Annotated in this window: 44 protein-coding genes and 1 tRNA gene; 21 read left to right on the forward strand and 24 right to left on the reverse strand. The window is 42.0% G+C overall.

The features are described 5' to 3' along the window. Window positions 1-453: 453 nt before the first annotated feature. Both AC1F2U_RS27280 and AC1F2U_RS27285 read right to left on the reverse strand, forming a co-directional pair. Complete coding sequence (locus AC1F2U_RS27280) at window positions 454-4,602, reverse strand: PAS domain S-box protein (protein ID WP_480263985.1); 4,149 nt, start codon at window positions 4,600-4,602, stop codon at window positions 454-456. 1 nt (window position 4,603) lies between these two features. Continuing rightward, window positions 4,604-4,858, reverse strand: a complete 255-nt coding sequence (locus tag AC1F2U_RS27285) for a helix-turn-helix domain-containing protein (protein ID WP_480263986.1) — start codon at window positions 4,856-4,858, stop codon at window positions 4,604-4,606. Window positions 4,859-5,396: 538 nt separating this feature from the next. Here AC1F2U_RS27285 and AC1F2U_RS27290 point away from each other — a divergent pair. Together AC1F2U_RS27290 and AC1F2U_RS27295 are read left to right on the forward strand one after the other, a co-directional pair. Next, on the forward strand, window positions 5,397-6,428 hold the full coding sequence (locus AC1F2U_RS27290) for a 1-acyl-sn-glycerol-3-phosphate acyltransferase (protein ID WP_480263987.1): 1,032 nt from the start codon (window positions 5,397-5,399) through the stop codon (window positions 6,426-6,428). Window positions 6,429-6,850: 422 nt separating this feature from the next. Then, window positions 6,851-7,009 (forward strand): hypothetical protein, encoded by a 159-nt coding sequence (locus AC1F2U_RS27295; RefSeq protein WP_480263988.1) that lies wholly within the window; start codon window positions 6,851-6,853, stop codon window positions 7,007-7,009. Window positions 7,010-7,229: 220 nt separating this feature from the next. Here AC1F2U_RS27295 and rppA read toward each other — a convergent pair whose 3' ends face one another. After that, window positions 7,230-7,928 (reverse strand): two-component system response regulator RppA, encoded by a 699-nt coding sequence (rppA, locus tag AC1F2U_RS27300; protein ID WP_480264021.1) that lies wholly within the window; start codon window positions 7,926-7,928, stop codon window positions 7,230-7,232. 76 nt (window positions 7,929-8,004) lie between these two features. Here rppA and hisG point away from each other — a divergent pair, with 76 nt between their 5' ends. From hisG to AC1F2U_RS27315, 3 genes are all read left to right on the forward strand, one after another. Further along, window positions 8,005-8,649, forward strand: coding sequence for an ATP phosphoribosyltransferase (hisG, locus tag AC1F2U_RS27305; RefSeq protein ID WP_480263989.1), 645 nt, complete (start codon window positions 8,005-8,007; stop codon window positions 8,647-8,649). A gap of 812 nt (window positions 8,650-9,461) precedes the next feature. Further along, window positions 9,462-10,916, forward strand: coding sequence for a sensor histidine kinase (locus AC1F2U_RS27310; protein ID WP_480263990.1), 1,455 nt, complete (start codon window positions 9,462-9,464; stop codon window positions 10,914-10,916). 338 nt (window positions 10,917-11,254) lie between these two features. Continuing rightward, window positions 11,255-11,926, forward strand: a complete 672-nt coding sequence (locus tag AC1F2U_RS27315; RefSeq protein ID WP_480263991.1) for a hypothetical protein — start codon at window positions 11,255-11,257, stop codon at window positions 11,924-11,926. Window positions 11,927-12,023: 97 nt separating this feature from the next. Here AC1F2U_RS27315 and AC1F2U_RS27320 read toward each other — a convergent pair whose 3' ends face one another. Next, window positions 12,024-13,103: a tetratricopeptide repeat protein gene (locus AC1F2U_RS27320; RefSeq protein WP_480263992.1), complete on the reverse strand. Its 1,080-nt coding sequence runs from the start codon at window positions 13,101-13,103 to the stop codon at window positions 12,024-12,026. Window positions 13,104-13,192: 89 nt separating this feature from the next. Next, window positions 13,193-13,831, reverse strand: coding sequence for an RNA polymerase sigma factor sigma-70 region 4 domain-containing protein (locus AC1F2U_RS27325; RefSeq protein WP_480263993.1), 639 nt, complete (start codon window positions 13,829-13,831; stop codon window positions 13,193-13,195). 196 nt (window positions 13,832-14,027) lie between these two features. On the opposite strand from AC1F2U_RS27325, the gene AC1F2U_RS27330 reads away from it, so the two are divergent. Both AC1F2U_RS27330 and AC1F2U_RS27335 read left to right on the forward strand, forming a co-directional pair. Next, complete coding sequence (locus AC1F2U_RS27330) at window positions 14,028-14,624, forward strand: glyoxalase-like domain protein (RefSeq protein ID WP_322666999.1); 597 nt, start codon at window positions 14,028-14,030, stop codon at window positions 14,622-14,624. Window positions 14,625-14,772: 148 nt separating this feature from the next. Further along, window positions 14,773-15,339, forward strand: coding sequence for a Uma2 family endonuclease (locus AC1F2U_RS27335; protein ID WP_480263994.1), 567 nt, complete (start codon window positions 14,773-14,775; stop codon window positions 15,337-15,339). A 25-nt stretch (window positions 15,340-15,364) separates the two neighbouring features. Here AC1F2U_RS27335 and AC1F2U_RS27340 read toward each other — a convergent pair whose 3' ends face one another. The 5 genes from AC1F2U_RS27340 to pstS all read right to left on the reverse strand — a co-directional run bounded on the left by AC1F2U_RS27340 (window position 15,365) and on the right by pstS (window position 19,809). Next, on the reverse strand, window positions 15,365-15,646 hold the full coding sequence (locus AC1F2U_RS27340; protein WP_292871932.1) for a hypothetical protein: 282 nt from the start codon (window positions 15,644-15,646) through the stop codon (window positions 15,365-15,367). Window positions 15,647-15,766: 120 nt separating this feature from the next. After that, a complete protein-coding gene (gene pstB / locus AC1F2U_RS27345; protein WP_480263995.1) occupies window positions 15,767-16,573 on the reverse strand; it encodes a phosphate ABC transporter ATP-binding protein PstB in 807 nt (268 codons plus the stop codon). Window positions 16,574-16,627: 54 nt separating this feature from the next. Continuing rightward, window positions 16,628-17,509 (reverse strand): phosphate ABC transporter permease PstA, encoded by an 882-nt coding sequence (gene pstA, locus AC1F2U_RS27350; protein ID WP_480263996.1) that lies wholly within the window; start codon window positions 17,507-17,509, stop codon window positions 16,628-16,630. Between the two features lie 19 nt (window positions 17,510-17,528). Continuing rightward, window positions 17,529-18,479, reverse strand: coding sequence for a phosphate ABC transporter permease subunit PstC (pstC, locus tag AC1F2U_RS27355; RefSeq protein ID WP_480263997.1), 951 nt, complete (start codon window positions 18,477-18,479; stop codon window positions 17,529-17,531). 148 nt (window positions 18,480-18,627) lie between these two features. After that, entirely contained in the window at window positions 18,628-19,809 is a 1,182-nt protein-coding gene (pstS, locus tag AC1F2U_RS27360; protein WP_480263998.1) for a phosphate ABC transporter substrate-binding protein PstS, read from the reverse strand. 589 nt (window positions 19,810-20,398) lie between these two features. Between pstS and AC1F2U_RS27365 the strand changes: the two genes are divergently transcribed. Both AC1F2U_RS27365 and lspA read left to right on the forward strand, forming a co-directional pair. Then, window positions 20,399-20,986 carry a biotin transporter BioY gene (locus tag AC1F2U_RS27365; protein WP_480263999.1) on the forward strand — a complete coding sequence of 196 codons (588 nt, stop codon included), beginning with the start codon at window positions 20,399-20,401 and terminating at the stop codon, window positions 20,984-20,986. Window positions 20,987-21,080: 94 nt separating this feature from the next. Continuing rightward, window positions 21,081-21,557: a signal peptidase II gene (gene lspA / locus AC1F2U_RS27370; protein ID WP_480264000.1), complete on the forward strand. Its 477-nt coding sequence runs from the start codon at window positions 21,081-21,083 to the stop codon at window positions 21,555-21,557. Between the two features lie 208 nt (window positions 21,558-21,765). Here lspA and AC1F2U_RS27375 read toward each other — a convergent pair whose 3' ends face one another. Further along, window positions 21,766-22,500 carry a hypothetical protein gene (locus AC1F2U_RS27375; protein WP_480264001.1) on the reverse strand — a complete coding sequence of 245 codons (735 nt, stop codon included), beginning with the start codon at window positions 22,498-22,500 and terminating at the stop codon, window positions 21,766-21,768. A 436-nt stretch (window positions 22,501-22,936) separates the two neighbouring features. Between AC1F2U_RS27375 and AC1F2U_RS27380 the strand changes: the two genes are divergently transcribed. After that, window positions 22,937-25,207: a transglycosylase domain-containing protein gene (locus AC1F2U_RS27380; RefSeq protein ID WP_480264002.1), complete on the forward strand. Its 2,271-nt coding sequence runs from the start codon at window positions 22,937-22,939 to the stop codon at window positions 25,205-25,207. Between the two features lie 51 nt (window positions 25,208-25,258). Here the strand turns inward: AC1F2U_RS27380 and AC1F2U_RS27385 are convergent, their stop codons facing one another. Beyond that, window positions 25,259-26,689, reverse strand: coding sequence for a DUF4335 domain-containing protein (locus AC1F2U_RS27385; RefSeq protein WP_480264003.1), 1,431 nt, complete (start codon window positions 26,687-26,689; stop codon window positions 25,259-25,261). Further along, complete coding sequence (locus AC1F2U_RS27390) at window positions 26,686-27,312, reverse strand: DUF3038 domain-containing protein (protein ID WP_094350233.1); 627 nt, start codon at window positions 27,310-27,312, stop codon at window positions 26,686-26,688. The genes AC1F2U_RS27385 and AC1F2U_RS27390 overlap by 4 nt, the downstream gene beginning before the upstream one ends. A 470-nt stretch (window positions 27,313-27,782) precedes the next feature. Between AC1F2U_RS27390 and AC1F2U_RS27395 the strand changes: the two genes are divergently transcribed. Both AC1F2U_RS27395 and AC1F2U_RS27400 read left to right on the forward strand, forming a co-directional pair. Beyond that, complete coding sequence (locus AC1F2U_RS27395) at window positions 27,783-28,301, forward strand: adenine phosphoribosyltransferase (protein WP_480264004.1); 519 nt, start codon at window positions 27,783-27,785, stop codon at window positions 28,299-28,301. A 140-nt stretch (window positions 28,302-28,441) separates the two neighbouring features. Then, window positions 28,442-29,488, forward strand: a complete 1,047-nt coding sequence (locus AC1F2U_RS27400; RefSeq protein ID WP_480264005.1) for an ABC transporter permease — start codon at window positions 28,442-28,444, stop codon at window positions 29,486-29,488. Between the two features lie 258 nt (window positions 29,489-29,746). Here the strand turns inward: AC1F2U_RS27400 and AC1F2U_RS27405 are convergent. The 3 genes from AC1F2U_RS27405 to AC1F2U_RS27415 all read right to left on the reverse strand — a co-directional run bounded on the left by AC1F2U_RS27405 (window position 29,747) and on the right by AC1F2U_RS27415 (window position 34,708). Beyond that, a tRNA-Gly gene (locus AC1F2U_RS27405) sits at window positions 29,747-29,817 on the reverse strand. Between the two features lie 50 nt (window positions 29,818-29,867). After that, a complete protein-coding gene (locus AC1F2U_RS27410; RefSeq protein WP_480264006.1) occupies window positions 29,868-31,112 on the reverse strand; it encodes a hypothetical protein in 1,245 nt (414 codons plus the stop codon). Window positions 31,113-31,180: 68 nt separating this feature from the next. Further along, window positions 31,181-34,708 carry a response regulator gene (locus AC1F2U_RS27415; RefSeq protein ID WP_480264007.1) on the reverse strand — a complete coding sequence of 1,176 codons (3,528 nt, stop codon included), beginning with the start codon at window positions 34,706-34,708 and terminating at the stop codon, window positions 31,181-31,183. A 1,028-nt stretch (window positions 34,709-35,736) separates the two neighbouring features. Between AC1F2U_RS27415 and AC1F2U_RS27420 the strand changes: the two genes are divergently transcribed. Together AC1F2U_RS27420 and AC1F2U_RS27425 are read left to right on the forward strand one after the other, a co-directional pair. Beyond that, window positions 35,737-36,375 (forward strand): N-acetyltransferase family protein, encoded by a 639-nt coding sequence (locus AC1F2U_RS27420; RefSeq protein ID WP_480264008.1) that lies wholly within the window; start codon window positions 35,737-35,739, stop codon window positions 36,373-36,375. Between the two features lie 902 nt (window positions 36,376-37,277). Continuing rightward, window positions 37,278-37,832, forward strand: coding sequence for a hypothetical protein (locus AC1F2U_RS27425; RefSeq protein ID WP_480264009.1), 555 nt, complete (start codon window positions 37,278-37,280; stop codon window positions 37,830-37,832). A gap of 8 nt (window positions 37,833-37,840) precedes the next feature. On the opposite strand, the gene AC1F2U_RS27430 is transcribed toward AC1F2U_RS27425, so the two are convergent. The 4 genes from AC1F2U_RS27430 to AC1F2U_RS27445 all read right to left on the reverse strand — a co-directional run bounded on the left by AC1F2U_RS27430 (window position 37,841) and on the right by AC1F2U_RS27445 (window position 43,070). Next, window positions 37,841-38,989 (reverse strand): histidinol-phosphate transaminase, encoded by a 1,149-nt coding sequence (locus AC1F2U_RS27430; protein WP_480264022.1) that lies wholly within the window; start codon window positions 38,987-38,989, stop codon window positions 37,841-37,843. A 129-nt stretch (window positions 38,990-39,118) separates the two neighbouring features. After that, window positions 39,119-39,754, reverse strand: coding sequence for a YqiA/YcfP family alpha/beta fold hydrolase (locus AC1F2U_RS27435; protein WP_480264010.1), 636 nt, complete (start codon window positions 39,752-39,754; stop codon window positions 39,119-39,121). A 112-nt stretch (window positions 39,755-39,866) separates the two neighbouring features. Continuing rightward, window positions 39,867-41,243: a glutathione-disulfide reductase gene (gor, locus tag AC1F2U_RS27440; RefSeq protein WP_480264011.1), complete on the reverse strand. Its 1,377-nt coding sequence runs from the start codon at window positions 41,241-41,243 to the stop codon at window positions 39,867-39,869. Window positions 41,244-41,576: 333 nt separating this feature from the next. Further along, entirely contained in the window at window positions 41,577-43,070 is a 1,494-nt protein-coding gene (locus tag AC1F2U_RS27445) for a FecR domain-containing protein (RefSeq protein ID WP_480264012.1), read from the reverse strand. Window positions 43,071-43,731: 661 nt separating this feature from the next. On the opposite strand from AC1F2U_RS27445, the gene AC1F2U_RS27450 reads away from it, so the two are divergent. Beyond that, window positions 43,732-45,048 (forward strand): hypothetical protein, encoded by a 1,317-nt coding sequence (locus AC1F2U_RS27450; protein WP_480264023.1) that lies wholly within the window; start codon window positions 43,732-43,734, stop codon window positions 45,046-45,048. 128 nt (window positions 45,049-45,176) lie between these two features. Here AC1F2U_RS27450 and AC1F2U_RS27455 read toward each other — a convergent pair whose 3' ends face one another. Continuing rightward, on the reverse strand, window positions 45,177-45,998 hold the full coding sequence (locus AC1F2U_RS27455) for a sulfurtransferase (protein WP_480264013.1): 822 nt from the start codon (window positions 45,996-45,998) through the stop codon (window positions 45,177-45,179). Window positions 45,999-46,024: 26 nt separating this feature from the next. Between AC1F2U_RS27455 and AC1F2U_RS27460 the strand changes: the two genes are divergently transcribed. The 4 genes from AC1F2U_RS27460 to AC1F2U_RS27475 all read left to right on the forward strand — a co-directional run bounded on the left by AC1F2U_RS27460 (window position 46,025) and on the right by AC1F2U_RS27475 (window position 50,825). Continuing rightward, entirely contained in the window at window positions 46,025-46,948 is a 924-nt protein-coding gene (locus AC1F2U_RS27460; RefSeq protein ID WP_480264014.1) for a tRNA (5-methylaminomethyl-2-thiouridine)(34)-methyltransferase MnmD, read from the forward strand. A 514-nt stretch (window positions 46,949-47,462) separates the two neighbouring features. Beyond that, the gene (locus tag AC1F2U_RS27465) at window positions 47,463-48,707 is read left to right on the forward strand and encodes an HD domain-containing phosphohydrolase (RefSeq protein ID WP_480264015.1); all 1,245 of its coding nucleotides are present in this window, start codon (window positions 47,463-47,465) and stop codon (window positions 48,705-48,707) included. 200 nt (window positions 48,708-48,907) lie between these two features. Then, window positions 48,908-50,287, forward strand: coding sequence for a bifunctional UDP-N-acetylglucosamine diphosphorylase/glucosamine-1-phosphate N-acetyltransferase GlmU (glmU, locus tag AC1F2U_RS27470; protein ID WP_480264016.1), 1,380 nt, complete (start codon window positions 48,908-48,910; stop codon window positions 50,285-50,287). Window positions 50,288-50,402: 115 nt separating this feature from the next. Next, window positions 50,403-50,825 carry a DUF29 family protein gene (locus tag AC1F2U_RS27475; protein ID WP_480264017.1) on the forward strand — a complete coding sequence of 141 codons (423 nt, stop codon included), beginning with the start codon at window positions 50,403-50,405 and terminating at the stop codon, window positions 50,823-50,825. Here the strand turns inward: AC1F2U_RS27475 and AC1F2U_RS27480 are convergent. Beyond that, on the reverse strand, window positions 50,816-51,769 hold the full coding sequence (locus AC1F2U_RS27480; RefSeq protein ID WP_480264018.1) for an isoaspartyl peptidase/L-asparaginase: 954 nt from the start codon (window positions 51,767-51,769) through the stop codon (window positions 50,816-50,818). The two genes, AC1F2U_RS27475 and AC1F2U_RS27480, sit on opposite strands and share 10 nt — an antisense overlap. Further along, window positions 51,769-51,963, reverse strand: a complete 195-nt coding sequence (locus AC1F2U_RS27485; protein WP_322675267.1) for a DUF2256 domain-containing protein — start codon at window positions 51,961-51,963, stop codon at window positions 51,769-51,771. The genes AC1F2U_RS27480 and AC1F2U_RS27485 overlap by 1 nt, the downstream gene beginning before the upstream one ends. Before the next feature lie 945 nt (window positions 51,964-52,908). Between AC1F2U_RS27485 and AC1F2U_RS27490 the strand changes: the two genes are divergently transcribed. Together AC1F2U_RS27490 and AC1F2U_RS27495 are read left to right on the forward strand one after the other, a co-directional pair. Further along, entirely contained in the window at window positions 52,909-53,115 is a 207-nt protein-coding gene (locus AC1F2U_RS27490) for a hypothetical protein (protein ID WP_322683974.1), read from the forward strand. A 107-nt stretch (window positions 53,116-53,222) separates the two neighbouring features. Further along, on the forward strand, window positions 53,223-53,471 hold the full coding sequence (locus AC1F2U_RS27495; RefSeq protein ID WP_480264019.1) for a hypothetical protein: 249 nt from the start codon (window positions 53,223-53,225) through the stop codon (window positions 53,469-53,471). A 992-nt stretch (window positions 53,472-54,463) separates the two neighbouring features. Here the strand turns inward: AC1F2U_RS27495 and secA are convergent. Further along, window positions 54,464-57,256, reverse strand: a complete 2,793-nt coding sequence (gene secA / locus AC1F2U_RS27500) for a preprotein translocase subunit SecA (RefSeq protein WP_480264020.1) — start codon at window positions 57,254-57,256, stop codon at window positions 54,464-54,466. Window positions 57,257-57,564 lie beyond the last annotated feature (308 nt).

Genomic DNA, 57,564 nt, shown 5'->3' on the forward strand with positions numbered 1-57,564 from the left:
TCAGAGGTGAAACGCTGCTGCGGCAACGATAGTTTAGGGGTTGCCCTACGCAAAAATAGCTCGATGCCAGGATTCATTACTCATACAAACAAAAAGCCCCACGCTCATACAGCCTGGGGCTTTTTGTTTTTCATCAAAATCCTAAAGTTTTAACTTTGCCAGTATAGCAACCGCCATTACACAAGACCGCAATCATATTTACTCGACCTTGTCGCCGTCCTGACTTCAGCCAGAACCGTAGTCTTCCCGATTGCTCATACCCATCCGTAAGAGATTGACATAAAGTGTATTTTGTCAATCAGTTAAAATACTCAAAATACTCTGATTGAAAATGATAATCGCGCGAATGTGGCTTTCTGGTATAAAAAACCTTATTTCACAACACCTGAATCAACAAGAAGCTTATAAATATTTTGAAAATTCTACAAGGAGCAAAGTTATGGAGTCTCTCAATTAACAATTGCTACAACTATTATAAATTAGGTTAGCGATCGCACGAAGTAACTTAGCTGGCTCAACTGGTTTGGTGATATGCTGCCCAAATCCGGCGGCAATTGCCTGTTGATAATCAACCTCACCAGCATAAGCTGTAAGGGCGATCGCAGGAATTTTCCCGCCAAGTTCTGGTGACATAGCTCTAATTTGACGAATCAGCATATAGCCGTCTACTTCTGGCATTCCAATGTCGCTTAACAGCAGATTTGGCTGGAACTGAGGCATAATTCGTAGTGCTTCCATCGCAGATGCCGCCTGGATTACTATCGCGCCAGATTGCTCCAAAATGAAAGCAATTAACTCTCGTGTATCCCGCTCATCATCAACAAGCAGAACTTTCAATCCCTTGAAATCGGGCAAATCATCAGCTTGAGAGGCTATCTGATGGCTATTTAGATCGACCTTAATTAACGGTAGCATGACTGTAAAGGTTGCTCCTTGTTCTTCACCCAAACTTTCTGCCTTAACTGTGCCGCCGTGTAGCTCGACAATGTGACGAACAATAGCTAATCCTAAGCCCAGTCCGCCGAATTTTCTAGTAGTTGCGCCATCAGCTTGTCGAAAGTAGTCAAAGACGAATGGTAAAAAGTCAGAGCTAATTCCCTTACCTGTATCACTGACTCGCAATTTAACCTGAGACTGAGAACCAACAGACTCTAAACTGATTTCTATCTCTCCACCTTGGGGTGTAAACTTAATAGCATTGGAAACTAGATTCCAGATAACTTGCTGCAAGCGACTGGAATCACCTCTGACTAAAAATTTAGAATTTGAAGTTTGGCATTTTAAATTGTTAAGTTGCTTATTAAAATCGATAGAGTCTAAATTTATTTGAGAATTGTCTAATCCAAAATCGTTCGATGCTTCCTGAGGTTTGTCGTTCGCGTAGCGTCCCGCAGGTAAGGACTGAGTGTCCGCGTTAAAGTCTAAAATCGTAAATCGTAAATCGATCGATTTGGCTTCAGCGGCTAGACGTACAGTTTCTATGGCTGCGACGATCGCAATTTCTAGATTTATAGGAGTAATGTTCAGACTCAGCTTACCTTGCAGAATGCGAGAGACATCTAGTAAATCTTCGATTAATTGGGTTTGCAGCTTGGCATTGCGCTCAATGGTTTCGAGAGCGCGAGTAGTGGTTGCTTCATCATACTTTTTCGTTTGTAGTAATTTCGACCATCCCAAAATCGGGTTTAGCGGCGTGCGAAGTTCGTGGGAAAGCACCGCCAAAAACTCATCTTTGATTCGATTAGCTTGGATTAATTCTTCTTTCCGTCGCTGTAACGAAGCCATTAACTGAGCGCGTTCCAGAGCAACCGCCACCTGATCGGAAGTTGCTTGTAATAGAGTTATTTCCCCAGAAGTGAAATTGGTACGGGTGCGACTAGCAAAGGAGAGGACACCAAGCAGCTTTCCTTGAGCAATTAACGGTTGACCTGCATAGGCTGTAATTCCTAAAGCATGGAGGATGTTGGCATGGGGATGGGTAGAGTGCGGCACATCATTGACGACGATTTGACGGCGTTCTTGCACCACTAGTCCGCATATCCCTTGATTAAATTCCAGGTATTCAATTGCTTGAAATACTTCATCAGTAATACCATTCCAAGCTACTAACCGGAGTTTCTGCTTATTTTCGTGTGTATCGATTAAATAGTGAAAGTAACAATGCAAATCCATTTGCGCCGAGAGTTTGCTAAACAAGCTGTTCATCAAATCCAAGGGGCGCTCGGTTGAAAGCAAATCACTGGTTGTTTCCGAAAGCAGTTTAAGTCTTTCACTGCGTTCTTGTAAGGCTTGTTCTGCAAGCTGACGTTCGCGAAGGGCGCGTTCGCGTTCGGTAATGTCAATTGCGACCCCTCCTACTAGGCGTTGGCCAGACACATCGGCAATGGGAAACTTATAGACTAAAAATTCGCCAAGAGTGCCATCTGTGCGTGGGACAGACTCAATCGTTTGAACAACCTGATTCCTTTCGGCAACTATTCTAATGTTATCGAGGAGAGGTTGAGCAATTTGGACTGGGTATAGGTCAAAAATGTTTTTATCGATCGCCTTATTTGTTGGCACATTGAACGTGCTGAAATAAGTTGGACTGAGGTAAACTACACGTCCGTTTGCATTCGTAATCCATGCAGCTGCGGGAATATTGTCCATAAAAGCTTGAAATTGCTCTTGGCTCTGACTCAGCGCTTTTTTAACTTGTTTGAGATCGCTAATATCCAGAATGAATGCGACTGATTTATGCCGAGATTCTCCTAAAAGGGAGTAGCCAACTACAACTGGGACGCTAGAACCATCTTTGCGAATAAATTCCTTTTCATAAGGAGTACAGGTTCCCTTCGCTATTGCCGAAGCAATAGCCAGTTCATCTAAATATTGATACTCAGGTGGCGTGATATCAGCCCAGCATAGTTTACCTGCTTGAATATCCTCTTGGGTATAGCCGACAATTCGCAAAAACTCGTCGTTGGCTTCAGTGATGCTACCATTCACATCACCAAAGAGAATGCCAACTATATTCGCTTTCACAAAACTCCTGAGCCGTTCTTCACTTGCTTGGACTGCCTTCTCTGCCTGTTTGCGTTTGCTGATATCTGTAGTGCTGCCAACTAAACGTAACGGGTTTCCATCAGCATCTCGCTGTACTACTATCCCCTGATCTAAAACATAGATGTACTGATTGTTTTTGTTGCAAATTCGGTATTCGGCAGCATAGCGATCGCTATTTCCCAAAGCAAGTATCGCCTCTTGTACGCTTGGCAAATCTTCTGGATGGACAAGCTCACACCACCAATTACCACTTGCTTCAGCTTCTGCGAGGGAATAGCCCAAAATTCGGGTTAACCCCTCGGTTCTTTCAACGCTATCCTGTTCTATATTCCAGTCATAAATCAGACAGTTGACCGCAGATGCTGCTAACTCAAACCGCTCGTTCGCTAACTTCAGACGTTCCTCTTTCTGTCGCAAAGCTCGTTCTACTTGTTTGCGATCGCTGATGTCGCGGAAGAAAATGTCAAGACCATCTTCACTAGGGTAGGCGTGAATCTCCAGCCACAAGTCATATTTGGGCGGTAAGTAGTAGTGATGCTCGAAATGGACGGGAATCTGTTCTGCCATTGCCCGTCGGTACTGATGCTCTACATTCGTGTCTACTGATGCAGACCACTCCTCCCAGTGCAACTTACCAATGACCTCTGTCCGGGATTTACCGTTAATTCGCTCTGCTTCGGCATTTTGGTAGATGATTCGCCAGTCCCGGTCTAGAGTCATAAATGCATCACTCATGTTTTCTAGAGTGCGTGTGTTGCGCTGATTGGCTTGCTGTAATGCCGCTTCTGCTTGTTTGCGCTCGCGTAGCGCAGCTTGCTGTTCGCTCAAATCGACAACAAAGGCAATAACCGTTTCTTGAGTATTTCCCAGCGTCACAGAACCGAGCAGAACGGGAATGCGATCGCCATCTTTACGAATGTATTCTTTCTCAAAAGGCTTACATATTCCAGTAGTTTTCACTTCTTCCACTGAACGTTCGCTCAAAAGAAGATACTCCGGTGGGGTAATCTCGCGCCAGTTGATTTGGTTAGCAGAAAAATCTTCTCGCGTATAGCCGATCATCTTCAGAAAAGCATCATTGGCTTCGATAATGAAGCCGCTGTTCATATCAGTTACGATTACTCCAATGATGTTGGATTCTGCCAGTCGGCTAAACCGCATTTCGCTATTTTGCAACAATTTGAGGCTTGTCTCTGCTTTGCGTCTAGCAGTTCGCAACTCTGAAGAAAGCGCAGTAATTAAGAAGGATACTAGTGAGAATGTGGTTAATCGTACCAGGACTTTCAGGCTGAGGAAATCGAAAGAGTAGACTGGATCGATCAAAAAATAGAGCGCAGTTGTCACAGATAAAGCGATCGCTAGCACTCCCAGTCTCATACCACCATACCAAGCGCTAACTGCCACAGCAGCATAAAATAATGTAAATACGCTCGGATCGAAAACTGGCAGTAACATTTTTGTCAACAGCAGTGCCGTCATGACTGCCAGAATCATCACACTAAAAGCTATGAACCGAGAACGCATCATCAAAATTTTTTCAGGTACTTTCACCATCATCTTAAGAGTCCTCCCGTTGCTCCGATTTTGGGAGATACTCGTTCGCTAGTCTTTTGTCTGCTTTACCCATCTTCTCTAACATTTCTTCAATCAGCTTTAGTGCCATCTGTGAAGGCACTGTAGCTCCGTTCTCCCAGCGATTGATTGTTCGTAGGGAAACTCCTAACTTAGCTGCAAACTTTTCTTGAGAGAGATCGAGTTGCTGCCGAAGTTGACGGATTAAATCTGAAATTTTGAGTGGCTTTTCTAGTTCCATAGTAGGAAGAGTAAGACAGATGTCTCGCCATTCGTCTCCAGCTTGAGGAAGAATTCAAATTATCATTAGTCGTTATCAATTTCATCTTTTGGCGAAACATCAAGATTCAGTTATCAGTCTTCACGACTTAGTGTTTACTTTAAAAGGCATATATAAAATAAACATTAAGTTTTGCCTGAGATAAGATTCACAATAGTATTATTTAAGGCAATTTAATTAAATTATTATCAGCGATCGCACATAGCTAAAAAATTGGTGGCGTGTCATATCTTCATGAATTGGATTGAGATTAGTTTTTCATATTTATTATATATAAAGTATCTATATACAAACTCATTTGGTATTTGATGAAAGCTTTTATATCGCTAGTTTAGCAACTACAGCAGATTGCAAAATAGGGAGTTCCAGATAATCGTATGGGCACAACATATTGTGCCCCTAGACGTGTACTTCTTTGGTAAGATGGCAGTTACAAAACTAAGAAGCTATAATGCGCTTTTAATAAAATTATTTTGCCTAATCCTAATCTTTAACTGTTTTGATTAATCAACACTCCGAAAACTTATTAAACAGTCAACAAGAAAATGCTCCAGGTGAAGGCTATATATTTAACTGGTTTGATTGGCTTTGTCTTTGGTATCCTCCAGGGTGGTTAATTTTATTCAACCGCCATTGGCAGCACTATCACATAGATCCAGATGGTTGGAATTGGCTAGAATATGGATTATTTTTAATTCCTGGTGGATTTTATTTAGCGTTGCTGAGTCGCTGGTTGCGTCTGGGTTTTCGTTCACCTCGAAAAGAAGTTGGTGAATTCGATCCTAAATATCAACAAGCTTTTGGCAAAGAAATTCTAGCCCCTATCGTTAAATACTATTTTCGGGGAGAGTTGCAACAAGTTGAAAACTTGCCGCCAACAGGGCCATTGATTGTGGCAATGAATCATGCCGGGATGTGTTTTCCTTGGGACTTTTTAACCTTGGGTTATTTATTAAGTGAAGCCAAAGGATGGGTAGTACAACCCATAGCAAATCCAGTATTATTTGAGCATCCTTGGATGATTTGGTGGCTACCACCTCAATGGTCGCAGGTTTTAGGTGGTGTGCGAGCCGAATTAGATGATTTTGAGGGCGCGATCGCTCAAGGTAAAATTCTCTTATATGCACCCGAAGGTATTCGCGGGCCTTTGAAAGGTTGGAGAAGACGCTATCAACTAGAAAAGTTTGATGTGAGCTTTATTCAGTTGAGCGATCGCTATCATATTCCGATTCTGCCAGTAGTTTGCATCGGCAGTGAATCTCTGCATCCTTGGGCCGTTAATTTCACCAAGTTACAACGACTAGTCAAACTACCATTCTTACCTTTGTCGCCTTTGATGTTTGCCTTACTTCTGTTTCCCTCAATGGGAGTTTGGGCAATGAGAACTCGTTTGCGTTACTTTATTCAACCTTTGCAACCAGTAGAATTGGATAACCATTCAAAGAAAGGGCGTGCAGCAGCTTATCAGCAGGCGCAACAACTACGAGAAAAGCTGCAACTTCAAATTAATCATTTTTTGGGTAAATTTTAATAGTATAAGCTGAAATTTTTTGATTTTAACAGGTTTACAATCTGGTTCAATTAAATGAAAACTGCTGTAAGTTTGTAGTGATGACGAATGTTGAGAGTGCGATCGCCACTATACTGTTGACTAAGCCAAAGAGAGAAAATCGTTGCAAACATTGGTAATGCTGTATGGAAGTGTGGTTAGGAATAAAATTATTGTTCCTAGCACAGCTTGTCCATTTGTTAGCAAAGCAACCTGTTTTGTTACCAATGCTTATCCGTTAGTAACGACACTTATGCGTTCGTTACCAACACAACCTATTTTGTTACCAATGCTTATCCGTTAATAACGACACTTATGCGTTCGTTACTAATACAACCTGTTTTGTTACCAATGCTTATCTATATTGTGACAAATGCTGATGTCGTTATTTTCCGTCAACCCTTATGGAAGATTCCGAGATTTTTCTTGGGTTTAGTAAAGAAGATATGGGTCACAATACAGTTCAGTTAAGTGTTTCTTCCTTCTCTTTGCGTCCTTTGCGTCCTTCTCTACGAGACGCTGCGCGTTGGCGGAAGCCTCTCGTAGAGATGGCGGTTCGTTAAAAAAATTGACTTTGGCAAAGGATTTTAGCCTTAACCCAAGCGTATTGAGATATGGGTGCGAATAATCAGCTTCGTCTCTGAAAGGGGATTTCAGAAATTATAACGCCTGTGGATTTATCCCTCGACAACAAACTTCGACAGAAATTAAAGTCGCAAAGACTGAGAAATATCAATGATTCTTCTAAACAATTAACCAAATCTTTGTGAGTCGAAACAGCCGCTAAACTGACTCCACTGAGGAAGCACCGAAACGATAGCCTTTGCCGTAGACTGTGTGAATCAACGTAGTTTCTCTACCCACCTCAATCTTACGCCGCAGCAAACGAATTAATGCCGCAATTACATTACTACTAGGTTGTTCTGACTCTTGCCACAAATTTTGCATAATCTGGGCATGAGTCAGAAGTTGTCCAGTGTGTTCCATAAAATATTGCAACAACTGGCTTTCTTTTTGCGATAGCTCAATTATTCGTCCTTGGCGATAGGCTACTTGATTTTCACAATCGAGTTCTAAATCAGCGACAGTTAAACGTCCGGTGGTGGTTTCATAGGTTTGAGTACCGGAACGACGCAATAAAGCGCGGACTCTTGCTAATAACTCCCGCAGTTCAAAAGGTTTAACCAAATAGTCGTCCGCACCAGCATCTAAACCTTGTACGCGGTCATCAAGAGTATCTTTAGCTGTAAGAAACAATACGGGAGTGGTTTTGCTTTGGCGGCGTAATTCCTGACAAATCTCTAACCCCGTTTTTCCTGGCAGCATCCAATCTAAAATAAGTAGGTCATAACTGCCTACCCGTGCAAGTTCGCTGCCAGATGTCCCATCATAAACGGCATCTACGGCATAACCCTCACGAGTTAACAAGCGGCTCAAAGGTTGAGTTAGTTCAACTTCATCATCAACTAATAAAATTCTCATGCTGCTTGTGGTAAGCATATAGAGATATTCTCAATATTATTCAATTGCCAAGACGCTAAGGATACCAATAAAAAAAATGCTGACTGTTGCATTGCCAAAAGGGGAACTACTTAAAAATAGCATCCGCTTGCTACAAGCTGTCGGATTAGATTTTAGTGCTTTTTTAGATTCAGGAACTCGCCAACTTCAAATTCCTGACACTAAGGGAGTTGCAAAAGCTTTACTGGTGCGCGCGCAAGATGTGCCCGTTTATGTGGAATATGGTCAAGCACAACTAGGAGTTGTTGGTTACGATGTGCTGCGGGAGAAGCAGCCGCAAGTTGCCCACTTGGTAGATTTGCAGTTTGGTCATTGTCGGATGTCAGTGGCGGTAAAAGCATCAAGTGCTTACCGATCGCCTTTAGATTTACCACCGCATGGTAGAGTTGCTTCAAAATATGTGAATTGCGCTCGTGAATATTTCCATAGTCTGGATTTACCTGTGGAAATAGTGCCATTGTATGGTTCAGTAGAGCTAGGCCCAATTACTGGAATGTCAGAAGCGATCGTAGATTTGGTTTCTACAGGGCGGACTTTACGCGAAAATGGTTTGATTGAAATTGCTAGTCTCTATGAAAGCACGGCGCGATTAATTGCTCATCCTCTGAGTTACCGCCTGAATACAGGTAATCTGAGTGATGTGATTAGCAATCTGCGCGAGGCCGTTTTGGTAGAGGTTTAATATCATCTAATTCGTAATCAAGCTTCTCCAGATGCTCGTTCCTCGCTAACGCTGCACTATTCGTTTGTACAGCGTCTCGTATTCAAGTGACTTGCAGATAAAAATACTCAACTAGTTGCTTGTGGGGTGGATATCTAACTACAGGTATCAACTTAACTTCAAAAAACCAGTCTAGACATAGCTTTGAAACATTGCTTCTTTCAATGCCTCAGACTGGTATGCTGCTCATTGGTTTGTTGTCAGCCCAATGAGCAGCATTTCTAACTTCTGCCTAAAAACTAGGTTTTAAAAGCCCTTATCTTTTGTTGCATAAGATGCGTAGTAACTCACTGTATACAAAGATTAAATTTTTTTCTTGAACCCCTCAGCAAATAGAATCAAAGTTATATAGCAATCTTATTTGAGTTGTGAAAACTATCGAACCGCCAAGTCGCCAAGATCGCCAAGAAAAGAAACAGAGAATTTCACAAATGATTTAGGATTGCTATATCTCAATACAGTTCATTTAAACCTAAATAAAACTCAACTTCTACGTAGGTTGGGTTGAGGAACGAAACCCAACACTTCTCTGACTTGGTTGGGTAGAACGAAGTGAAACCCAACCTACAATTTTCTTAATAAATGAACGGTATTGAGTTATATCTATAATTATTGTTGCAGACAAAGCAATATTGTTTCTACTTGAAAATTTGATGCGATCGCCAAAAATTTAACCAGTATTATTTTGAAATAATGTTGATAATTCAAAGTAATTTAAAATTACTCTTAACACGTAATCTAATGATATTCAGTCAAAAAAAGTAAGTGAAAAGATGTTTCAAGCTACTCGCCGCCGTCTTGCAATTTGGTACACTGCCGTCACTGCTGTATTACTGCTACTGTTTGCCAGTGGCGTTTATTTATACTTTCGTACTACACTGATTGAGCGGATTGATGACACCCTTAACCATGTAGTGGAAATAGTGGAGCGTTGTCTCACAACCAGTGGTTGTGCATCTACACTAATATTTGAGCCAATTAATACTGATGCAGATAAATTTCGCATTAACGTAGAAGCCAGTTTTGGTAATAATACCGACGCTGTAGAAGATGACCACATTGACCTAGAATGGTTTAGTCCAACTGGCAAATTACTTTGGTCAACACTATCTGAACCCCTAAATATTCCCATTCGTGTCAATCGCACTGGTGAAACTGTACGCGTAGTCAAGGGAGAAAATGAAAATTCAAAATTTAAAATTCCTAACTCCCCACTCTTATTACGACAAGTCACCGAACGAGTAGAAGTGAGACGACAAGTATTAGGATATCTGCGCGTTAGTCATCCCTGGTTTGAAGTTACTAAACCTAGTCGCCAGTTAATTTTTGATTTGGCATTAGGTATTGGGTTAATGGTGCTTTCTGTAGGCGCAAGTGGTTGGTTTCTTTCGGGTAAAGCGATGGAACCGGTGGGTGAATCTTATCAACGTCTTAAACAATTCACTGCTGATGCTTCCCACGAACTTAGAAGTCCGATCACTTTGATTCAAACTAATGTGCAAGTTGCGCTTGCTGACTTGGATTTAGCAGAGACAGAAACGACTACTTCTTTGCAATATCGACAACAGTTAAAAGTGGTGGAACGGTTAACGCAGCGTTTGGGTAAGTTAGTCAATGACTTACTCTTCCTAGCAAGACAGGATAGTGGTATTAGCAAAGATACTTTTTCACCTTGTCCGTTGGACGCTTTGTTAATAGAAGTGGTTGAAGAACAACAATTGTTAATCCCTGAGAAAGAAATCGCCCTTTCTCTAGACTTAGTTGACCCTCCTATCTCTGAAACTAGCCCTGAATTACTTGAGAATTGGTTTACTCTTGTAGGTAATTGGGATCAATTGGTGCGGCTGTTCACAAATTTAATTGCTAACGCTTTGCATTACACTCCAGCAGGTGGACGAGTGAAAGTGGAATTGGCGCGGATAGAAGGAATAAATCGTGTTTCTGGACTACGTAACACCAGTGCCCAGTTGCAAGTTAAGGTGAGTGATACCGGAGTTGGAATTCCAGGCGAAGCGCTACCACGTTTGTTTGACCGCTTTTATCGAGTAGATCCGGCACGTACTCATAGGACGGGGAATACAGCTACAGCCAGCGCTACAGGTTCAGGATTGGGATTAGCGATCGCTCAAGCTATTGTCGAGCATCATCACGGTCATATTCAAGTTGAAAGTACCCAAGGTATTGGCACGACCTTTACTATCACTTTACCAATAACTCTTGAGTATTAATTTATTAATAAATTTTTCTTTCTTGTGATAGATGTAAAATTTTATTCGGTTCAATTTAACTTTAATTATTAGCGCGAAAATTTATTTTTTAGCAGTATATTGAATTTGACGATTACACAAATGTGCTTAATGACAATGATTAAGACTTTAAATCTTGAGAATGAAATATTTTCATTTTTTTCAGATAATTTTCGTATCCTTAGCTAGATACGATAAATCGAGTAATTTGTTAAATATTTAGATATACTCAACGACCGATAAAACCTAATTTAATTTCCGGTTGGAGAAATTCTTTGTAACAAAAAAAGTTGAACTTTTTTTAGGAGTTAAGAACAAATATGAAGTCTCAAAATTTCCGCAAGTCTAGCAAGTTATTTGGCGCTCTTTGTGGGGGGTTGCTAATTAGTCTGCCAGCAATTCCTCAAGCATTAGCACAAGAATCTACTGTTAAGGTTAACCCAAGTCCCAGCATTTTTAGCGAACCACCCTACAACCGCTCTCAAGCTCCCGGATCGCCGGAATCAGGTGTTACACCACCACGCCCAGTTCCTCCAACTGAGGGGCAAGTATCTCCCGTACCACCACAACCAGGTGCTAGACCACCACGCCCAATTCCTGGCGATCGAACTCAACAGCCTTCACCACCTGCGGTTTCCAATGACCAACAACCACTGGTAGAACCACGGCAAACCCCCAGTACGACGATCGCACTCACTAATGGGATGGTGAATATCAGCTTGAAGAATAATACTGCGGCTAAGATAACTTTCCAAGTGATTGGCGATACAGCACCGCGATCGCTAGAAGGTAAGTCAGATGTAACGCTGCAAGCTTTAAAAGCACCAGTAACAGTAACATTTGAACGACAAGATGGCGGACAGTTAATAGTGACTCCACAAGGTTCTTCAGAGCCAGGAAGCTTGGAAGTTACATTTAAAGAAGCTACCAATGCAGCACAGGGGAGAAGTGCTATGAGAATTGAACGAAACGGTTCAGTGTTCTTGAATTAGTAGGGCTAAAGCGTGGGTTAACTTATACAAAACAGTAGGGGCAATTCATGAATTGCCCCTACTTTCAATAATGCAAAAGATTTGTGGTGTCGTACTGCTACTTTTGCTGAAGCATTTTAGTTAATTGATCCCGCAATTGTACTTCTTGCCTGCTATCTTGCAATGTCCGCGCCAGTATAATTGCCCTTTCGTAAAAATTGCGGGCAGTTAGGTAGTTACCTTGTTGCTTATATAACTGGGCATAAGATTCAAAAGATTTTAATTCTTCGCGTAAATTTTGTAATTCTTTAGCGAGTGCTAAACGTTGCTCTAGTAAGTCAAAGGCGCGTTCGTAACGTCCTACAGCAGTGTGAGCCGTAACTAAACCGTCAATTGCTCGTAATTCATTGGTGCGATCGCGGTTGGTTTTAGCTGTCCGCATTGCTTCACCATAAGTAGCAATGGTATCTTGATAATTTCCAGATGCTAAATAAGCATCTCCTAAATTATTCAAGGTATTTGCTTCACCGATGGCATCGCCGGTCTGACGGCGGAAAGTTAAAGCATTTTCATACAGTTTAATCGCCTTGTTATAATCTCCCAACCTGGCATTTACCAAGCCTAAATTACTCAAAGAAAGTCCTTCACCTTCAATATTTTTGACCCCGTGAGCAATTGCGAGTGCATCTTCAATTGTTTCACCAGCAGCAGCAAATTCGCCTTTTTGCAGCAGAAATGTACCAATATTATTCAGCACAAAAATCTGAGATTGAAAGTCTTTAGTATCACGAGCGATCGCTAATCCTCTTCTTAAAGCATCTTCCGCCTCTTTTGAACTACCAACCTGCACATAAGCCTTAGCAAGCAAATTGTACGTCAAACCTTGTGCTTTCAGGTCCCCAATGGAATGATATAGTTCTAATGCCCGCAAACAAGACGCAATTGTTTTGTCGGCATATCCTGAAGCGTATTCTTGTTGACCAATACGCAGCAAACCGTCTGCTTCATCTCTTGATTGTCGCCCAACGGAATTATTTAAAGGGCGATGGAGTTGTTCGGAAATATCAACCGCACCCGCTACAGGACTCAGCAAAAAAGCAAACAGTAAAAAGCTGTGTAAAAGTACCTGGGGAGAAGAAATCGCACCTACACAAATTAAGCCTACCTTTTGGCAGGGAAATACAAGCCGTTGTTTCATAAAAATTACCCGTAAAGTTGCGGGTTTAAGTAGAAGGTCTAAGAAAAAGTTTTAAGTTTTAAAATTGAAGACAAGTAATATACACATTTCTACTTAAGTTCTGATTGAGCGAAATCTTCCCCAAAGTATATAGCGCGGATATCTGTGGGCAATTTGTCCTCTAGCATACGATAGCCTTCTTGGAGAAAATTGGCTACTTCGTTAGGAGCGATCGCTTCTCCTTCAGCTTGTAGATAAGCAGCGATTCTAGTTTCACTCCAGTGGAAAGTTTGAGCCATTAACACAATTAATCGTAAAACTGGCGGTAGTTGGTCTAACGCCTGTTGTACATAGCACCATAGCGGCGGTGAAGTCGCTTGCAGAGAATAATGAATTGCTTCTGTGGGTGGTAGTTTAATCTCATTTATACAGAAAGCTGTCATATTAATTAACCAATTCTGCATGGTCAAAGCTTCCTCACCTGATTCAGAGTCAGTTAACTTGAGTCCACCGAGTTCGTAATAAATATGTCGCCAAGTAAGGGCAAACAGATAATCTGCCTGCACAGGCGATCGCGCCGAATGCCGAATTAAGGTGTAGACTATGGGACTGTAGCGGCAAAAAATCACCGTAAAGTACTTTCCGGCATCTGGATAGCGCTGAAACAAAGTCAGTAGTTCATGGTCACTGTGATGGAAGAGCGATTTCACCAGTGGGTGATTGGCTTCGGGAAAATGAGGAATTTGCACAAGTCTTGGAGTTGATAATTGTTAAAATAGTTTTGGGAATTGCACTCCCCTAGTTAATCGCATAATATCTTGGTGTTGCTCAGTTTGTAGATAAGACTCAGACTAGTTGAGTATTGATAAACTAAAAACAAGGACTTAATTTTAGTCTTAATCGACAATCATAAAATCAACTCTCTTAAAGAATCCTTATTTGTTCATGGTTATAGAAGTTAGTGTGGTATCGTTCCTGCTCAGTCCCCTTACTTTAGGCTCCTTTTTGCCTTCCCTGCCCTTAGATAGCCTGTTCTCCACCCAAGGCATTATGGTGATGCTGCTAGCAGCTTACGCTGGTGCCATGTGGATGTTTCTCACCAGTGCCCCAAAAGTACACACTGTAATGGTGTCAGATTTGGAGATTGCCCGACAGTTGTATGAAGGGCTGCTAGATTTGCCAGCAGCGGAGGTGCCATTGCACTACTACTACAACTACGAACAAACTATAGGCGCAACTGGCATCGATCCGTTATATATGTCTACTGGACCGAGCTTGTCTAGCAAAATGATGAATAATGCCAATGATGGGCTGTGGTATCAATTGAAGAAAAACACCCAGTTACACGTGATTACGGGTGCGAGTTTAGGTAGCAAAAACCAGCAACGCCACGTTTGTTTTGACCACGACTGCCTGGAAATGATTTTAATGCGAGTCGAAATGCGCGGTTTGAAATTGAAGATTCGTAACCACAAACCTCTGAATTTTTTGGTCAAGGACTACGAAGGGCGAGTAATTGAGGTGGCTGAGGTAGCGAATTAGTAGTTAATGATTAGATTATTTTAGGTTGGGTGGAGCGAGCGCTCCACCCAATATTTTTGGAATTTAGATTAACTCCCGGCTTGGCTCTTAATTAATGTCCCATTTCCACCCAGGCTAAAATAGGTAAATCCCCTAACTTAGATGATTTATGAACCAGCCAATATCTGAGAGAGTGCGCTGGACTACCGCCGATTTAGAGTTGTTTCCAGATAACGGGAATCGCTATGAAATTATTGACGGAGAATTGTTTGTGACTAAAGCGCCCCACTGGAAGCATCAAAAAACTTGTGTCAGAATTAGCACTTCCTTGGATAACTGGTCACAAAAGACTGGTCTGGGAGAAGTTGTGACTGCTCCAGGAATAATTTTTGGCGATAATGATAATGTTATTCCCGATGTTGTCTGGGCTAGCAACGAGAGATTACCCCTACTTTTAGACGAGGCTGGGCATTTGACTGGTGCGCCAGAATTGGTTGTAGAGGTACTATCTGCTGGTAGTGAAAATGAAAAGCGGGACAGAGAACTAAAACTTAAGCTCTACTCATCACGAGGTGTCAGAGAATATTGGATTGTAGATTGGCGTAAGCAACAAGTGGAAATATATCGACGCGAACAAGCGAGTTTAAAGTTAGTTGCTACGTTATTCAATGGTGATGAATTGAGTTCACCCATATTGCCTGATTTTACTTGTGCGATCGCACAACTATTTAATTAATATAAAATTACGAATTACGAATTAGTTAATTGTGCTGTAAAAATTCAACTTTGGGCAATAACGGGTCAGTCACAATACCCACACCGCTAAAACCCCAGCGTTTGAGCAAATTTCCTAACTGTGTACGCGCAATAGATTCCACCGCAAAGCGATTTGCCACTTCTGCTGCGTGGGTGTTGAGATAGCTAAGGGCGTCAAAGTTTTCTTGAAACAGCAATAAATAACCCGATGTTTCAGCATCAGGACGAGCTATAAGATAATTCCCGTCAGTTTTTGAACGCACTAAGTAATAGACATCGGACAACATGGAGATGAAGTTTATTGGGGAGAAAAAAGTCCTTCAAATAAAAAACATAGAGGAATATCGCACAACTTTAATTTCCGAGTATCCCTCATTGCTTTAATATCAACAATATAAAACAAATATTTATCCAAATTTGCCGCTGACGTAATCTCTGGTTTCTTCCTGTTGAGGATTGTTGAAAATTAATTCTGTTGCGTCGTACTCTACCATGTAGCCGCTACGGGTTCCTTTCTCTGAAGTCCGAACATTAAAAAAGGCTGTCTTATCAGAAACACGGGCTGCTTGCTGCATGTTATGGGTAACAATGACAATAGTATATTGCTCTTTAAGTTCGTGAATCAGTTCTTCAACACGCAAGGTGGAAATGGGGTCAAGAGCGGAGCAAGGCTCATCCATCAGTATAATTTCAGGTTGGACTGCGATCGCACGAGCAATACATAATCGCTGTTGTTGTCCACCAGATAAAGACGAGCCACTTTGCTTTAGTTTATCCTTGACTTCATCCCACAAAGCTGCTTTTTTGAGACTGCTTTCTACTAATTCATCTAAATCACCTTTGTAGCCGTTGATTTTAGCTCCAAAAGTAATATTGTCATGAATTGACTTGGGAAATGGGTTTGGTCTTTGAAACACCATCCCAATTCTCCGACGTACCTCTACAGGGTCGATATCGGATGCATACAAATTTTTATCGTAAAAAAGTATTTTACCTTCTGCCCGAAATGACTCAATCAGGTCATTGAGACGGTTATAGCATCGCAACAATGTACTTTTACCACAACCGGAAGGGCCGATAAAAGCAGTCACCTGATTTTTCGGTATATCTAGCCAAATATTCTGTAAGGCTAAAAACTTGCCGTAGTAAATGTTGAGATTTTCAGCCCGTAAAACGGTTTCAGTGTCATTCACTGTCTTAGTGTTGGTAGCCATAAATTAAATCTAGTGTTAGTTTAAGCGATGGGATATGCACTGTGGATGGTTTTACTAAACTTTTTTGCGAGTTACCCAGCGAGCGATGATACTTGTGATTAGAACCATCAATACCAAAATTAAAGATGCTGCCCAAGCTAGAGATTGCCAATTTTTAAACGGAGAAATGGCGTATTTGTAAACCAAAACAGCCAGAGAAGCTGTTGGTTGGAATAAACCATCTGGCCAAAAGTTAGAAAATAGAGCAGTAAATAGCAAAGGTGCGGTTTCTCCAGATGCTCTGGCGATCGCTAGCGTTGCCCCAGTTACAATAGCTGGTAAAGCTGCTGGTAAGACTACTTGACTCACCGTTTGAAAGTTTGTCGCTCCCAACCCTACAGATGCTTGTCGCAAATCTTGCGATACTAACTGTAACGCTTCATCAGTAGTTCGCAGAATAATTGGCAACATCAAAATTGCTAGTGCAAACCCTCCAGCTAGAGCTGAATACGATCCTAAGTTCAACTTTACCATTGTCAAAACTACAATCCCATAGGCAAATACCCCAGCAATAATGGAGGGGACTCCGCTAAGGACGTTAGCTGCAAAACGCACCCATCTAGCTACTCTCGCCGAACTAAATTCTGTGATGTAAATCGCCCCTAAAACTCCAAAGGGGATACTAATCAAGGCAGCAATTCCTACCATCAGCAGCGTGCCTAAAATGGCATTACCAAAGCCTCCTCCTTTTTGGAGAGCTTTGGGTGGCAATTCAACAAACACGGCCAGATTCAGACTGCTAAAGCCTTTAATAATCACGTAAGAAAGCACTGCTAGCAAAGGTAAAAGTGCCAATATTCCGCAGGTAAAAGCAATTACGGTCATCACTGTATTAAACAGTGTTCTTTGAGACATGGCGGAGCGAGTTAAACTGCGCTCTGGAAAATTAGAAGTCATAATTTAACCCAAAACTAAGCTATATTCGCTTAACTCTCAGAACGATCAACTCTGCCAGAATATTGACTACTAGTGTCAAGAAAAATAGAATTAAAGCTGCGTACATTAAAGCCGCAACTTGCAAACCACTTGCTTCTGAGAATTGATTTGCCAGTAGAGAAGAAATTGTATTGGCTGGTGCTAATAAAGAGAGACTGATGTTGTTGGAGTTTCCAATTAACATCGTTACAGCCATTGTTTCTCCCATTGCGCGGCCAAGTCCCAACATCACAGCACTAACTATGCCCGAAAAGGCTGCTGGGATAAGAACTTGCAAAATCGTTTCCCAGCGGGTTGCTCCTAATCCTATAGAGGCTTGGCGCAAGCTGGGGGGTACAGAAATCAAGGCATCGCGGGATAAAGCTGTGATGATGGGCAAAGTCATAATCGCTAATATGACTCCCGCTGGCAACATTCCTGGCCCTGTAGGAGAAGTGCTAAAAAATGGTAGCCAGCTAAAGTAACCATTAAGCCATTTTCCCAAGCTGGTTAATATTGGTACCAAAACGAAAATACCCCACACGCCATAGACAACGCTGGGAATAGCTGCGAGCAGTTCTACCGCAAAAACCAGTACCAGTTTCACTTTTGCAGGTAAAAAATCCTCGCTCAATACAATAGCAGTACCAACACCAATGGGAACTGCTATCAGCAGACCAATAAAAGAACTCACGAGAGTTCCATAAATTTGGGGTAGAACCCCATAGCTATCATTAACCGGGTTCCAAGTGGTGTTGACTAAAAAGCCGACACCAAACTTTTGGATAGCAGGCCAAGAGGCAATTGCAACCTGCGACCCGATCCATAATAAAGTCCCAGCAACTCCAAAAGCAAAAATTTTAGTTAGCCAGATAAAACCCAAATCTAGGGATTTTTCGGCGTCAGAGCGATTTTTCATCGCTGATGACAGATTTTGAGAATTTGTAGTCATGAATACCGACTTTCAGAATTAAATCAGAGAAAAATATGGAGGCAACCAGATTAGTAAAATTGTCGCCTCATCATCTATTTAAACTGACTTATACAATAGTAACTCCGTATCCAAAGTTACTACTGGATAGGCATGTTTTATTGCTTACTTACTTGCTAGCGCTATTACCACTGGCAACAGAAATTTTGTACTCTGGACTGATTTGGTCAGCAGCAACAGCTACCTTTGTAATCACATTTGAGGGTAGAGGAACATATCCTAATGCACTAGCCTGCTTCTGTCCATCAGTTAAAGCGTATTCGATTGCAGCTTCAATCGCCTTGGCTTTTGCCGCATTGGGGTATTTCTTGTAAGCCAAAATCCAGGTGTAAGTGACGATGGGATAGGAATCAGCCCCTTCGGGATCGGAAATGAAGGAGCGGAGATTTGCGGGTAGAGCTACTGATTCGAGAGTTTTAGAAGCTGACTCTTCACTAGCTACAACAAACTTACCGCCTTTGTTTTCCAAAGCAGCAAACTTGAGACTATTTTGTTTGGCATAGCCATACTCGACATAACCAATCGAACCTTGAGTTTGTTGGATTTGGGCAGTAACACCCTCGTTACCTTTAGCACCTACTCCCTTAGGCCAGTTGACAGTTTTGCCTTCACCAACTTTACTCTTCCACTCAGGGCTGATAGCGCTGAGGTGTTTTGTGAACACACCCGTAGTTCCGCTACCATCAGAACGATAAACAACCGTTATTGCCTCTTTAGGAAGCTTTGCACCTGGGTTAGCCTTGGCAATTTGGGCATCATCCCAAGACGTAATTTTGCCTAGTAAAATATCGGCGTAAACGGCTCGTGGCAGTTTAAGTTCTTGAACATCAGGCAAGTTGTAAGCCAACACGATGCTACCAGCAGTCACAGGTAGTAAAATAACACCTCTATCTGCTGGTACTTTCTGGATTTCTTCATCCTTCATTGCGACATCGCTGGCACCAAAGTCTACAGTGCCTTTGATAAATTGTTCAACTCCAGAACCGCTACCAACTGATGCATAGTCAACTTGCAGATTGGGATATTTTTTGTTTAAATCTGTAAACCAGGTATCGTAAAGTGGTGCCGGAAAAGACGCACCAGCTCCGCTTAACTTTACGGTTCCGCCAAGGTCTAATTTAGCTGGGCTAGAGGCAGTAGCATCTGTAACAGTACCAGAAGGCGCATCCTTGGTGGCTGTACTATCTGGTGTTTGCTGTCCGCCACAAGCTGCTAGGCTGATTGTCAGTGCTAACACTGAAATTGAACCTGTGAGGCGATGAGTTTTTATTGCACTAAGATGTGAGAGCATCGCTATCAATTTTTTAGTAACTTTTCAGGTGAGCGTTTCTAAGATACTCCCAAAGCACAACAATAGAGATTAACGAAAGGTTAACAAAGCAAAAATATGCTTGTTTTTTTGATGAAGAGCAAACCCTTGTTTCTAGTTTTTATTGATAAAATTTATACTTTTACTTTAATTCTAAGATAGAAATATTACTACAGTAACTTTGTTATACCTATTTACAAAAACTTATTGATAGTGTAGTTTAGTGGGCTAATTCATAAAAAAAAGTATATAAATATTAATTAAGATTAAGCATTAAACACTTTGTAGCCAAATTTAGGCGCTGTTCTGCAAAACTAGTATAAATACTAATATAAATAATGTTAATTTACCATATTTTAGGTTAAATACCATAATTCACAACACGCCTCAGCCGAGAAAATCAGATAATAGACACCTCAGCTACAATTCGTAGAACTGAAAAATTACATACCAAAAAGGCAAAAGAAAATATGCTAGTTCTTAAGATGTAAGCACAAATTTCATTTCAATATTAATGAATATGCTAGTTGCTGTTGGTTTTCCCTTTTGCTTTTCCTTGGTTGCCTGATAAATGTTTGCTGCTTCCAATCAATTACTATGGTCTATGATTGGCTTACTCCTGACAATGGGTGGTACCTTCTTAGAAGTTTATGGCATCACCTTACCTTGGACTTGGAGTCAGCACGGAATTCAGACTTTTTCTTTAGGTGTCACTTTTCAAATTGGCGCAGTATTGTTGGTGGGTTGTTTAGGAGGCAAAAATGCGGGTGCGCTCTCACAAATTGCCTATTTAGTCATGGGGTTAACCTTATTACCAGTATTTGCCGATGGCGGCGGTATTGGTTATGTCAAGCTGTCTCAGTTTGGCTATCTATTAGGTTTTATTCCTGGAGCTTGGATTTGTGGCTTAGTTGCTTTTAAAGCCAGACCTCGACTAGAAACTCTTGCCTTTAGTTGTGTCTGTGGCTTGTTAACTCTCCACATCTGCGGTATTACTTATTTGATTATTAGCTATTTTTTTCAGTGGAAAGGCACAGAAAATCTACCCTTGATGCAAGCAATCCTTAGATATTCTTGGTTTGCACTACCAGGTCAACTAACTGTGGTCTGTGCAGTTACTGTAATAGCATATATATTGCGTCACTTAATGTTTTATTAGTTCATTGCCTTTCGTCCTTTGTCATTTGTCAAAAGCTCATGACCAATGACCAATGACTAATGACCAACGACCAACGACCAATGACTAATTCGCCATGCATTTAAAAAATCGTCTTTTCTGGATTGCTGCCTTCGTTGCTTTTTTCTTAGACCAAATAACAAAGTACTGGGTAGTACAAAGCTTTAGCTTGGGGCAGACACTACCACTTTTACCTGGCATATTTCACTTCACCTATGTCACTAACACTGGTGCGGCTTTTAGTCTGTTGAGTGGGAAAGTAGAGTGGTTGCGCTGGCTATCTTTAGGAGTGAGTTTAGTATTGATAGCGTTGGCGTTAATTGGCCCAACATTAAATTTGTGGGATCAGTTAGGCTATGGCTTGATTTTAGGTGGAGCGATGGGCAACGGTATCGATCGTTTTGTTTTAGGCTATGTCGTTGATTTTCTTGATTTTCGCCTAATAAACTTTGCTGTATTTAATGTGGCAGATTCATTTATTAGTATCGGTATTGTTTGCCTGTTAATCGCTTCCTTGCAAAAAACACCCACCTCAACTGGCAGATCCCATTAAACTATTAAGCCTGGGACGATTAATCCCAGGCTATTGACTTAGTTAAACCCTTGCTTAGTCTTATATGCGAAGACTTTACGTATAAGGTTTTATCAATTTTTATTTGTCACCTGACACCAGTCTGCATAACTGGTGCAAGAGTTAAAGAAAGATGCACCGACGATCGCTGATGGCAAACCATTATTTAGATTATGCCCCAGCTTTAAATTTAGTTACCTGTGGTAGGAGTTTTTGGCGAACTAGAGTCAGGAGTACTGGGAGAGCTGCCTGGTTTGATACTGCTACCAGGAGTGCCAGGAGTGCCAGGTTGTTCTGGTGTAGTTGAGCTTCCTGGTTCAGTAGTGCTGCCAGGAGTGCCAGGTTGTTCTGGTGTAGTTGAGCTTCCTGGTGGAGTTAAGTTGCTAGGTGCGCCTTCAGGAGTGGTTGGGCTTCCTGATGGTGGAGTTAAGTTGCTAGGTGCGCCTTCAGGAGTGGTTGAGCTTCCTGGTGGAGTTAAGTTGCTAGGTGCGCCTTCAGGAGTGGTTGAGCTTCCTGGTGGAGTTAAGTTGTTAGGTGCGCCAGGTACCGATGGGGTTGTGCTTCCTGGTGCTGGAGTGGTTTCGGGAGTACCAGAGTCAGAAGGAGCGGTTCCTGGTGCAGTTGTGCTATCAGGAGTGGTGGTATCAGGCGTTGTTGTTTCTGCTGGTGCTGTTTCTGCTGGTACTGTAGTGCTACCAGGAGCGCTAGGGGTGAGTGCTGTGCCGCCGGGACAACGTGAATTAAGCGGAGATTTCTCGCACAGAATTTTCATCCCTTCTGGCGATAGCTTAATTTCCGCTGGTGCACTAGTGGAGTCGCTACTAGATTGGGCTATGGGGGATTTACTGGATTCGGCTACAGCAATATTAGTGGTAAGTGCCAAAGATAAAGCTGCACCAATCAAGCTCAGAGATTTTCCCATCATTCTGAAATTAACCTCAACGGATCACTCGCCCTATTAAAGCAGATAATTAAGATTTAGAAAATCTTCCTAAATGAAGATATTTAGGTTTGTTTCAAAATATGTGAATATGTAAAATTGGTAAAATTTTAAATCAGTTATTTTTTGATAACTAGTGTTTAAAAATACAAAACTAAAAATTATATTTGTAGTTATTGAAGGATTAATACTAGCTTAGATAAGCTTATAAGAATACATAAACAATATTTCCTTATGTATAGAAGTGATTAAAATTACAAATATATTATAGTTTTAATATAAATTTAAGTATAAATTAAATCAAAAAGCCCCGTAGAGCTAATTTATGCTTTGGCTTATGAGTAAAATGATGAAAGACTAACATCTAAAATTGATTGTAATTCGCCCGATTCTTCATTAAAAACTGTGATGTGAATAGCCGATGAGTTCTCCCCAACCCCCTCACAAGCCACAAACGTTACTAGGTCAACTGACTCAAGCAGTACATACGATTCAAGCTAGGGTCGATTTTTCAAAATTGGCGCTCAAGCCTAATGCCAAAGTACCGGAACTTTGGGTGCAGGATGCGGGGGCGGATAAAGCAGAGGTATATCCACTGTTGGGCGATCGCTATATTCTTGGTCGTAGCTCGAAATCCAGCGATATCGTTATCCGTAACCCTGTTGTCAGCCAAATTCACCTCTCATTATCGCGGAATTCTACTCAGCGCACACCAGTTTTCACGATCAAAGACGAAAACTCCACCAATGGCATTTATCGTGGCAAACGTCGTGTTAGTTCTCTAGAACTACGTCATGGCGATATTCTGACTCTAGGGCCCCCAGAACTCGCCGCTTCTGTGCGGTTGCAATATGTCGATCCACCAGCATGGTATGTCAAAGCTGCAAGTTGGACAGCTTATGGAGTTGGTGGTGTCAGTGCCCTGTTAACGTTAGTGATTGGCGTCGAATGGCTGAAATTTTCAGTCAAACCTCTACCGACAGCAACACGCGCCCCAGTAGTTGTTTACGCCCGTGATGGAGCCACTCCCCTGAGAGAACCTCGGACAATCTCTCATGTAGACATGAAGCGATTAGAGGAATTTGGCCCTTATTTACCTGCTGCGGTAGTGGCTTCAGAGGATAGTCGTTATTACTGGCACTTTGGGGTCGATCCTCTGGGGATTTTACGAGCTGTGTTGATTAATAGCCGCAGCGGAGATGTGCAACAAGGAGCCAGTACTGTTACCCAGCAAGTTGCCCGCAGTTTGTTCCGCGAGTATGTAGGTAGACAGGATACCCTTGGCCGGAAATTGCGGGAGGCAGTTGTCGCCCTAAAGCTTGAAACATTTTACAGCAAAGATGATATTTTGCTGATGTACTTAAATCGGGTTTTTTTGGGAGGGGATACCTCTGGCTTTGAGGATGCAGCCCGATATTACTTTGAGAAGTCAGCTAAAGAATTAACTTTGGCAGAAGCAGCAACATTGGTAGGAATTTTACCAGCCCCCAACGCTTTCGATTTTTGTGGGGATGGGCCAAATAAGCTAGAAGCGGCTGAATATCGGAATCGTGTGATTAAGCGGTTGCTGGAGATGGGCAAAATTAAAGCAGAGGATGCGAACCGGGCTAGACGCTCTACTGTCCAAATTAGTCCTAAAGTTTGCGAACAGCAAGCTAAAACGATCGCACCTTATTTTTACAGTTACGTCTTCTCTGAACTCGAATCAATTTTGGGAGAGGGAGCAGCAAGAGAAGGAAACTATATCATTGAAACCAAGCTCGATCCGGCGATACAGAGACAGGCAGAAGCAGCGTTGAATAATTCGGTGAACAACTCTGGTAGAAATTTTAATTTTTCTCAAGGGGCTGTGGTAACTCTTGACTCTAGTACAGGCAGTATCCTCGCAATGGTAGGCGGGACTGATTACAAAAAAAGTCAGTTCAATCGTGCTGTTCAAGCCAAAAGACAGCCAGGTTCTACCTTCAAAATCTTTGCTTACACTGCTGCTATTCAACAAGGAATTCCAGAATCAAAAAGTTATTCTTGCGCCCCTTTAACTTGGCAAGGCTTTACTTATAAACCCTGTCGTGCTGGTGCTGACACTAGTTTAGATATTGCCACCGGACTGGCCCTTTCAGAGAATCCCATCGCCTTGCGAGTTGCCAGAGAAGTCGGGCTGGATAAAGTCGTGGCAATGGCACAACGTTTGGGGATAAAATCAAACCTCGATCCGGTTCCTGGCTTAGTACTGGGTCAAAGTGTAGTTAATGTTTTGGAAATGACTGGTGCTTTTGGCGCTATTGGCAATCGCGGTGTGTTGAATCCTCCCCATGCCATCAGCCGAATTTTAGACAGTGGTGATTGCAGCGATCGCAATGATATCAAAACCTGTCGTGTAATCTACTCCTTCGACCAAGATCCAGGTGCCAACAAACGAGTGTTGAAAAATGATGTCGCCGATGAAATGACTAGTTTGATGCGCGGTGTAATCGCAAGAGGTACTGGTCGTAGTGCTGCTATTGGACTAGGCGAAGCTGGTAAAACTGGCACGACTGATAAAAACGTCGACTTGTGGTTTATTGGTTTTATCCCCAGTCAGCGACTTGTAACTGGCGTTTGGCTGGGAAACGACAATAATTCCCCGACATCTGGTAGCAGTGCTCAAGCAGCTCAGTTGTGGGGAAATTATATGCGGAGAATTACAAGGTAAATAATGGGGAGCAGGTAATTTGACTAGTCCCCAATCCCCACCAATTTCAATTTATTGATATCCCTTCCAAGGAGTGACTTCAAGCTTGCCGTTAGGCTTGAATATCACTTGGAAGTGGGCTAGAGGTTCTTTGTCATTGGGAGCAGCTACATTAGAACCATAGATGTCGTTAAACATCTTAGGAAGAGGTGTTTCTCGAAAATAATCAAAGGCGACTTGATTAAGTGGTTCATAGTCAGCAATTACACCATCTTTGTTGACTGCTACCCGATATTTTAAATCTCGCGTAAAGGTGGGGGTGCCACTCCAGGTTTGACGAACTGTATTATAAAGCTTTTTATTTAAACCTTTAGTGATATTAGAGTCAGTAATTTTTGCACCGACTACCTCTGGTGTCTTAGCATATCCTCGCCAAGGGCTAACTTGCAGCACACCATTTGTAGTAAACACTAGTCTAAATTGGGCTATCGGTTCATTAGAAATAGGAGCGCGGTTAGCAGGATTATAAAGTAGGTTAGGCAGAGGAGTTTGCCCGACTTCTTGATTAGCCTCCTTATTCACCGCTTTATAACCAACGATCGCTCCATCCGCAGCTACACCCAAACGATAGATCAAATCCTGTTGTAATCCTGAGCGTTTAGTCCAAGCTGGATGAACTTGGTTATATACTTGACGATTCAATGCACGCAACTGGGATGGATCGGTAATTTCTGGAACTGTATTTAAAAGTGCTTCTAAATCTTTGACTACTGGCTTTTCATTAGCTGTGGGTGTTGCTGTAGGGGTTGCAGCCTCGATGGGTGTTGCAGCTGCTGATGCTGGGGGATTAAGGCTCTTTGTTGTAGAGCTAGTTTGCTCATCTGGCTTAGGCTGCGGTGGACGAATTTGGGGAGGTGGAATCAAGTTAAATGCGATCGCTGCTACTGCTAAACTTGATACTCCCACAGCCGCAGGAACAGCTTGCCTAATTACAGCCTGACTAGCACCACCATAGCGTCTAGTAACTGGTTGTAGTTCTAGGGATAATTCCGGTAAAGTCTGAGTATCAGCAAAAAACTGATCCACTGCTTCTACCAAATCAAACAACTGCACCGTATTCAAATCTATTTCAATAGGCGGACGTTTAGAATTATTAGAGCGATCGAACCCCTCTGGAGCATTCTCTGAATGTATGATTAACCTGTGGCGGTTGCCGTCAATTTTTTGAAACTCTACTAGCTCCGATTCCTGGTTGTGTGCTTGCGGATTGGGTACAGTACTCAGAAATTCTTGGGCGTAACCACTAACAGCCCTCACCAAGCTTTCAAAAAATTCTCGCCCTCCGGTTAGGGGTTGATTGTAACCAGACAAATAACATTCTGCATTTACCAATATTGATAATTCTGGGCGCATTTCCTGGAACTGTGCAGCCCTAGTGACATCACTTAACCCTTCTAAAAGAAGAGTACAATTAGGTAGACTGTACTTACGTTGAATATTCATTCCACTTCACCGTCAAAAAGACTAATCCAGAACCGCTGCATTCCAGCAGTACCAGTACAAAATAGTAATTGTCCTAACAAATTTATTGCTAGCGCATCTAATTTTTCATCAGAAGTTAATGCTAGTACACCAGAACGTCGAGCATTCATCCGGCTTTTAAAATGCGCTCTAAACCGCTCTAGATAATTAGATAGCCGCAAATTCTGTTCTAATGGAATCTGTTTTTCTTCCATTTGTTGACATATCATTAATAACTGGCGGATGACAACAGTTAAACGCCGTGCTATATAGCAAGCAATGACCACCAAAGCTTTTGCTTCCATAATAGTTAAGGGACGGCGCATGTGCGCTCTTCGTAGCGGGTTAGAGCTACGCATCCGCCATAAATTCACCCTGTCTTTAACAATTCCTTTAAGATCCAACTCTTGAGCAAAAGCCAGGATTGCTTCCGAACCACCAAGTTCTAAAGCTTCAATTGCCAGTAAAATCAGGTCAATTTGCAGCCTAGTTCTCCGAGGACACGTTTTGGAAGCGATCGCAGGATCTGGTAAAGTGTCCAGAATCATCGGCAGTGAGTCTTGGGTTGGACTGTTGAACGGCGTTAAACTTGCTGAAACATTCATTCTATAAATACCTTGTGCGGTTCCAACAGACTAGATAAAACAAATTTAAGATCGGTAGCCAAGACTTGAGCCTTAGACTTGTAGCAGTAGCATGACTACCTGATATATACATTACTTAACTCTTTCTACTCAAAGTTTTCCCTATATTGAAATCAAAATTTTAAAACATAACTAAATTCACCTCATTTATTAGCGAAATACCTTTTATAGCTTGGTTTAGATTCTAATTATCGTCAATGAAGAGCGAAGCTTTAGCCTCTATCCCCACTTGACCCCCAGCGTATGACATTATAGTGTACGATTTTTCAGGTATCTGAAATTGGGCACTTGTACTGAGCGTTCGCGTAGCATCTCGTAGAGAAGTCGTAGGCGTAGCCTCTTGTAGAGAAGTATTGGGCATTGCTTATTAATTTTTCTACCTCATTCCCCATGCCCCATTCCCCATTCCCTACTCCTTTATTCCCCATTTTATGGATTTAAAGTCTCTCGTTCGTGACATTCCAGATTTCCCGAAACCCGGAATTTTATTTCGGGATATTACTACGTTACTGCGCGATCCAGAGGGACTGCGCTATACTATTGACTTTTTAACACAAAAATGCAATGAAGCTGGAATAACAGCTGATTATGTCATTGGTATAGAGTCGAGAGGATTCATTTTTGGTTCACCTCTGGCTTATAAATTAGGAGCTGGTTTTATTCCCATCCGCAAAAAAGGGAAGTTACCAGCAGCCGTTCACTCAATTGAATATGAATTAGAGTATGGTACAGACTGCGTAGAAGTGCATCAAGACGCTTTACACCAAGGTAGCCGAGTTTTGATTGTTGACGACTTGATTGCCACGGGTGGAACAGCGAGTGCGACGGCAAAGTTGTTACAAAAGATTGGCTGCGAACTAGTAGGATTTGGGTTTATTATCGAGCTACGGGATTTACAAGGGCGTACATATTTACCGGACGTGCCGATTATCTCTTTAATTGAATATTAGTCATTAGTCATTGGTCATTAGTCATTAGTCATTAGTCAATAGCAAAACAACTGGCAAATGACGAAGGACAAAGGACGAAGGACATAGACGCGCCAGCGGCTTCCCGCAGGGTAGGACAAATGACAAAGGACAAAATATAAATGACATCTACGAAAATTTCCTTGGAGACAGGTCGGGATTGGCTAATCGGGCTAGTCACGAGCGAAACTTTTGTTTATGTGCTAAAGCGGCTATTGCAGGCACTGCTAACTTTGTTGTTGGCGTCAGCGTTGTCGTTTTTCATCATTCAACTCGCTCCCGGTGATTATGTAGATACGCTGCGGCAAAATCCGAAGATATCTCCAGAAAGAATTGAGGAAATCAAACGGCAGTTTGGTCTAGATAAGTCTTGGCCAGAGCAATTTGGACTGTGGCTATGGCGAATCTTAACCAAAGGGGATTTTGGCACGAGTTTTATTTATCAACGTTCAGTGGCATCGCTGTTGTGGGAACGAGTACCAGCGACTTTGCTATTAGCGATCGCATCTTTAATTGTCACATGGGCGATCGCCATCCCTCTAGGGATCTTTGCCGCTGTCAAACAAAATAAGCCAGCAGACCGGATTTTACAAGTGATTAGTTATGCTGGACAAGGCTTTCCCAGTTTCATCACTGCCTTAGCGCTGCTGGTTTTAGCCCAACTCACCTCGCCATTTTTCCCAGTGGGTAGCATGACTAGCATCAATCACTCAGAACTGTCGTGGTTTGGCAGAATCTTAGATATCGGCTGGCACATGATTTTACCCACCATTGCACTCTCAATTACTAGTTTTGCTGGTTTGCAACGCATCACTCGCGGCGAATTATTAGATGTCCTGCGTCAAGACTACATCCAAACGGCTCGTGCCAAAGGTTTGCCAGAAAACCGCGTTATCTACGTTCATGCACTCCGCAACGCCATAAATCCTTTAATTACCTTATTGGGTTTTGAATTAGCTGGTTTATTAAATGGTGCCTTCATCGCCGAATTTTTCTTCAACTGGCCTGGTTTAGGGAGATTGGCTTTACAAGCTTTACAAGCTCAAGATTTATATTTATTAATGGCAAGTTTGGTTATGGGCGCAGTACTGCTGATTGTTGGCAATTTAATCGCCGACTTAATGCTCAAAGCAGCCGATCCACGCATTCGCCTAGAAAATCTCAATTAGCAGCAATTCTAAAATTCAAAAAATCAGAACTTATTGGGCATTTTCCAGAGTCTTGTCAACTATCAAACAACAAAGAGGCAGCCAGAGTGCGGATATTGTTGAAGAAAGTGTCGCTTATTCATCATCCTAGAATTTGGCTACTCTCAATTTCAAACTATTTCTGTACGCCGCAAAAAATGGTGAATTAGTGTTTAACTAATCATTTTACCAAGATTTAGACTTAGGTTTTTGCACTCGTATATTTAAGAGTTTTTTCTAAGCGGGCGGCGGGAATCGAACCCGCATTAATAGCTTGGAAGGCTATAGTTTTACCACTAAACTACGCCCGCAAATTTCCAACCCTATAAATATAACACAGTTTCTGTAAAAATTCAAGCATTTAGTTGGAATTTGCAGGTTGCATTTTGATCCTGACATACAAATTGCTCAATTCTGGTTTTGTGCCATCGTTATTATGGGCAGCAAGAAAGTTTTCTGTTTTGAAAACTTCATTGAGGACTTGCTCGTATGTGCTTTTTTCACTTTGCAGTGCTGCTGGTTCTATTTCTAGAACTACGGCTTGTTTAAAATTACCATTGTTATCAATTATTAAGCTAGCCAAGAGTTGTGCTGGCTCAAGTCCCGAATTATGGACAATAAAACTTGGGTCTAATTGTTTTGTGTTGCTTCCCCTGTATAAAGCGATAACGTCGGGTAAAGCATCTTGTCGGAATCCTTTTGATTGTATCAAGCTAATCACTTCATCTCTAGATAAGGGAGCTACTATTGCTACCGATGCTCTTCCAGTCGAAGGCGCTGGAGTTTCTCTAGTCGAAGGCGCTGGAGTTTCTCTAGTCGAAGGCGCTGGAGTTTCTCTAGTTGAAGTCGCTGGAGTTTCTCTAGTTGAAGTCGCTGGAGTTTCTCTAGTTGAAGTCGCTGGAGTTTCTCTATTTTCAGGTTCTGAAACTGGTCGATTTGATGGAATACCTGTTGGTAGTTGCGTTCCCTTTCCCAGTTTAATTTCTTGACGACGCTTCCAAGGTAAATTACCAATTGGAACTGTAGGTGTCGGTGTGGCTTTAGCTATAGGTTTCGGTGTGGCTTTAGGTGTAGGCGTAGGTTTTGGTGTGGCTTTAGCTATAGGTTTTGGTGTGGCTTTAGCTATAGGTTTTGGTGTGGCTTTAGCTATAGGTTTCGGTGTTGGCGTGGGGACTATCTGCTGTCTAGAAGGTTCGCTATTAGGTTGAGAGGCGTAAATTCGGCTCTTTTTCTGGAGATTCTCAGGAGAATTTATTGCGCCAAAATCTTTATTTATAGGCGTAGTTCGTGCTGTTTGTGACGAACGTGCTGGTACAGACTTTTGAGTAGAGGATAGTGGCTTTGACGAAACTATTTTGGCTATTGATTTTGATTTGATTATTGATTTTGTTTTAGGAGCAATTTCTATCAATTCGACGGGAACAGCAGATTGATTTTGCTGGGGAAACCACAAACTAAATGCATTAGATGAGCGCATCAGCCAGAACACCAGCAAGTGCAGAGAGACTGAACTGACAACGACAAAAATCCACAAACCTGGTGGATCGGTGTGTCGTCTCCAGACCTTGGCTGGAATTGGAGTTTTGTCTGCAACCGATGGTGTCATATTATATAAACTGGATATGATTATGCACTTTTACTCATTGGTAATGCTTTAAAATACCAGTCTAAATTTTAGCGATTAACCATTACCTCTGGTGAAACAGCAAAAGTCAAAACTGTTTCATCGACTCCTTTAAGTTCTAGCGGACTCCCTTTAGTAATTTCTCCTTCCTGCAAATAATCTGCTACGGCAGCGGAAACTAGAATCGTACCGGGAACAGCGGCAGCTTGCAACCTTGCGGCAATATTGACACTTGGGCCAATAGCAGTATAATCGGCGCGTTCAGCGCTACCAAACATCCCCACAACAGCAGTACCTTGGTGAATACCACACCGGAACTGTACGCTAGTAAGTTTGTCGCTATCGAATACACCTTGCTCTCGCCAGCGCTGGTTCAAGTCAGCCAGTGAGCGGTGCATTGCTCTTGCTGTATTAATGGCACGACGCACTTGTTCGTTAGGGGTTAGTTCTTCCGGCGCTCCATATAAAGCTAAGATAGCATCTCCCATAAATTTATCTACAGTGCCACCATTGCTAAAGACAACTTTAGTCATGGCTTCTAAATATTCATTTAGCAGCTCTGCGACTCGTCGGGATCTGAGAGTATTTGCTAGCTGTGTAAAACCCACAATGTCGCTAAACAAAACTGTAATTAAGCGTGGTTCTGGACGCAAATCTAACGTTAAATCACCGGTTGCGGCTTTTTGCATCAATACAGCAGGCAAAAAGCGCTTTAGCACCGATTCTGTTAGATAAGTATTTAACTCCACAATTCGCCGTTCATTTTCTTTCAACGCTAAAAGATTGCGAACTTCCGCCAAAAGTTCCCGATCGTTGAATGGTTTTGCTAAATAAGCGTCCGCGCCATGCTCTGTACCTTCGATGCGGGTTTCTTCATCTACTTTCGCTGTCAGCAGAATGATTGGTGTTCCTTTCAACGTTTCCTCATTGCGGATCATCTGAATCATCTCAAGTCCGCTCACTAAGGGCATCATTAAGTCAGTCACAATCAAGCTGGGTAGAATTTCCTTCGCTCTACTGTGCCCTTCACGACCGTTACGAGCTGTCTGTACATGATAGCCATTACGGCGGAAAATTTCAGATACATAGGTTCGCAAATCGGGGTTATCATCTACAACTAAAATTGAGTGCTGAGTCTTATGTGCTGAGTCTTGAGTATCAACACTGGGGGAGAGGTTTATTGTAATATCTTCAATATTGTCTGTTGTTGACTCTACTAGTTCTAAATCAGCTAATTCTACGCTAGCGCGGCTTGTATTCAGTTCGGTAGGCGTTTCTAGTACTTGCTGTGCAGGTAAATGAGCATTTCCAGTCACCAGCCATAAACTAAAAGTAGTGCCTTCACCATAAACTGATTCCACAGTGACTTGACCACCATGTAATTCTACTAATTCTTTAACTAAAGCTAAACCCAAACCACTGCCTTCATAGGAGCGGTTTGCTGAACCTTCAGCTTGGCGAAAGCGCTCAAATAGGTGGGGAATTTGTTCTTTAACAATACCAATTCCAGTATCTTGCACTTGTAATATGCAGCGATCGCGCTCAGATTTTAGTCTGACACCGATCGTTCCACCTTCGGGAGTGAACTTCATGGCATTTGACAAGAGGTTATAAACCACCTTGTCAAATTTTTCCATGTCCAAGTACACCGTAGAACATTCATCTAGCTGGGTGACGAGATGCAGTCTCTTCTTCTCACAGTAGGGACGAAAAGATTCCACTATTTGGCTGACAAATTCGACTAAATCACAGGGATGGAAGCTAGGCTGCATTCTCCCGGCATTCAAGCGTTGTAAATCCAGGAGTTGATTTACCAGTCGCAGCAGGCGGCGGGAGTTACGCAGGGCGATCGCACTTTGAGAGTAAGATAATCCTTCACCAGCCGCTACAGCCGACTCTAAAGGCCCTTGAATCAAGGTAATCGGTGTGCGAAACTCATGGGAAATATTTTGGAAAAATTCGGTTTTTTGTTTGTCTAATTCCAGTAAGCGTTCAGCTTGTTGGCGAGTTTTTTGATATAAGTGTGACTGCTGCACAGCGATCGCGGCTTGCGCTGCCACTGCTTTCGCCAAATCGATATCAGATGGGAGCCATTGGCGGACTTTTTTACCTTCATGCAAAGTAATACTACCGATGCATTTACCATCAGCTAATAATGGTACAAACATTAGCGATCGCGCTGGCATTTTTAAAGGTAAATCAAAACCCCGCACATCAGAAGGAGAATGGCTCACATTACCAATTACCACAGGTTCATGTGTCTGTAGCATTTGTTGGAGGATGGGATTTTCCTGAATCGATGCTTGAGAATAGGGTAATCTCTGATTTGGTAGGTGATGATTGCTACTTGAATTATTATCTGGGGCTGACGCTCTTACATTTTCTAGATGTTGAAAACTATCATACAAACCCACACATTCAACAAACTCATCTTCCTCTGTCCACAAAGACAAGACGCATCCATCAACTTGTAAAGCTTGTCCCAATTGTTGGGTAATAGCCGCAAAGATATCTTGAGGATCTAAGCTAGAGCGAATTGCGCTAGTAATCGTATTAATCAAGCTCTCCCGCTTGGCAAGGGCACGTACTTGTTCGTAAGCATAAGCTTGAGACAAAGCTAAGGCTGCCTGATCTGCTACCATCAACACTAACTGCACCTCATCTTCGCCCCAAAAGCGAGGCAGAGAACACTGGTGCAGCGCTAGCACTGCCATCAGTTCTTGTTGGCAAATCAATGGTACAACTAAACTAGAACAAATATTAGCAGCAGCAAAAGCTGCCTCACGTTCGCGCAGTTCGGGAGTATTACCGTGAATGCGCTCATCATCGATCGCATCGTGAATCACCTGGACTTCGCGGGTTTCCCATACCGTCTGAGCCAAAAGAGACAGAGAAGGAGAGGAGATGAGGGGTAGAGGAAAAAGACTTACTCCAACTTCACCTGTACTTCTATGCTCAAGGGCTTCTTCAGAAAGAGGCTTCTGATAAATAAACCCTTTATCCGCCAACTGCTCATCTTGGAAGGGACGTAGCAGACAAACATCCACCTCCAACATGTGACCGACTGTATCTACAATTGCTTGCAAAATTTGTCTGTAGTCTAAAGCACTGCGAATCGTATTGGTAACGGTATTTAGCAGCGATTCTTGACGGAGTGTGCGGGTAAGTTCGTGGGTTCTAGCTTTGAGGACATTGTGAGTATCCAAAGCTTGCCGTACCACTGCTTTTAGTTCCTCCGCTTCCCACGGTTTAGTGACATATTTAAATACCTTGCCAGCATTGATTGCTTCCACCAGGTCTTCGACATCGGTGTAGCCAGTTAAAATAATCCGAATAATATCTGGATATTGAGTTGCTGTTAGGCTCAAAAATTCTGTACCGCTCATCATTGGCATCCGCTGATCGGAGATGATCACCGCGATCTCTCCCTCTTGAGCCAGCAGATCGAGGGCCGCAGGGCCAGAGGTTGCCCTTAGCACCTTATAATCACGATAAAAAGTGCGGTAAAGCAAGTCAAGGTTGTCTGGTTCATCATCGACAACCAAAATTTTAGGCTTACTGTTTGCTTGGGATTTCATGCACCGCTTTCCTGCTGCAACGGCAGTCGGATAAAGAATAATCTGATCAGGTAAGGATTTTTCTGAGTCAGGTAAGAGCAGAGCATTTCGACCAATAGGGCTGTTTGGCTACATGACTGCTGAGTGTAGGAGCGTTTACTCACAGTAATTCGTCTCAATTGCTTGTGCCGATTACCGTTTGCGTTGGTGCAGTGTAATTGCTTTCATTGTCAGTTTTAGTGTTACAGAGTCGACGCTTGCTTGCCAAATCTTTTTTCACCTCCTGCGAGCAATGTCTGATAATACATACAGCGCTCATAGCCAGCTGAAAAATCCAGATAAAGCTGCATATTAAGTTTTCCCTCCACAGCTGTTGTAATAACACTTGCAGGTAAATTTTATTTATGGTAGTCATGGTAGAGTCAGCAAAATTAAAACAATAAGATTTAAAGCCAAAGTATACTATTAGACAAATACCTCTTTCTAATTTAGCAATCAGAACTATCATTAAGACAAGTGGTAGCGGTTGAGGAGTTAGAGATTAGGGATTAGGAACCTTACAGATTCTTGTCCCAGTACCTGTACAGCCTACTTATACGACTTGATAACAAAGTAGTATCAGTGTGCGGTAACTGCAAAAAACAAGTTCAGTACTGTAACTAAGGGTGGTTTGAAACCAGAGTTTGCCAATAGTGTACTTACTTAACAATTTTGGAGATGCTGCTTACAGATAAGTTATGCTATTCCTCTGTCCACTCGCTGAAAACTCTATCACTTTAGAGATGTTTTTGTGGTAATCAGTTTGATATTCTGCTCACCGAAAAGAAGGTATGCAATGAATATACTGAACTTAAGGTTATAGATTTATGAAGTTGTAACTCCTAATACTCTTTCAAAAATGCAGGTTATAAAACATCCTCTAAAGTGTAAAAATTTGTATAATCTACAAGAAAAAGCGAATTAGCAATATTGGTTCAGTTAAATCTCCTGGGCAACTTTATAAGTTCTGATTTAGTTTAAATCTTGTTTTAGGATATTTGAGAAAATTTTTGTTGAATAAAATCAATACTAAACTAGCCTTGAAATATCGGTTTTTTCACCCATACCACCAACAGGCAATCGATCCAGCTTCCTGCCAATTCCAAATTCGTACAGCTACACCTGCTGATTTGATTGGTGTTGCCCAAATTATTACTGAAAGCTTTCACTCCCACAAGGGTATATGGGGATGGGCTTTCCCGTTGCTACGTTTGGGTATTTACGAAGACTTAAGGCATCGAATGGCATCACCGGCGCCCCGTCATCTTTGCTTAGTTGCCCTTGAAGCTACTACTGGTGAGGCTAATAACTTAGTAGGAAGTGTGGAAATGGGTGTACGCTACAGTAGTGATTCATGGAGCGAGGTTGGTGTAGGTTTTCCTTACTTATCTAATTTAGCGGTACACCCAAAATACCGTAGACATGGTGTGGCTTCAGGATTACTTACTAGCTGTGAAAAAGTCTCTCGCGAGTGGGGATTTCAAGACTTATATCTCCATGTTTTAGAAAATAACCATCAAGCACGACAGCTTTATTTCAAGCTGGGATATCGAGTGCATAAAGTCGAATCTAATTGGAATACATTTTTTCTAAGACGCTCAAGCCAGATGTTATTGCACAAGCACCTGAGTGCTGATTCTATTAGCTGAGTTTTGTTTGGGCAATTGTAAAGTTTTGTATACTGCTCCAATTAATTCGATAAAATCTGTAACTCATAGCGGTAATCAAACACAAACGAAGCTAAACCACGTCTACCTTGAGAACCATAGTTATTTTGGCTTAGAGAAAGCTCAAAACTCAAGCCAGGACTAGATAATATACTTTTATTCAGAACTCCAGGTTTTCAAATGAACGGGGTTTAATTAGGAATGTAGCCAATATTTAGCTAAATATCCATATAAATCCGCTTTGATTTCCAGGACTTACTTGATTTAGCAGGCAAGAGCTAACGATAAAGAAGGATCTTTGAGTTATACTGAGTTTTTTCACGCAATCGCAATCAAATAGAAGTCCTATAAATCAAAACTAAAACATGTTTGTTAATTTACGAAGCGAGTAAATAGCTTTTGATAATTTTTTTCTCAAAAGAATATTTTATTTAAACTTTTTACGAAAAATTCCCTTGTCCTTATAAACAAATTATCTTTTTGGTAAATATTATTAATATTAAAAAATGTTAAATTTAGCTTTTGGAATTTATGGTTAACAAATTTTTTAAAGCATTCGATATAGATGAAAATGGACTATAATGGGAACACACGCGAAATAGCGTTGAAAGAAATCATTACTTCCTCATAATAACTTTGTAATTGATATATTCATCTTTATAAAAACTTTAATAAAACACGAGTATAGTTTACAGACAAATCTAGTTATATCTCATAAAATATAATCACTCAATTACTAAAACAACGTCTATATATTGGTATTTTTAGTTAGATTGACCAGGAAGGTCTTGATAATAAAAAAATTCAAAAACTTGATTTGATATAACAGCTAATTCCGTTTTGAAGTGCATACTACAACAACATTCATTAAAAGTTTAAAAAACATGGATAGCGAACAGCATCGACGCTATCAGACCTCTATGGTATCAACTTATTACCCTGAAACAACTTTCCTTGACTCTGTTGTCATGTCAGATGGAACTGAGCAATCGCCAGGCTCGGATATCCTTACACGTTTGCACAGTGGAGAAGTTTTCATCGTCAATAGTCGGAGGCGAAATGGATTAATACTCTTTAAACGCTACCATGCAGAGTTTGCTGGTCCTGGGGCTGCGGTGGGTGGGGATTACGATTGTGATTGCCAAAGGGTACTGCCCATAGGTAATCTTTCTTTATTAACTCCTGAATCTAATGAAGAACGCCAGAAAGCTTACTTGATTAGGCGACAGTGGATTCGATTGATCAAACAAATTACAGAAAATCCACTGCCTGGGCAGCGAGTTCAGAAGATTCTCGATCAATTTGAACAATACTTTCCACCAGAAATAGTGGCTCTTTTGCCGGATGTTGCTTTTGCTCTTTTAGTAGGTGTGCTGCCACAAACAGTGGGAGTAGTACGCCGTTTGGGCAGTGAAGTAAATAGCAGGTTTAATTACTGAGTAAATTGCTAAGATGACAAATTTGCTAAAGCAGCTTTTACTCGATTAACGGTGCGGGCGTTTTCTTCTATCGTTCCGACAGTAATTCGTAATCCTCCGCTAATGTGCCGTACAAGAGTGCCGAGTGTTCTAAGTTTCTGGTGGAAAGTTTTTAAAGCAGCTTCTTGTGAATTAAAACCATTTGGTTTAAGACGCAGGTAAATAAAGTTGGCAGCACTTGGAGTAATTTGTAGTTCCGGTTGCTGGGATAAAATTTCGATGAGTTTAGCTCGTTCACTCAGGATCTGGGAAATTGATTCCAGCAAGAGTGTACGATTTTGTAAACCAACTAAGGCAGCTGCTATGGAAAAACTGGGGAGATTGTAGGGTAAGCGAACTTTTTCTAAAATGGCGATTGCTTCGGGATGGGCAACGCAATAACCAATACGGAGAGATGCCAATCGGAAAGCTTTAGAAAAAGTGCGTAATATTACCCAATTAGGATGCTGTCCTAATTCACCTACTAAGGTAGTTTGACTGAATTCAAAGTAAGCTTCATCAATTACTACTAAAATATGCTGTGGCAAGCTTCTTAACCACGCTAACTCTGCTTCAGTTAAGCTGTTAGCAGTCGGCGAATTGGGATGAACTACGAAAACTACGCGAATGGGGGGATTTTGAGTTTGTTCGATCGCAGACTGTGCGGCGCTTATGTCAATTTCAAAAGTTGTTTCATTTCTCCCCACCGCCACTACAGGAATGCCCAAAGTTTGCGCCAAAATCCCGTACATCGAGAAAGTGGGATTGGCAACAAGAATTGACCCTTCTCCTCCTAGACAGGTGGCGATTAATAAAGAGCGGATTAGTTCATCTGAACCATTACCAACAGAAATATTGGCAGCAGTAAAGAAGCGTGATGAGAGGTCGGTTGACTGATTAACGTACTCAGCGATCGCATCCTTAAGTGTTTCATGTCCGCCATCAGGATAACGATTTGTTTCAATTACTTGCTGATAAGTCCACGCCAGCTTCTCTTTTAACTCAGGAGGTAAATCGTAGGGACTTTCATTTGTATCTAACCGATCGAACTGTGTGGGAACAGAATTGGCTGTATCGCTACTGGGGTGAGGTTTATAGGCGGTGAATTGGGCTAAATCTGACCGGATGAAGGGAAGCATAGTTTTAGTCATTAGTCATTGGTCACTTGTACTGAGCGTAGTCGAAGTATTAGTCATTGGTCATTAGTAACTAACAAAGCACAAATGACTAAGGACATTATTTATGTGTGAGTCTAATATTTTACAACTTCAAGGTAATTGGCAAAAAAGGCGAATTACCTGCCAAATTTCTTTCATAAGATTACCCAAAGCGTGGTCACTGTCGAGTTCAACTAACTCCACCCAAGGACGCGAGCGCGCAAAGTCCCGACTAGCTTCTATCGGAATGACTTCATCCTTTTTTCCGTGCAAAATTAGCGTGGAGATAGGGCGTTGCAAAAGCTTTTCTTGGTATTGGGCAGCATCTGTAACGAAATCGTAACTTAAAGAAAGCGATCGCTGCTCCCCGTAGTGGTAGATCATGATATATTTTTCTTGCTGCCAACGCTCTACTTCTTCATCTCCTAGCTTAGGCAACCAATGGGATAAAAACCCAAAAGCTGGTGCTAGCAAAACTAAGCGTTGTACTTGCAAATTTTGTTGTCCCAAGTGGGCAGCGGTCAAACCACCCAAACTTGAGCCAATAAGCGTTACTGGTGTAGAATCATTGCTGAATTCTGCAGCAACTTGAGCGATCTGACGAGTGATTGTTAATTGGGAAAAATCGCCAGCATTGAGATCGGGAATTTTCAGCCTTGTCTGAATTTGGGTAAAGCGATCGCTTATATCCTGCGCTTTGGCAGATTTAGGGCTAGAAGCAAATCCGTGAAGATATATGTAGTCCAAAGTTGTCAATAGTTAGGAGTTAAAAATTATTGAGTGTTGATAAATAAAGATTTATCAATTATTGTGGCTCACTTATAATTCATAACTCACAACTGCTCACTCCTAAGTTTTATTAGCGCATTGTGACAAATTCCTCTGCGGCTGAGGGATGGACACCCACAGTGGCATCAAAGTCTTTTTTTGTTGCGCCCATCTTGACTGCGATCGCCACACCTTGGATAATCTCCGCGGCACTTTCACCTACCATGTGAGCGCCTAGAACTTTGTCGGTATTGCCATCAACCACCAACTTCATCATTGTCTTCTCTTGCTTACCAGTCAAACTGTGGTACATGGGGCGGAAGCGAGTGCGAAAAATTTTGACGGCATCACCGAGTTTTTCCCGTGCTTCGGCTTCTGTCGAGCCGACTGTTGCGGCTTCTGGGCTAGAAAATATGGCTGTGGGCACAGTTTCGTGACTGAATTCGCGGCGATTATTCCCAAATTCGCTATCGGCAAAGGCGCGACCTTCGCCAATGGCCACGGGAGTTAAATTGATTCGGTCGGTGACATCGCCAACAGCAAAAATATTCGGTTGACTAGTTTGACTATATTCATTGACTGCGATCGCACTTGTAGTAGGGTATCCAGGCCCTTCGATAGAACTAGCGACAATATCAACCCCAGCGTTTTCTAAACCTAATCCATCTACATTAGGGGTTCGACCGGTCGCTACTAAAAACACATCAGCAATTAGTGGTTCTTGGTCATCCTCTGATAAAGTCAGTTTCAACCCTTCTGGGATGCGTTCAATTGCTTTCACCACATTATTCTTAATCAAGCGAATTCCGTGGTTCGTCATACCCTCTTCAATTTCTATGCGGACATCTTCATCAAAACCATTTAAAATCTTTTCACCTCTGGTAATTTGTGTCACCTGAGAACCCAAACCGCGCATAATACAAGCAAATTCCGTGCCGATATAACCAGCGCCAATAATGACGATGTGTTTTGGCTGTTCTTTTAAATGAAAGATTTCGTCGGAGGTAATTCCATGTTCTATCCCTGGTAAATCTGGCTTGACGGGACGCCCACCAACAGCAATTAAAATTTTGTCTGCTGTAACCTTACGTCCATCAACTTCTATGGTGTGAGCGTCTACCAATGTGGCGCGACCAGAAAATAGTTCTACTCCGGCTTTTTCCAAGAAGCTTATATGTAGTTGCGATAGTCGCCGAACTTCCTTATCTATAGATGTAATGAAATATTCCCAGTCAAACTCAGCATTACCTACTTTCCAGCCATAGCCTGAAGCGTCACTGAACAGTTCGGGAAAGTGAGAGCCATAGACCATGAGTTTTTTGGGAACGCAACCGCGAATCACACAAGTGCCACCAACTAAATCATATTCAGCGATCGCCACTTTTGCGCCGTAGCTAGCCGCTCGTTTGGAAGCCGCCAAACCTCCAGAACCCGCACCAATTACAAATAGGTCGTAATCAAAAGTCATAAGTTTATGTTCTCTTTTGCAACAAGTGAGTTCCTGGGAACTTACACACAGAACGTGATTGAACTATATAAGGATATCCGGTGAACGCTGTGTAAGTCCTGTCCTTGATTTAATCTAGCGTTAGCAGATGCTATCTGGTCGTAGGGAATATCACTTTTTGCTTTGGCGGCTGTAAAGGCAGTAGTTAACAATTGTATAGTTCTGCTCCTAATCGAGCATAAGTCTGTGCTACCGCATTGGAGCAGCTAAATTCCACAGGACTTACGCAAAAGTATGACAAAACGTACTGCCTTCAACGGTTCGCAGAGCATTTTTTACCCCCATTAGCAATTTTTATGTACTTGGAGAGTCAGTTGGGGTTACTGGTGTTGGATCTGTTGGAGTTACAGGTGTTACTGGTGTTGGATCTATTGGCGTTACGGGTGTTGGAGTTACTGGTGTTGGATCTATTGGCGTTACGGGTGTTGGAGTTACTGGTGTTGGATCTATTGGCGTTACGGGTGTTGGATCTATTGGCGTTACGGGTGTTGGATCTATTGGCGTTACGGGTGTTGGATCTATCGGCGTTACGGGTGTTGGATCTGTTGAGGTTACAGGTGTTGGAGTTACTGGTGTTACGGGTGTTGGATCTATCGGCGTTACGGGTATTGGATCTATTGAGGTTACAGGTGTTGGAGTTACTGGTGTTACGGGTGTTGGATCTATCGGCGTTACGGGTGTTGGATCTGTTGAGGTTACAGGTGTTGGAGTTACGGGTATTACGGGTGTTGGATCTATCGGCGTTACGGGTGTTGGATCTGTTGAGGTTACAGGTGTTGGAGTTACTGGTGTTACGGGTGTTGGATCTATCGGCGTTACGGGTGTTGTCTTAGCTGGGGTGTCGGGTGCTGTTTTAGCTGGGGTGACTGGTGTTGTCTTAGCTGGGGTGACTGGTGTTGTCTGAGTTGAGGTGTCGGATGTTGTCTGAGTTGAGGTGTCGGATGTTGTCTGAGTTGAGGTGTCGGATGTTGTCTGAGTTGGGGTGACTGGTGTTGTCTGAGTTGAGGTGTCGGATGTTGTCTGAGTTGAGGTGTCGGGTGTAGGAGTTAGCTTCATTTCAAATACTCCCTCGCCTTTTATAGGTGGCTGTGCTTTCAAAGCCGCAGTAGTTTCGGCTTGGACACTGGTGATTGCAGGATCAGGTGTAGGCACAGGACTTTGCCTGTTTAAATCAAGTTCCCGAACCAGTTGGCTCGTTTCATAAAAATTTCTGAGATCAAAATCATATAACCTCTGAAATTCGCCTTTAACTATAATCACCATTTGCCCTGCTTCCAACACCTGAGTTTGAGAAGCTTTCTTGTTAGAAACTTCAATGCCGCTATTTGTCAGCGCACCCACAATCGTGGTGTCTGTTTGTTGGTCGTAGCGTACAAATAATGCTGAACCACGAATTGCTGCTGCTGCATTTGGTGTTTGTATACGTGTTTGCCCCTTTCCTGGTGGGATGAGCAACAACACAGTCCCGTTTGTCAGTTTAAAGTCACGAGTCTTCGGCAAAAATTGAAATAACGCCTGTTCTCCAACTCGTGCCAAAGAGCCATCATTAAAACGCAAATCTGCTAGAGAAGCTCGGCCAGTTGACAGCCCGTCCCCAGGAGTCATTGCATCTAATTTGCGTGCAGCACGTTTCTTCAATTTATCTTTGGGTATCAGTTGTACGATGTTGCGGAGGTTCTGAATCTCTGCTCGCGTTAGAGGAGTTATGGCACTTACCCGATTTGGCAGAGGCAGTACTATAAGTCCCCATAAACCAATCACCAATAATGGAAACGATTTATAAAACATAGTTTGAGAAATTTTGACCTTCAAGTAATATCATAAAAATTAAAGTTTAAGCTAATGCTAATTGTTGTAAGAGTTTTTTAGATAAATTAGTTTAAATTTTAATTTAGATTTAATGCATTAAATAAAACAAGATATTCATATTTTATTTTTGAAAAAACTCAGTACACATCTATTATTTTTTTCGTGTTTACATGTTCCTTATCTATGCAAGCCAGTTCATGAATCAAATTGGATTACTATACGTATTTAATCGATTTAATTTTTCTTTCAGAAAATTAAATTGTATGCAATAAAGTCTCTGGAAGATTGAAAAGTTAGTATTTGATATAAAAAATTAAACGAGAAGTACCTTACATATAATCCTTTATAATCATTTCAGGCAGAGGGTCATTAACTATAGGGGACAATAACTTGCTAAGATTTGTTGTGAAATTATCTACTGGCTGTATTTCACTAAAATTTAAGCAGGAATTTTATCGGGGAATCTCAGTTTTACAACAAAAATCTGTGAAAAATCCGAAAAGCAGTAATTTTAGTTTGTAGTTTAAGTATATACCTACAAAGCTAAAATAGATGCAATCAACTGTATCTTTGTAGCCGGAACTTCCGATACAGCTTGTGGGTCTACATTTGCCAAACGCAATCAATGCGATCTAACCAGATGCGACTCAAGAACTGGAAAAATTTGTTTTTTTGTATTTTGTTAACGTCCAGTGGTGGAAGCTGGTGTTGCATTAGAGTAGATGCGGCAGAATCTGCAATTACAGATGTTTTGCATTCTAATCATTTAGCAAATATACAGGTAACTCATGAGCAGTTATGTCATAAGTTGGAGCAAAAAGCAATTAACTCTTTGTGCAAGCTGTCGAGTGAGTCACATACTTTAGACTCTCGAATGCCGTTAAATCTGGCACAGCAAACACCAGAAACAACTCAAATCCCAGATCAAAGCGAAGAACCTATAGATACTCAAAAGCAAAATGACCCGCCACAGCTAGAATCGCAGCCAAATAATTTGCCCATATCTCCTTCAGACTCAAAGGAGCAACTATTAAATTTACCTGAGAGAGAGTATTCTCAAAGGCGAGAGAGGTTGATAGAACTGCTACGATCGCCAAAACAACCGTTTGAATCTGATAGCGATCGCGAATTGGGGTTGCGGGTGCGGTTACGACCCCTAGAACAACAACCCCTAGAACAACAGCTACCACCACCGACAGAACAACCTGTAGCTCAGTTTAAACCTATCGGCTATCTACAAGGACGTGTCGGCTACTTCCAAACGAATAACATATTTTCCTCAAATGATAGTCCCATAGAAGATGGTTTAATTATTTCTGGACTGACACTAGCCTCTACATATTTTCCTTTGGGATCTAAGACTTTTTTAAATGGCTCAATTGATGGCAATCTGATTCGTTATATAAATCAATCAGAATATCATTACAATCAGGTGAGATTCAATCTCGGTATTTACCAGCAGCTATCCCAACGAATGTTTGGAGAAATCAGTTGGAGCAATCAACATTTATTTTATGCCAACAACAGCGATCGCCTGGATAGCTTCAAAGCAGGCGATCGCTTTTTAAATGAAAATTCCCTACAACTGTCTTTGGGACGCCGAGATCCCTTAACTTCAAGATTAACCCTAGATAGCTTCTACGAGTTGAGTGTAAATTTTGCCGATCCCCAAAGTCGTAATCGGATAATCAATTCCTTTTGGGTGTCTCTGAACTACTACTTGCAAAAGCCTCTACAGGTTGGTATTGACTACCAAATGAGTTTATCAGACTTTACACAGCGCGATCGAGAAGACGAATTTTATCGGCTATTTGGACACTTAAATTACCGAATATCCGATACCATTTTTATGAATGTCCAAGCTGGAGTAAGTTTAGGTAGTTCAACCGCCGAAAACATTGATTTTGATGGCTGGTTCTTCAGTATTAATTATGGTTTGCAATTAGGTCAGTTTTGAAATTTGTCCTTTGTCATTAGTCATTTGTCCTTTGTGATTTATCCTTTATTAAAAACTAATGACCAATGACCAATGACCAATGACCAATACTTCGACTACGCTCAGTACAAGTGACCAATGACTAATGACTATAAATAGGAAATCCAATCACTCCAGCTACCAGCATAAAGTTTACCCTTGTTAATACCAGCTAATTCTAAAGAAAGTAAATTCACACAAGCAGTAACGCCAGAACCGCAATATACGAATATTTCTTCGGCTGTTTTTAGCTTGTCCCACCGACGGCGTTGTTCTTCTTGAGGAAGTAGGTAGCCGGAAGAGTCTGTAACTTCTTGCCAGGGATAGTTGACTGCACCAGGAATATGTCCAGCAATTCGATCGATTGGCTCTCGTTCGCCTCGGTAGCGATCGCTCTCTCTTGAATCTACCAGTACTACCTCGTGGCTATCTTTCCGGCTTTTCACAGCTGTAATATCTACTACCTTTTCTGTTTGTACTTGAGCGACAAACGTACCCATTCGGGGAGGAGGAATAACATCTGTAACAGAATATCCAGCTTTTTGCCATCCAGCCAAGCCACCATCCAGTACTGCTACTTGCTCATGTCCTAGATAGCGCAGCAGCCACCATAAACGAGCTGCAAAGGCAAAGCGCGAATCATCATAAGCTACAACTAAACTTTTTTGGTAATTTACCCCAATCGCTGCCAATTTGTTAGCTATATCATTAGGGTTAGGTAAAGGATGTCTTCCGCCATGCTCACCCACTGGACTGGAAAGATCCTGATTCAAATCTAAATAATATGACCCTTCTATATGACTTGTTTGATACTGTTGTTCTCCTAGTTGTGGATCGGCTAAAGAAAAGCGACAATCCACAATAACGACTTGCGGATCTTCTAGATGTTCAAACAGCCAAGCTGGCGAAACAACAAATTGGGAATTAAGCATTAGTCATTATTTAATTTTTTTGTAAAATGTCAGACTTAGAGAATTTTACACCTAAGTTAACAGCAGATGGTTCTTTCACCTTTGTCTCTCAAGAGTTTGGTGAATCCTTTCACAGCCATTATGGAGCTACGCAGGAAAGTTTTTGCAAGTTTGTAGAACCTACTCAACTGGCTACAGCAGCGCAAAAACCGATCTTGCGACTATTGGATGTTTGTTATGGTCTGGGATATAACACAGCTGCTGCTTTGCAAACAATTTGGGCAGTGAATCCTAGTTGTTGTGTTGAAGTAATCGGTTTAGAACTGAATCCAGCGGTTCCACAAGCGGCGATCGCTCATCATTTGTTCGACAATTGGAACTCTAACTATATTAAAATTTTGAAACAGCTAGCTTTTGAGCATCAAGTGCAAACACCTTGCTTGAAAGCGAAGCTACTAATTGGCGATGCTAGAACTACGATCGCGCTAGTACGTCAGTCGGGTTTCTGGGCAGATGCAATTTTCCTCGATCCCTTTTCACCACCACAATGTCCTCAATTATGGACTGTTGAATTTATTAAACAGCTGTCATTGTGTTTACATCCAGATGGTTTATTAGCCACTTATTCTTGTGCTGCTGCTGTACGCACAGCACTTTTGTCTGCTGGCTTGGTGATAGGTTCTACTCCACCCGTAGGAAGGCGATCGCCTGGTACCGTGGCAACACATTCTCAAAATGCTGAATCCAAAAACGACTCCCCAATCACTACCCTCTCAGAAGTTGAAAAAGAACACTTGCTAACTCGTGCTGCTATTCCCTATCGCGATCCTCAATTGAGCGATCCAACTGAAGTCATAGTCAGGCGACGACAACAAGAGCAACAAACCTCTTGTCTAGAACCTGCCTCTCATTGGCGAAAAAGGTGGCTATTAGGAACACAAGGTAAGGATTTTATGGGAACTAGTTTGTAGTTTGATTGCAATATAATACAATATGCTACGTCTATGGACTGCAAGCCTAATTCAATGAGTTTTACGAGCCAAATAGCTTATCTATATGTTAGTATTCAATATCACACAGTCTGTAACAGTACTTGGGTATTGCTATAACTGAGTAAGCAAAAACATTTATATCTAATGATTACAATGATTACTATAAAGACTTGAAACTCAAAATCAGATATTTCGATATAAAAAAGAAGTCAAATTATAACACTTTCTGACGCTACAAGGCGAAAAAATCTCCGTAAAAAACCTGATTTAACATTTGTGAGAGTTTATCATACTGTAATTAGAAGTAAAAAATTTGACAACAAGATCCACCTTGTTCGTAACATAAAAGATACATACTACGAAAAATTCCATCCGCAGCTTGACATCATGCATAATCCATATCGAAACTCTGACTCAGATACAGTCGAATCTTAAATTTGTTTTTAAAATCTGACACTATTAACTAACTTGTGCAAAAACTTGGAGTGCCTTTGTGATTCAATGGAAATCCAACCATACAGGCTTTACAGAAAAAATTGTTAATGGGTCAAACCCCATTAGCACAGTGAAGAGTATCGGTTCAAATCATGCCGTGGAATCGCAAAATGCGGAGGGTTATTCTTTAGGCTTATCTCAAGGAGACCTTATGCTTGAAGATAGGCAAGCAATGTCTTCTTGGATAAAATCTGATGTTAATTGTGATGATGATTCATTGGTCTGTAGAACACTACAAGCCAAAGGTTCTAAAGTGAATGGGTTTGATTTAGATCCGCCGAAGATTTTAGTAGTTGACGATCATGCCGCCAGTCGGATGACTGCTGTTGCCCTCTTGGGGATGGAAGGATACGAAGTGATTGAGGCGGACAGTGGTTCTATTGTTGTCGGATTGGTAACTCAAAAACAACCAGATTTAATTTTGCTGGATGTAATGATGCCAGGAATGGATGGATTTGAAGTGTGCCAATTGCTTAAACAAGATGAGCAGACTAGGTTAATTCCAGTAATTTTTATTACAGCGTTGAATGACAGGCGATCGCGCATTCGGGGAATTGAAGTTGGGGCAGATGATTTTCTCACCAAACCCTTTGATCGGGTGGAACTCGCGGCGCGTGTAAAGTCCTTGGTGCGGCAGAAGCGTCTGAACGAAGATTTAGACCATGCCGAACAAGTACTGTTTTCCATTGCCATGTCCATTGAAAGCCGCGATCCTAATACAGGCAACCATTGCGAACGTCTAGTAAAACTAGGACAAGTTTTTGGTGAATACCTCAGCCTCTCACGCTATCAAATTCGAGATTTGATGTGGGGTGGTTATCTCCACGATATCGGTAAGGTGGGTATTCCCGATGCTGTGCTGCTAAAAAAAGGCAAACTTACCCCCGAAGATTGGCAAATTATGCAGCAGCACGTTTTGATTGGAGAAAAAATCTGCCAACCACTACGGAGTATGCGCGGTGTAATTCCGATTATTCGTCATCACCACGAACGTTGGGATGGCTCAGGCTACCCCGATGGACTCAAGGGGGATGATATTCCCTACCTAGCGCAAGTATTTCAGTTAATTGATATTTACGATGCCCTAACCAGCGAACGACCTTACAAAAGAGCTTTTACTTCAACAGAAGCACTTTTAGTGATGCAAGAAGAAGCTGATTCTGGTTGGCGTAACCCCAAACTAATGCAGCAGTTTGCAGAGTTTATTTGCTCTTGTCAGGAAAAAGGGAAGAGTGAGGAATAGGGAGTAATGATTTGTAACTGCTGTAATGAACGCTAATTGGTATGATAATCTCTGCTTTCGAAGAGTAAAGTTATACTGACTATTGAATTGCCACTCCTTTAATATTTTCAGTCTTCTATAATTAGCTGGTATGATTTGAGCCGAGATTTTAAAGTACCAACAGCATTAATCACAATTTCACTGATAGCTGATAGCTAATTATGGTAGTTGTAGCAATTCTAGCGGCGGGACGCGGCACACGGATGAAATCACGCTTACCCAAGGTTTTACATTCTTTGGGTGGGCGATCGCTAGTAGAGAGAGTTCTCGAAAGTGTAGAACCACTTTCGCCCTCACGGCGAATCGTGATTGTGGGATATCAATCCGAGGAAGTGCAAGCCGCCATGCATTCAATCCCCAGTTTGGAGTTTGTCGAACAGACTGTGCAATTGGGTACAGGTCATGCTATCCAGCAATTACTTCCTCACTTGGAAAATTACACTGGAGATTTGCTGGTACTTAACGGCGATTTACCGTTAATACGCAGCGATACTCTTAAGCAGATGTTACAAACTCACGTCCGAAATCAAAACTCTGCCACTATTCTCACCTCGCACCTACCTGACCCCACAGGCTACGGGCGCGTTTTTTGTAACGATGAAAATATTGTGCAGCAAATAGTCGAACACAAGGATTGTACGGCTGCTCAACGAGAAAATCAGCGGATTAACGCTGGAGTTTACTGCTTTCGCTGGCCAGATTTGGCAAAAGTGCTTCCCCACCTCCAGGCAAACAATGCTCAAAAAGAATACTATCTTACCGATGCCGTGACTCAGGTGGGACAAGTAATGGCAGTGGATGTGGAAGATTACCAAGAAATTCTCGGCATCAACGATCGCTTGCAACTGGCAGCAGCATACGAAATTTTGCAAAAACGGGTCAAAGACAAATGGATGCTAGCAGGTGTCACTCTCATCGACCCCACAAGCATCACCATTGATGAAACTGTAGAATTACAGCCGGATGTAATTATTGAACCCCAAACTCATCTGCGGGGAAATACAGTGATTCAAACAGGAAGTCACATCGGGCCGGGAAGTTTAATTGAAAATAGTCAGTTAAGTGAAAATGTCACAGTTCAATATTCAGTAGTCATAAATAGCACCGTGCAGGCGGGAAGCCGAATTGGCCCTTATACTCATTTGCGCGGTCAGGTACAGGTGGGTGCTGGTTGCCGTGTGGGGAATTTTGTGGAGTTAAAAAATACGCAATTAGGCGATCGCACCAATGCAGCACATTTGTCATATATAGGTGATACTGTTGTCGGCAATCGGGTGAATATTGGTGCTGGTACAATTACTGCCAACTATGACGGCGTGAAGAAACATCGCACCAAAATAGGCGATCGCACGAAAACTGGCGCCAATAGCGTTTTAGTGGCTCCGCTAACTTTGGGAGATGATGTCTACATTGCAGCTGGTTCGACTGTGACAGAAGATGTTCCTGATGATTCTCTGGTAATTGCCCGTAGCCGTCAGGTGGTGAAACCAGCTTGGCGAAGGAAAAATGTTGAAAATGAAACCACAGATCGACATAAATAATTCATCGGTGTTAATCGCGGTTGATCTGTGGTTTTAGACTATAAATCACGATTTTTGCCAGATATCTAATCTAGCTAGATTAGTAATATAGCCAAAATCTCAACATATAACATACATGGAAGAACTGCTAGAACTTAGGCAACTTCTAGAACAAGGCAAAATCCATAAGGCGCTACTTTTGGTGGATGAGTTAGAAGAAATGAGCCTCAGTGACAAAATCAATAAAATTGATAGTTATGGTGTGATTCTGCTCATCCATTTAATTAAACAAAAGGCCGAAAAACGTTCTATTCGATCTTGGGATGTTTTAATAGAAAATACAGTACGGGAAATCAACAAAATAAACAAGCGCCGCAAATCCGGTGGCTTTTACTTGAATCAAGCAGAATTAATCGATATTCTCGAACAAGGATATCAAGTGGCACTGAAAAGAGCGGCGCTAGAAGCTTTTGAGGGGCGTTATGAAGCCCAAGAATTGGCCGCAATGGTTGACCAGCAAGAAACTTTAGCTGAAGCCCTGAAACTGATTCAACAATAGCCGATCAGTTCGTTGCCAGTCCATTCCAAAGTGTCACCAACTTTTTCGCCATCGTGGTAGGCGGCGAGTAAGATTTCGCTAGTTTTTCCCCAAGCGATCGCTCCACTAGCATCTAAGGCGATCGCTCCCAAATCGCGTTTGTTCTCGTGGGCTTCCCCAAAGGATCGCTGCATGGCTTCCTTAAGTGACATCCCATCAGTGACACGCACTACAATCCGTGCGGCTAAACACTCATCGATGATATCTTCGCCAATGCCAGTACAGCTAACACCAGCATTACTAGTCGCATAATTACCTGCTGGCATCGCCGAATCACTTACCCGACCAATCCGCTCAAATCCCTTACCACCAGTAGAAGTGCCAGCAGCTAGCTTACCAGATGCATCTAAAGCTACTACACCGATAGTACCGCGTCCGGCATTGTTAGTTTCTAGTAGTTCGGGTTCTGCTACCACGCCAGCCATTGTGCTTTTAAAATTATCCTGGCGCTCTTGTATCCACTCTTGTAACCGCAAATCAGTTAAAGCGTTATAGCTGGGAATTTGCATTTCCCGCGCCAACTCAGCCGAACCAAAATCTGATAGCACTCGGTCTGGCGAGCTTTGTAAAAATTGTGCTAAATCAATAGGATTTTTCACCCGCGAGATATTAATCACACCACTAAACCGCCCTGATGCACCATCCATCAGGGAAGCACTCATACGGATTTGTCCATCGGATTGCAATACTGAACCAGTACCAGCATTAAAACGGGGGTTGTCTTCGAGCATTAGGCAACCCTGCACCACTGCCTCAGAGGCAGTTGCTCCTGACAATAGCAGAGAATAAACTTCTTCTATTACTGTATGGAGCGATCGGCGCACCGCCTCTAATCCTCCTTTACCGTGGAGAGAACTACCAGCCCCGCCATGAATAATTAATTTAGGTTGCACCTGTAACTCCATTAATCTCTTGCGCTATTTGCGTCTGTGTTGCAGTTGGTTTCATTTTGAGCTTCAGAACGGCGACGACGACAACGTTCTGAGCAGTATTTCACATCGTCCCAACAATCTTGCCACTTTTTACGCCATGTGAAAGGACGTTGACATACCGGACAGATTTTTGTAGGTAGGTCAGATTTAGAACGAACACGTCCCATATAAATACTGTGTAAATGAGAATTTCATTTCTGAGAGAGATGGAAGATAATTATAACCAGTTTGTTACGAAGGCAGGATAAATTCGACGAACAAATATATTGTCAATCTATCCTTAGAGTTATTTGCAATATATATTCTAAAAAGAGAGAGGCTTTGAATCTTACTATCTTTCTCTTTTAGGGACTTGCAAAAAATAAACTATCCCAAACTATTTCTAGATTTGTAGAGGTGCAAGGACTTACATTGGTGTCAACTTAAGGTTAAAGCTTTTAGCAGTTTATCTCATTGCCTGTCGGAGACTGGGAATGTTTAATAGGAGGCAGCATTTCTAGCCTCTGGCTGGAAACGAGATATTAAAGGAGTTTTAGCTTAAGTTGACTGATACCAATAAAGGACATGAAACACCCCTGACAGGTTAGGGGGGTTTCATGTCCTAAAAGGTGCTGATTTACAAGCGTTGCAAGCAAAAATCAGGTGAATAAAAAATCTGATTGCACAAGAAAATAGTGATGCGTTCGCCAAGGCTTCGCTAACGTACTGAAATTGACTCTTTGAGATAGTAATTTTTCGATTACTAACTTCCCCACATTTACTGCCTATGTTGTTGCCAATATCCTTAATAGATCGAATGAAATAGACTTGGATGTTAGGGAGATTAAAAGTGCTTAAACTCATATCAAAACACTTTTAAAACAACCTCTAAATACTAAATGTTGTAAATAACTTGATAGTACATAGCAAAGTACTTTTCAAACAACTTTTGAATACTATATAGTGTCACTAACTTGATAGTAGAATGTTTTTTCCTTTGCAAAAAAAAATTTACGTAAAACTACTGTTCATCGAATTCCAATAGTGCTATTCTTTGTATGCTGCTAAAAAACAAGTTGTAGTGGCACGACAACAAACAAGTTGACCTTACTAATTCTTAGGAAACTAAAATCATGATTATCAACGATCTTTCTCATGTAGAAACCGTTCTTGAAAATGAGAATGTTCAAGGTGGAATAGCTTTTGCAGATGCTAATTCAAAAGCATTCGCTTTTGGTAAAAACATCGCTATCACCAGCATTGCCACTAGCACCGTTGCTGTCTCCAAGAAATACAGCCTATCTGCTAGTGTCGGTTCATCTAGTTCTTCTGCCGGCTAAATATGCCTTAGTGCTACAGTGCACTACAGTGTATTTTAGATAAAAAAATTGCTGAAAGTTATCAAAAACTTTCAGCAATACATCCGTTTTTCAAAGAGAGCTTTTTTATGGAACGAGCAAGAATTTCCGATCTCAGTTTTTGTGAAGATGAAGTTGCCGATCTTAGTCAAGTACAAGGGGGAATTGCATCTGCTTACGCACGTGGTTATTCTACTGCTAAGAAGAGCAGTTATAAAATAGACAAATCCGGTATTTCAGCTGAGATTTCAGGTGCTCTTGGTGCTGCTCTTGCTGGCGCTATTACTGATGGTAATAAGGCTATTGCATCTGCCAATACATCGGCAACAGTTTCCTAAAGCTGGCATAACCGAATTGTAGGAAGCTTTTATGACATAGCCCATAAAAGCTTGTTAGGAATATTTTTTTACCTCTATCTTGTACCACATAGTAGTATAAGACAGTAGGTAAAAGCGATACTTCGGCGTTGTTCAATGACTATGCTTGTTTTTGAGTTCAAAGCTTATGAAAAGTCAGCCCAGATAACAGCAGTAGATAATGCAACTCTGACTGTAAAAATTCATTAAAAATAGCTGTATTTGGCTATAGATGAATGTTAAAAATACAGCTAAAAAAGATTTGCATAAATTATTAAATTGATTGTGCTGTATTTGCAGCTAACTTTCCTTTTGCAAATGAACTTAACTCAATGGTAAGACTTACGAGTGGAGAACAAGCATGGTCTTCTATCTCTTGGTTTGATCGCAACTGTAAAAAGCGTACTCTGGATTTCAAACCATTCATTTTTATAGCTATTTATTTGTATTTATTTAATGCTTATCTGTCAGGGTGCAAAATCACAAATCATTTGCATACCTAATGACTTAGGGTTCCCATAAATCAATACCCTTGAGTTAAGGCTAAAACTCTTTGTCAAAGTCAATTTTTTTAACGTAGACGCAGGCTACCACAGAGGCGCAGAGGGCACTCAGAGAAGAAATAAATGTTTAACTGAACTGTATTGTCTTTTAGCCAGTTCGCTTTTACGATGGATTAATGTGACTTTACTTTCGTTATCCATAACCTGAACCTCCCTTAGTGCAAACGTGCTCAGTAGGTAGGCGAGAAACCCAAAGAAATAAAACCTCGTTCTGCCAGAACTCGATCGATTCGATTTGTGATAGTCAGGGTAACTATTACTTGCCCATTTGCTTGCCCTGAAGACTTGGTACTATCAGCTTACCCGTTTCAGCAAACTCCTGAAAACAAAATATTTTTGAGAGATGCCTTAAAACACAAAGACGCAAAAGCACTCCCTGCTCCTTTGCGTCTCTGCGTAATATCTTCCTTACTACACCATCTCAGACGAAGCCTGCACCATCGGTTGCGGCTGTGGCTGGAACATGAACAACGAGTAAACAACGTCTCGGCGGATGTTAACCATCATATCCAAGAACAATTCGTACCCCTCGCTCTTATACTCAATGAGCGGGTCTTTTTGCCCATAACCACGTAATCCCACCGATTCGCGCAAGGCATCCATTTGTTGCAGATGTTCTCGCCACAGAGTATCAATGCGTTGCAAGATAAAGAAACGTTCCGCTTGGCGCATCAGTCCGGGTTGAACTTGGTCAATCTGCGCTTCTTTGAGATCGTAAGCAATTCTTACCTGTTCGTGGAGGAAGGCTTTAATCTCGCTGACTGTGATATCTTCTAATTGACTAGCTTGTAAATCCGCTAGCAGATAGACGAATTCTTTGACTTTCTCAACCAACTTTTCTAACTCCCACTCTTCCGAGGGTAAGTCTACGTTGATGTAATAGTCAACGATGTCATCCATTGTTTTTTCAGCGTATTTAATCACCTGTTCTTTCAAATCTTGACCTTCTAAAACTCGGCGGCGTTCAGCATAAATAGCACGACGTTGATTATTCATCACCTCGTCATACTCAAATACCTGCTTCCGAATGTCATAGTAGTAGGTTTCAACTTTTTTCTGTGCGCCTTCCAAACTCCGGGTAAGCATCCCAGATTCGATGGGCATATCTTCTTCCACTTGGAAGGCATTCATTAATCCAGCGACGCGATCGCCACCAAAAATCCGCAGTAGGTTATCCTCTAAACTGAGGAAAAATCTCGTGGTTCCGGGGTCGCCTTGTCTTCCTGCACGTCCGCGCAACTGGTTATCAATCCGCCGTGATTCGTGGCGTTCTGTACCAATTACGTGCAAACCGCCGATACCCACTACCTCTTCATGTTCGCGGGTAGTAAATTGTTCGTATTCCTGTTTGATGCGGTTGTAAGCTTCCCGTAATTTCTGAATTACAGGGTCATCAATGGGGGCTTTTTCTGCGGCTACAGCTACCTTTTCTTCAGCTTCCAATTCCGGTAAACTGCGTTCACCATACTCACGCACTGCAATTTCTACTGCATCTTTGAGTAGTTTCTCTGTTTCTTTTGTCAACTGGGTGGGGAAAATTTCTGGCGAAGCCCGCCAAGTTTTGACTTTTTTACCAGGGACAAAGCCTTGACCACCACCATGTCCTGTAGGCAATCCGGCTGCTCTTTGCACGCCAAAGCTATCTTCATCTTCTGGCATGACGATTCGGGGCATAAAGTATTCCCGCAGCTTTAGACGTGCCATATATTCGGAGTTACCACCCAGAATAATGTCTGTACCTCTACCAGCCATGTTGGTAGCAATAGTAACAGCACCCTTTCGTCCAGCTTGGGCGACGATTTCCGCTTCACGTTCGACGTTTTCCGGTCTGGCGTTGAGTAATTCGTGGGGAATCGCCAATTCCTTCAATAGCCGACTGAGAAGTTCGGATTTTTCTACACTAGTGGTTCCCACTAAGACAGGTCTACCGAGTTGGTGCATTTCGGCACATTCTCTGGCGATCGCCCCCCACTTGCCTGCTTCTGTCTTAAAGACCATATCAGACAAATCTTCGCGTCTGCGATCGCGGTTGGTGGGAATTACCGCAACTTCGAGTTTGTAAATTTTTTCAAATTCTGGTTCTTCGGTTTTTGCTGTTCCTGTCATTCCACCGAGTTTTGGATACAGCAAGAACATATTTTGGTAAGTAATTGTCGCGAGAGTTTGAGTTTCTGGCTGAATCTCTACGCGTTCTTTCGCTTCAATAGCCTGGTGTAATCCATCACTCCAACGCCGTCCGGCTAGCACCCGACCAGTAAATTCATCCACAATTACTACTTCACCATTGCGGACGATGTAATTTACATCTTTGAGGAAAAGTTCCTTGGCTTTAATTGCATTGAAAATGAAGTGCGCCCAAGGATCTTCTGGGTCAAATAAATCTGTGACTCCTAAAAGATTTTCCGATTCGGCAAACCCTTCATCTGTCAATAGAACGTTGCGAGCTTTTTCATCCACATCGTAATGCTCGTCTTTTTTGAGTGTGAATGCTATTTCAGCGGCTTGCAGATATTTTTCTGTAGGTCTTTCCACCTGCCCAGAAATAATCAGTGGTGTCCGCGCCTCATCAACTAAAATCGAGTCCACCTCGTCAATTACGCAATAATTAAACGGGCGTTGTACCACATCTGCCATTGATGTCGCCATGTTATCCCGCAGATAGTCGAAGCCGACCTCGCTGTTGGTAACATAAGTGATATCGCAGTCGTAGTTTTTCTGGCGTTCACTAGGAGTCATGCTTGACTGAATTAGCCCCACACTCAGCCCCAAGAAGCGATGCACCTGTCCCATCCATTCAGCGTCCCGACGAGCTAGGTAATCGTTTACGGTGATGACGTGTACACCTTTACCAGTAAGGGCATTTAAGTAACTTGGCAAGGTGGCGACTAGTGTTTTACCTTCACCAGTTTTCATCTCGGCAATTTGCCCCACGTGCAAAATAATACCGCCAAGGAGTTGGACATCAAAATGCCGCAAGCCTAATACTCGCCGTGCTGCTTCCCGGACAACGGCGTAAGCTTCTGGCAATATGTCATCTAGGGTTTCGCCTTTAGCGAGCCGTTGTTTAAATTCGACGGTTTTACCTTTTAACTCATCATCGGAAAGAACCTTAATTTCTTCCTCTAAAAGGTTAATTTCAGTAACAGAAGGTTGGTATTTTTTAAGCTTACGAGCGTTGGGGTCGCCCAACAAAAGTTTTAGCATGGCAGGTTATAGAACTGAATCAAGGGGGATGGGAATTAAAGGGTCGGCATTGATTATAAACATTTAACCCAGTCCAAACGTCTTGGTCGTGGATGGGTGTGAAATGAGAATTACCTCAAAAGCGGGATAAAAACTAGCCAATCATTTAATAAACTGATTGGTTTTAACTCTTATCTTATATTGTCGGGTAGGGCAGGGGCATTTCTGCCCCTTTCCCCCCTAAGAACCGTGCTTACAAGTTTCCAAGTACACGGCTCAAGCAAGTCATTTGCTAACAGATTAGTACTTCTAGTTGAAAGGAGTGTTTC

The organism is Nostoc sp. LEGE 12454 (genome assembly GCF_056620565.1).

Excerpts from the sequence above, each read along its gene's own strand:
- AC1F2U_RS27280 (WP_480263985.1), bottom strand. The coding sequence starts at position 4,602 with ATGATGGTGAAAGTACCTGAAAAAATTTTGATGATGCGTTCTCGGTTC.
- AC1F2U_RS27285 (WP_480263986.1), bottom strand. The coding sequence starts at position 4,858 with ATGGAACTAGAAAAGCCACTCAAAATTTCAGATTTAATCCGTCAACTT.
- AC1F2U_RS27295 (WP_480263988.1), top strand. The coding sequence starts at position 6,851 with ATGGAAGATTCCGAGATTTTTCTTGGGTTTAGTAAAGAAGATATGGGT.
- rppA (WP_480264021.1), bottom strand. The coding sequence starts at position 7,928 with ATGAGAATTTTATTAGTTGATGATGAAGTTGAACTAACTCAACCTTTG.
- hisG (WP_480263989.1), top strand. The coding sequence starts at position 8,005 with ATGCTGACTGTTGCATTGCCAAAAGGGGAACTACTTAAAAATAGCATC.
- AC1F2U_RS27310 (WP_480263990.1), top strand. The coding sequence starts at position 9,462 with ATGTTTCAAGCTACTCGCCGCCGTCTTGCAATTTGGTACACTGCCGTC.
- AC1F2U_RS27315 (WP_480263991.1), top strand. The coding sequence starts at position 11,255 with ATGAAGTCTCAAAATTTCCGCAAGTCTAGCAAGTTATTTGGCGCTCTT.
- AC1F2U_RS27320 (WP_480263992.1), bottom strand. The coding sequence starts at position 13,103 with ATGAAACAACGGCTTGTATTTCCCTGCCAAAAGGTAGGCTTAATTTGT.
- AC1F2U_RS27330 (WP_322666999.1), top strand. The coding sequence starts at position 14,028 with ATGGTTATAGAAGTTAGTGTGGTATCGTTCCTGCTCAGTCCCCTTACT.
- AC1F2U_RS27335 (WP_480263994.1), top strand. The coding sequence starts at position 14,773 with ATGAACCAGCCAATATCTGAGAGAGTGCGCTGGACTACCGCCGATTTA.
- AC1F2U_RS27340 (WP_292871932.1), bottom strand. The coding sequence starts at position 15,646 with ATGTTGTCCGATGTCTATTACTTAGTGCGTTCAAAAACTGACGGGAAT.
- pstB (WP_480263995.1), bottom strand. The coding sequence starts at position 16,573 with ATGGCTACCAACACTAAGACAGTGAATGACACTGAAACCGTTTTACGG.
- pstA (WP_480263996.1), bottom strand. The coding sequence starts at position 17,509 with ATGACTTCTAATTTTCCAGAGCGCAGTTTAACTCGCTCCGCCATGTCT.
- pstC (WP_480263997.1), bottom strand. The coding sequence starts at position 18,479 with ATGACTACAAATTCTCAAAATCTGTCATCAGCGATGAAAAATCGCTCT.
- pstS (WP_480263998.1), bottom strand. The coding sequence starts at position 19,809 with ATGCTCTCACATCTTAGTGCAATAAAAACTCATCGCCTCACAGGTTCA.
- AC1F2U_RS27365 (WP_480263999.1), top strand. The coding sequence starts at position 20,399 with ATGTTTGCTGCTTCCAATCAATTACTATGGTCTATGATTGGCTTACTC.
- lspA (WP_480264000.1), top strand. The coding sequence starts at position 21,081 with ATGCATTTAAAAAATCGTCTTTTCTGGATTGCTGCCTTCGTTGCTTTT.
- AC1F2U_RS27375 (WP_480264001.1), bottom strand. The coding sequence starts at position 22,500 with ATGATGGGAAAATCTCTGAGCTTGATTGGTGCAGCTTTATCTTTGGCA.
- AC1F2U_RS27380 (WP_480264002.1), top strand. The coding sequence starts at position 22,937 with ATGAGTTCTCCCCAACCCCCTCACAAGCCACAAACGTTACTAGGTCAA.
- AC1F2U_RS27385 (WP_480264003.1), bottom strand. The coding sequence starts at position 26,689 with ATGAATATTCAACGTAAGTACAGTCTACCTAATTGTACTCTTCTTTTA.
- AC1F2U_RS27390 (WP_094350233.1), bottom strand. The coding sequence starts at position 27,312 with ATGAATGTTTCAGCAAGTTTAACGCCGTTCAACAGTCCAACCCAAGAC.
- AC1F2U_RS27395 (WP_480264004.1), top strand. The coding sequence starts at position 27,783 with ATGGATTTAAAGTCTCTCGTTCGTGACATTCCAGATTTCCCGAAACCC.
- AC1F2U_RS27400 (WP_480264005.1), top strand. The coding sequence starts at position 28,442 with ATGACATCTACGAAAATTTCCTTGGAGACAGGTCGGGATTGGCTAATC.
- AC1F2U_RS27410 (WP_480264006.1), bottom strand. The coding sequence starts at position 31,112 with ATGACACCATCGGTTGCAGACAAAACTCCAATTCCAGCCAAGGTCTGG.
- AC1F2U_RS27415 (WP_480264007.1), bottom strand. The coding sequence starts at position 34,708 with ATGAAATCCCAAGCAAACAGTAAGCCTAAAATTTTGGTTGTCGATGAT.
- AC1F2U_RS27425 (WP_480264009.1), top strand. The coding sequence starts at position 37,278 with ATGGATAGCGAACAGCATCGACGCTATCAGACCTCTATGGTATCAACT.
- AC1F2U_RS27430 (WP_480264022.1), bottom strand. The coding sequence starts at position 38,989 with ATGCTTCCCTTCATCCGGTCAGATTTAGCCCAATTCACCGCCTATAAA.
- gor (WP_480264011.1), bottom strand. The coding sequence starts at position 41,243 with ATGACTTTTGATTACGACCTATTTGTAATTGGTGCGGGTTCTGGAGGT.
- AC1F2U_RS27445 (WP_480264012.1), bottom strand. The coding sequence starts at position 43,070 with ATGTTTTATAAATCGTTTCCATTATTGGTGATTGGTTTATGGGGACTT.
- AC1F2U_RS27450 (WP_480264023.1), top strand. The coding sequence starts at position 43,732 with ATGCGACTCAAGAACTGGAAAAATTTGTTTTTTTGTATTTTGTTAACG.
- AC1F2U_RS27455 (WP_480264013.1), bottom strand. The coding sequence starts at position 45,998 with ATGCTTAATTCCCAATTTGTTGTTTCGCCAGCTTGGCTGTTTGAACAT.
- AC1F2U_RS27460 (WP_480264014.1), top strand. The coding sequence starts at position 46,025 with ATGTCAGACTTAGAGAATTTTACACCTAAGTTAACAGCAGATGGTTCT.
- glmU (WP_480264016.1), top strand. The coding sequence starts at position 48,908 with ATGGTAGTTGTAGCAATTCTAGCGGCGGGACGCGGCACACGGATGAAA.
- AC1F2U_RS27475 (WP_480264017.1), top strand. The coding sequence starts at position 50,403 with ATGGAAGAACTGCTAGAACTTAGGCAACTTCTAGAACAAGGCAAAATC.
- AC1F2U_RS27480 (WP_480264018.1), bottom strand. The coding sequence starts at position 51,769 with ATGGAGTTACAGGTGCAACCTAAATTAATTATTCATGGCGGGGCTGGT.
- AC1F2U_RS27485 (WP_322675267.1), bottom strand. The coding sequence starts at position 51,963 with ATGGGACGTGTTCGTTCTAAATCTGACCTACCTACAAAAATCTGTCCG.
- AC1F2U_RS27490 (WP_322683974.1), top strand. The coding sequence starts at position 52,909 with ATGATTATCAACGATCTTTCTCATGTAGAAACCGTTCTTGAAAATGAG.
- AC1F2U_RS27495 (WP_480264019.1), top strand. The coding sequence starts at position 53,223 with ATGGAACGAGCAAGAATTTCCGATCTCAGTTTTTGTGAAGATGAAGTT.
- secA (WP_480264020.1), bottom strand. The coding sequence starts at position 57,256 with ATGCTAAAACTTTTGTTGGGCGACCCCAACGCTCGTAAGCTTAAAAAA.